Here is a 52108-nt window from a genome sequence, read left to right on the forward strand (position 1 = left end):
CACCAGCTTCATCGCCCATGCCGGGGGACCGCCGCTGAACTTCTACCTGCTCCAGTGTCGGCTCTCCAAGGAACAGTTCCTGGGAACCGCCGTGGCCTTCCTGGCCGCCACCAACCTCGTCAAGCTGGTGCCCTACGGTCTGCTCGGCCTGCTCAGCGTCGAAAACCTGACGGTGGCCCTGCTGATGATCCCGGTCGCCTGGCTCGGGGTGCGCCTGGGGCTCGTCATCCAGAAGCGTCTGAATGGGGAGCTCTTCTTCCGGATCATTCTCACGCTGCTGGTCCTGCTGGGTATTCGGCTGATCGTCGATGGGGCCGGGTGACGGTTGCCTGGCAGGAGGGGGAGAGGTACTTTCGACCCTGAGTCCATTGCGACCCTCGAGGTGAGAATGATCGACGATCTGGCCGCAGGGCATCCGGAGGGGCCTTACGATACGCTGCCACAGACACCCATGCCGAAGCTCTCCAGCACCGAGCTCGCTCGCTTTCTGGATTTCATCGAGAAATTCGAGGATGCAACCGAACAGTCCCTCTCCGTGACGCTGGGTTATCGGGAACTGCGCATGGTGATTCACGTCATGCGTAATCACCTGGCCGGCCGGCTCACCACGCCCACCTCGCTGGCGGATGCCTCCGGCCTCTCATATGGTACGGCCAAGCGGGGAATCGAGAGCATGCTCAAGCGGGGGCTTATCCTGTCGCGTCCCCGGACGAAGTCAGGAAAGACGGTCTCTCTGCATCCTTCTCACGCCATGATCGATGAGTGGGGAGATTATGCAAACCAGATCAAGGCCTTGCTGGGAGATACCTTCGGTCTGGACCCGAAATCCGACTCGACGAGCCAGATTATCCTGGACGAACCCTACCAGTCGTCTGACGTGATACCGCCGCCCGCTGTTCTGTCTCAACGTCTTGATCTCAAGGGAGGGCTACGGGTCCTGATGCACGCCGATCCCACCTTCATGGCGATGCATAACCTCAAGCGTCAGCTCGAGGCAATCTTCGGAGTGGACATCAAGAACAAGGCGAAGTCGATCGACAGCCTGCGCGAGGAGATTCTTGCCAACGCGCGTTTTGCTCATTCACATTATGACATCATCACCTGTAACCTTCCCTGGTTCGGGGAACTGGCGTCCGAGGGCATGCTGCTGCCGCTGGACCCCCTGCTGGCGCGGGACGGCTATGACATGTCCGACTTTCACGCTGTGGCCCTCCAGAGTTCTCGTTATGCTGGAAAGCAGTACGGTATACCGGTACAGACCACGCCGGAGCTCTTGTGCTATCGCAAGGACATCCTGGAAAACGCTGGTCTGACGCCCCCGGCGACCACGGAGCAGATGACCAGGGTGGCCAGGGCGCTTCACGATCCCGGCAAGAGGTTCTATGGCATCGCCTGGAATGCGGCCAGGGGAACGCCTTTGGGACATACCTTTGCCTTCCTGATGGCGAAATTCGGTCAGCCAATCATCAATCTTCCGCGTATCGATGGAGGCTATGCGTTCGAGGATGTGGCAGGGGATCAGCTTCGCCCCATGTTCCTGACGGATGCTGCCTTTCGTGCCTGCGAATATATGCTGGATATATTGAAGTATTCGCCTCCCAATATCCTGCAGATGTCCTGGTACGAGCGCGCTAGGTCCTACATGGCGGGTGAGGTCGGTATGGCCTATTGTTACACCTCGCTCGCGCCACTGTTCGAACTCAACAAGAAATCGCCGGCCTGGGGCAATACCGGGTACCTTCCCCATACTGTCGGCAACCATGGTCGACCCTTCGTTCCCATCGGCGGCTATGCCCTGGCAATCCCCGCGAACCTTTCGGAAGAGCGAGTGGAGTCAGCTTGGGCGGCCTTGCGCCACCTGACGTGCCGGAGCATGTCCAAGCTGTATATCCTGAACGGCAGTCTGGTAACGTCAAGGTTCAGTGTCAGCAGCGACCCCGAGGTGTCATCGTTGTCACCGCTCATCGGTGTGGTGGACCGAATGGCCAGGGAAGGCATCCTTCAGGCCTGGCCACGCCCCCCGGTCCCCCATCTCACGTCGATCATCGCCATCGCCGGCAACGAAATCTTCGAGGTGCTGGACGGCCGTCGCTCCATCAAGCAGGCCCTGACCATCGCCCAGGAGAAGGCCGACCGGATCATGCAAGCCAAGGGCTTCTATTGAGCGTTGCCCTCGCGGGCCCGTCTCAGACGGGGGCTACCGCAACCGACGCCATGCAGGGCACGGCGGGGCTGCGGCAGGTCTTCCGGGCTCCTTAAAGCCCGCCTGAAGCAAGCTTGGCGGGCTTTTGCAGCATCTTTGAGAAGGGTCCCGGCACACTGTTTTCGGAAACCCTTTTCGGTTCGGAGTCAGAAGTACAAGGCTCCTACGATATTGAACTGTGAATGCCAGTTATCATCGTTTCTGGCAGGTCCGCCGTTGGCAAAGTTGGCATTCTTTGAAGTCAGCATGCTGACCCAGGTATGGAAACCACCTTTTGAAAGGTGGACCCCGACGATATTGAACTGGGTGTCGTCGCTGGTGAACATGTCTTCGCTACCACTGTTGAGGTAGTCATAGTCGTGGTAGAAGGTGACGTTATCATAGATGCCCAAGGAAGCCGGCATGGAGTAGGAGAGGCGGGTTGAGTAGACCTGCCCATCAGCCGGTATCAACGCGCCAGTGGACAGGGCGATTGAGTCGTCGCTTTGATTCACGCCAGGGGCGTTGGTGACGTTGTGGTCATAGGACAGGCCTTGAACCGTGAGTGCAAAACCGCCGGATATGTAGTTGGCGAAAGCAGTGGCTGCCCAATGATCACCACCATCTCCGTTGGTTGCGGTGTTGTGGTAATTGCCAAATTGGCCGTTTGACCCTAGCTGCAGTGTTGCACTTCCGCCCAGATCGAACGTGTAGGCACCGCCTCCGTGGAACGTGTTTGTTGGCTCCACATCTGCGGCAAATGTCTGGTTGTCAAACCCGCGCGGGCTAATATTTCCCTGTGCCACGACGTCGGGACGAAAACGGGCATTCGGATTATCGCCGCTTGACTCGGTGTTTTTAGTAAAGGCAGCCACCCAGTGCCAATTGTTCTTTTCATATTGGGTTTTGATACCCAAGTCAGGGTTGTTCGCCAAACCAAGCCATAAAGGCACGTCACTGAGAAAGCTGTTGTCGTAGTAGGAACCATCCACGCCAGCACCCAGAGGCTGAATGATAACGCCAATTTCGGTTGACCATGCATCATTGTGATTCAGGCCAGCATAGGTCCAAGCGGGAAAAAATGCTTGTTGGGTGACCTGGTAATCCCATCTGGAGCTGTAGTACAGTCCGTTGTCCCATTCTCCGCTGACAATCAGTTCGAGCTTGTCGAGAAAATAGTCACCGTATTTATCGCGGCTGGGTTCGGAGTGGTCTGCCAGGATGTAGAGTGTCTCTACGCCAATCCCGAATCTGAGCGGGTCGGTTTTTTCGAGGCTTGCAACACGATCTTTGATGTCCTGGATTTGGTCGTCGTATGAGTCTTGAGCCATGGCTGCTGATGAGCAAAGCATTACAAGGCTGCTGGCGACAAAAGACAGCTTTTGCGATGTGTATCGGTTCTTTTGTGTCACGCTGGTCATCATGCTCTCCACTTTGTTCTTGTTTGCGCAAATGCAAGTGAATATCCATCATTTGATGGAGCCATCATGCTAATGCAGCAATTTGCAAGCCAGTAATTTTAAGCGCACCAATCCCGCCCCGAATAAGTGGGGTGTGCGATTGGCTAGAAGAGAGTGAAGGCGGCAGGCTGATTTCCTGCCGCCTTGCAGGCTGGTATTACTGCATGATCATGCCGCCATCGATCATCAGCAGCTGGCCGGTCATGTAGTCCGATTCCGAGCTGGCCAGGAAACTGGCCGTGCCGACGACATCCTCCGGATAGGAGTAGCGCTTCATCAGGATCATCTTCTCGGCGAGCTCGTCCATGGACTGGCCCTGCTTGTCGAACTTGCCGATGCTGACCAGGTCCTTGTCGAGCTGCTCCCACAGCTCGGTGCGCACCACGCCGGGCCCATAGCCATTGACGGTGATGTTGTGGTCGACCAGCGCCTTGGCGCCCCCGTTGATCATGGCCTGTACGGCGTGCTTGCTGCAGGAGTAGGGCACCACGTCATCGAAGGCCTGGCGGGAGAGGATGGAGCCGACATTGATGATCTTGTAGGGGCCGTTCTCCTTGCCCTGCGCAATCATCTGCTTGGCGGCTTCCTGCATGCCGATCAGGCAACCCAGCGCATTGACGTCCATGATCTGGTGCCAATTCTCCTCGGTGATATCGAGAAACATCAGCGGCTTGTTGATGCCGGCATTGTTGACCATCACGTTGAGGCTGCCGAAGGCATCGACGGTGGCCTTCACGGCGGCCTGCATCTGGTCACGCTCGGTCACGTTGAGCTTGACGGCGATGGCTTGGCCGCCCTTTTCCGTGATCCGTTTGACGACTTCCTCGCAGCCTTCCAGGTTCAGGTCGGCGACGCAGACGCTCGCCCCCTGTGCGGCATAGTGCTCCGCCACGGCAGCCCCCATGCCGCGCGCCGCACCGGTGATCAGGCAGGTTTTTCCTTGCAGTCGTGTCTTGTCCATCGTGTCACCTCGAAGTCTTGTTGTGGGTCTGACCGTGCCATCGAGGGGCGGTGAACGTCCGCTCCATCGACAGGGGGTATGGATACGACAAGGAGGCACGGTGGCGCTCGGTGTAGGAGCCCATTGGCCTGCCTTGCTGATCAGCATTGTCAGCGCAACGTACGTCAGGCAACAGCGAGTTGGCAGGGCATTATGACCAGATTGGATGTTTTTGATGGACAGGTCCGTCGAGGCGAGCGACAAGGGCCCAGGAGCGGCTCAGAGCCGCGCCAGGGCGGCCTCCAGGCCCATCAGGTCCAAGGTGGTGATCACGTCATCGGAAAAGAGGGGAACAGTGGGGTCGGCCGTCGGCGTCGTGGCGCCGATACGCGACTCAACGCAGGGATTCCACCAGCGCCAGGTTCTTGCGCAGCGACTCGCGGGTCACCCGGAGGTGATTGTCGAACTCGGTCAGTTCCTCTACCGCTTCGGGGCGCTGTCGCTCCAGGTAGTCGATGGCGGCCCGCAGCAGATTCTCCTGGTACGCCAGGTAAGCCGTCTCGAAGGCGTCGCCCTCCCGTTCCTGCAGCGCCACGTAGGCGTCGCGGTCGCCAAGGGGGGGATGGCTGTCGGCGGCAGGCGTGTCGACGTCGGTCTCCACCAGCCAGGCGTCGAGAACGGCATGGTCGCGTTCGAGGGTGTTCGCCAGTTCGACCACCGCGTCACGCTCGAGCCGCTCCTCGGCCAGTGCCGATAGCTCGGCCTGGTGCTGATGCAGGGCACGCAGCGTGGCCTGAACCGCCTCGCGGTCATAGCTGGCCAGTGCCGCACCGGCAACCAGGCTCATCAGGGCCACCGATGCTGCCATTACCGAGCGAATTGAAACGAAAGGTTTCACTGGTTTTCTCCTGGTCTTTTTCCGGCAACCGTCCCCCACCACTCCGATTTGCGTGATGTGTCGTTGCTTCCTACGGTAGTACAAGATGTCGCGTTTGGGGGCCATATTCATGCAAAGAACAGTTAATCAAAAAAGCCGCCCACACGAGCCCCATTCATCGCCCAATCGCCAGCAGAAGAAGCAGGAGTTGCTGGTCTTTCTATTTCTCGCTCTGGTGCTGTTTCCCATCCTCGCCGTGCTGCTGGTTTCTGGCTACGGCTTTGCCGTGTGGATATTCCAGCTCTTCGCCGGGCCGCCCGGACCGCCCGGCTAACACGCCTGCCGGCAGGACCCTGACGCTAAGACCGGATAGTCCGTGACGACAAGAATCGTGCATAGGGGAAAACGACATGACTGTGGACGTTTCGCGGCGGGCCCTGCTCAGAGGGCGCTTCGACCGGACGGCCTCGCTGCGCCCGCCTTGGGCTTGTGATGAGTCAGTCTTCACGGCGCATTGCACGCAGTGCGCCGACTGCCTGCAGGCCTGCGAAACGGGCATCATCGTGCGCGACGCAGGGGGATTTCCCCAGGTCGATTTCCATCGCGGCGAGTGCACCTTCTGCCAGGCCTGCGTGGCGGTGTGCGACGCGCCGGTCTTTCGCGACCCCGAGCGGTATCCTCCCTGGCCCCAGGTCGCCGAGATCGGTCAGACCTGCCTCGGGCCTCAGGGCATCTACTGCCGGAGCTGCGGGGAGAGCTGCGAGGCGGGCGCCATCCGTTTCGTCTTCAACGCCCACCGTGTACCGGAGCCCCGCGTGGATACCGAGGCCTGCACCGGCTGTGGCGCCTGTGTCGCCATCTGTCCCACCCAGGCCATCACGGTAGGTCCGCCCATGCCATCCCGCCGCGAGGAGGCGCCATGAACCGGGAAGTGCATATCTCCAGCCTGGTGGTGCAGCTCCAGCCCGAGCGAATCGAGCCGGTCAGTCAGCGCTGCCGGGCTCACCCGGGCGTCGAGGTCCACGCCACCGACCCGCAGGGCAAGATGGTGCTGGTCCTGGAGACGTCAGGCCAGCGCGAGGTCGTGGAGTTCATCGACGGGCTCCAGCTCGCGCCAGGCGTGCTGTCGGTGAGCCTCGTCTACCACCAGGTGGAGCGTGCCGACGAACTGGACAGGGAGATGATCCTAGAGGGGAGTAGCCATGAAGCTGACGCGACGTGATTTCATCAAGGCCTCGGCGGCCTCCACGGCCACTGCCGCCGCCGGCATCAGCGCGACGAGCCAGGCGCAGAACCTGATCACCGCCTCCGCCCAGGCCCAGCTGAAGTGGTCGAAGGCCCCATGCCGCTTCTGCGGCGTGGGCTGCGGCGTCAACGTCGCGACGCGCGACAATCAGGTGGTCGCCACCCATGCCGACATCAATGCTCCGGTCAACCGGGGCGTCAACTGCATCAAGGGCTACTTCCTTTCCAAGATCATGTACGGCGAGGATCGCCTGACCCAGCCGCTGCTGCGCAAGACCAACGGCGAATACGCCAAGAACGGCGAGTTCACCCCGGTGAGCTGGGACGAGGCCTTCGACGTCATGGCCACGCAGTACAAGCGGGTGCTCAAGGAGAAGGGGGCGGAGGCGATCGGCATGTTCGGCTCCGGTCAGTGGACGGTATGGGAAGGTTATGCGGCCAACAAGCTGATGAAGGCCGGTTTCCGCTCCAACCACATCGACCCCAACGCCCGCCACTGCATGGCCTCGGCGGTGGCCGGCTTCATCCGCACCTTCGGCATCGACGAGCCCATGGGCTGCTACGACGACATCGAGGCGGCCGATGCCTTCGTGCTGTGGGGCTCCAACATGGCGGAGATGCACCCCATCCTGTGGACGCGCGTCACCGACCGCCGGCTTTCGGCACCGCACGTGAAAGTGGCGGTGCTCTCCACCTTCGAGCACCGCTGCTTCGACCTGGCGGACATGCCGATCGTCTTCACGCCCCAGGCGGACCTCGCGGTGCTCAACTACATCGCCCGCTACATCATCGAAAACGACCGGGTCGACTGGGACTTCGTCAACCAGCACGTGCGCTTCAAGGAGGGCAACACCCTGATCGGCTACGGGCTGCGTCCCGAGCATCGGCTGGAGCTGGTGGCCGAAAACGCCGAGGACCCAGGCGGCGCCAAGGACATCGACTTCGAACGCTACCGCGAGTTTCTCCAGGACTACGACGCCGAGACCGTCACCGAGCTTTCCGGTGTGCCCAAGCGCCGGCTCGACGAGCTCGCCGAGCTCTACGCCGATCCGGACACCCGGGTAATGTCGTTCTGGACCATGGGGTTCAACCAGCACACCCGCGGGGTGTGGGCGAACAACATGATCTACAACATCCACCTGCTGACCGGCAAGATCTCGACCCCGGGCAACAGCCCCTTCTCGCTGACCGGCCAGCCCTCGGCCTGCGGCACCGCCCGCGAGGTGGGCACCTTCGGCCACCGGCTGCCGGCGGACATGGTGGTGATGAATCCCAAGCACCGGGAGTTCGCCGAGGACACCTGGCGCGTCCCGCGCGGCCTGATCCGTCCCGAGGCCGGGGCCCATGCGGTGCTGCAGAACCGCATGCTCAACGACGGCAAGCTCAACGCCTACTGGGTGCAGTGCAACAACAACGTTCAGGCGGCGGCCAACCTGGTCGAGGAGACCTATCCGGGCTACCGCAACCCGGAGAACTTCATCGTCGTCTCCGACGCCTACCCCACGGTGACCGCCGAACTCGCCGACCTGATCCTGCCGGCGGCCATGTGGGTGGAGAAGGAGGGCGCCTACGGCAATGCCGAGCGGCGCACCCAGTTCTGGCACCAGCTGGTGGAGGCGCCGGGCGAGGCGCGTTCGGACCTCTGGCAGCTGATGGAGTTCTCCAAGCGCTTCACCACCGATGAGGTATGGCCTCAGGAACTCCTCGACACCAACCCCGAGTTCCAGGGCCGGACCCTGTTCGACGTGCTGTTTCGCAACGGCCAGGTCGACGCCTTCGACCTCGATGAGCTCGATGCGGACTACGCCAACCAGGAGGCGCACCACTTCGGCTTCTACGTCCAGAAGGGGCTGTTCGAGGAATACGCCAAGTTCGGCCGCGGCAAGGCCCACGACCTGGCGCCCTTCGAAACCTATCACGAGACCCGAGGCCTGCGCTGGCCGGTGGTGGATGGCGAGGAGACCCTTTGGCGCTACAACGGTGAGTACGACCCCTATGTGGAGGCGGGGCGCGACTTCCATTTCTACGGCCACCCGGACGGCAAGGCGGTGATCTTCGCCGTGCCCTACGAGCCGCCGGCGGAGTCGCCGAGCGAGGAGTACCCCCTGTGGCTGGTCACCGGTCGGGTGCTCGAGCATTGGCACTCCGGATCGATGACGCGCCGGGTGCCCGAACTGCATCGCGCCTTCCCCCAGGCGGTGGTCTACCTGCACCCCGAGGATGCCCGCGAGCTGGGGGTGAGACGGGGCAGCGAGGTACGCATCATCAGCGCGAGGGGCGAGATGAACAGCCGGGTCGAGACACGGGGACGCAACCGAATGCCCCGTGGCCTGGTGTTCGTGCCCTGGTTCGATGCCAGCCAGCTGATCAACAAGGTCACGCTGGATGCCACCGATCCCATCTCCAAGCAGACGGACTTCAAGAAGTGCGCCTGTCGGATCGAACCGGTCTAGGGGGAAGCGTCATGCGACTGATCGCGATCGCCATTGCCGTGCTGGGGAGCAGCATGGCCGTCATTGCCGCGGAGGGCGAACTCGATGCCATGCGCGGCAACGTGCCGCTGCTGGAGGAGCGCACCCCCGAGCCGCTCTACGACGTCGAGAATGAGGACCTGCGACGCGTCCGTGCCTACCCGATGCAGCCGCCCACCATCCCGCACAAGATCGACAACTACCAGGTCGACCTCAATGCCAACCGCTGCATGAGCTGCCATAGCCGGGTGCAGGTGGGGGAAAGCCAGGCGCCGATGGTCAGTGTGACTCACTACATGGATCGTGACGGCAACTTTCTTGCCGACCTGTCGCCGCGCCGCTACTTCTGCAACCAGTGCCACGTGCCCCAGACGGATGCGCCTCCGGTGGTCGACAACACCTTCGTCGACATCGTCGAGCTCCTCCGCCAACCCCCTGACACGGAACCGTGAGGGCTGCTGAATGCTGAAACGAATCAAGAGCCTGCTGTCGACCTTCTGGCGCATCTTCCGCTCACCCAGCGGTTATCTCAGCCTCGGCTTCCTCACCGTGGGTGGCTTCATCGGCGGCGTGCTGTTCTGGGGTGGGTTCAATACCGCCATGGAGGCGACCAACACGGAGGCGTTCTGCATTAGCTGTCACGAGATGCGCAGCAACGTCTACGAGGAGATCCAGCCGACGATCCACTTCACCAACCGCTCGGGGGTGCGGGCCGTCTGTTCCGACTGCCACGTGCCCCACGACTGGACCGACAAGATCGCCCGCAAGATGCAGGCGTCGAAGGAGGTGTGGGGCAAGATCTTCGGCACGATCAATACCCGCGAGAAATTTCTCGAGCATCGCCTGGAGATGGCCTCGCGCGAGTGGCGACGCTTCGAGGCCAACGACTCGCTCGAGTGTCGCAACTGCCATGACGAGGATGCCATGGACTTCACCCGCCAAAGCCCCCGCGCGGCGGAGGCGCATCGGCGGGGCCTGATCGAGGGCGACGACACCTGCATCACCTGCCACAAGGGCATCGCCCACGAGCTGCCCGACATGGCCGGCGTCGAGGGCTGGGAGTGATGGCCCGCAGGCAGGGTGCGTCACAGTCGAGCGAGTGCCGCTTCCAGGCCAGTCAGGTCCACGATGGTGATCACGTCATCAGGAAAGGGCGAGGCGGTGGGGTCGGCGGTGACGCCGATGAAGGCGGTGCCGTTGGAACGGGCTGCCCGGTAGTCGTTGTAGGAGTCGCCGATCATCACGGTCTCGGCGGCGGCATGGTCGCGGCGCACCAGCAGGTTACGCAGGCCGGTGACCTTGTCCGGCGGGGCGCCGATCACCTCCACGAAGTAGCGATCGAGTCCGCGGCGCGTGACGATGGCGCGAAGCTCCGCCTCTGGGGTGGCCGAGAGCAGGTAAAGCGGTCGGGTGTCCTGCCAGCGTTCGAGGAAGGCCAGGGCCCCGGGGATGGGCGGGGCCTCCAGCAGGCGCTGCTCGACGCTGGCCTTGAAGCGCTGACACAAGTCGCGGATGCGCGCCTCCCCGGCATCACGGCCCAGGATCTGGCCTTCGATATGGCGGAACTTGACCTCCCGGGGCTGGCCGCCGCGGCGGCCGAGATAGGCGATCACGGCACGCCGGCGCTCTTCCGGTTCATCGGCGTAGAGGTCGGCGAAGGCCTGGCGCTTGAGGGTCGCCGAATCGAGGATCACGCCGTCGAAGTCGAAGACCAGCACGCGGCCGGGTCGGGAAGTTGCGTCGCTCACGGGCTTCTCCACCTCGTCACCATCTGCACGTTCACCATCCTGGCGCTCCACCAACAGGAACGCGGCCCGGTGGGCCGCGTTGTTGCCGCAGGGGAGTGATCAGTGTCGCCGGATTCGACGCATCAGCCAAGGCTTGACCGGCGTCTGGCCGAGCAGTACCAGCACGATCACCGCGGTCAGCACCAGCGAGAGCGGGTTGGTGACCAGGGCCAGCAGGAAGTCGCTGCCGCTGTCGCCCACCGAGGACATCGCCTGGCGATAGGTCTTGTCGAGCAGCGGGCCGAGGATCACGCCGAGGATGATCGGGCCGGTCTGGAAGCCGAAGACCTTGAGCCAGTAGCCGAGGATGCCGAAGCCGAGCATCCAGTAGACCTCCATCATGTTGCTGTTGATGGAGTAGGTGCCGACCACGCAGAGCACCAGGATCAGCGGGATCAGCACCGCCTTGGGCACCTCGACCACCTTGGTGAAGATCTTGATGCCAGTGAGGCCGAACAGCAGCAGGAAGAGGTTGGCCAGCGCCAGGTTGCCCACGGTGAACCAGAAGATGTGCGGCGTCTCGATCATCAGCATGGGGCCGGGGTTGAGGCCATGGATGACCAGGGCGCCGATGATCACGGCGGTGACCGCATCGCCGGGCATACCGAGAGTGAGCATGGGCACGTAGGCTCCGCCCACGGCCGCATTGTTGGCGGTCTCGGGGGCCACCAGGCCTTCGTAGGCCCCCTCGCCGAACGGCTTGGAGGGGTTCTTGACGGTGCGTTTGGCATGGTCGTAGGCAAACAGCGAGGCGATGTCACCGCCGGTACCGGGCAGGGCGCCGACGATCACGCCGATGATCGAGGTGCGTACCGATAGCGGCAGGTACTTCAGCACCATCTTGAGCGGCGGGATGATCTTGTCGACCTTCTGCTTGACCGGCACCACGTTGAGGTTGTGCAGCTGGTAGAAGGCCTCAGCGGCACCGAACAGGCCGATCATCACTACCACGTAGTGGATACCGCCGAGCAGCTCCATGCTGCCCAGGGTCATGCGTGGCTGGGCGGTGACCATGTCCATGCCGACCAGGCCGATGATAGCGCCCAGGGCCACGGAGAAGATGCCGCGAGCCAGGGACTTGCCGGAGAGAGTGCTGACCAACAGCAGGCCGAGGATGGCGATCAGGAAGTAGTCGCGGGGCGCGAACTCAAGCGCCATGTCGGCCAGGTAGGGGGCGCTGCCGGCCAGCACCAGGGTGCCGATCAGCCCGCCGATCACCGACATCACGGTGCTCAGGCCAATGGCCTGGCCCGCCTCGCCCCGTTGGGCCAGCGGGTAGCCGTCGAAGGCGGTGACCACCGCCGAGGGCGCGCCGGGGATATTGAGCAGGATGGCGGTGCGTGAGCCACCGTAGACGCCGCCTACGTAGATGCCCACCATCAGCGCCAGGGCGTTGTTGATGTCCCAGGAGAAGGTGAAGGAGATCAGGATCGACGCCGCCATGGTCACGGAGAGACCGGGGATGGCGCCGACATAGATGCCGGCCAGGGTGCCCAGCGCCGTCAGCAGCAGCAGCTGGGGGTCCAGCCAGGCCATCAGTAAATAGGAGAAGGTGTCACTCATCGAAGGCCTCGGGGGTCAGGGGAGGTAGACGCGGAACACCAGGGTGAACAGCACGTAGATCACGGCGAGGGACCCGCCGGCGATGACCAGCGAGCTGATGACCCTGCCCTGCCGGTAGTAGATGAACAGCAGCGCCAAAAACAGGAAGGTGCTGACATAGAAGCTGAACCAGACGATGGCGACGAGGTAGGCCACCGCCACCAGCGTGAAGACCACGATATGCGGCTGGAAGTGCTCCTTCCAGAACACCTGGAACTCGTGGCGGGCATCGCGGATCCGGGGGTCGCGGCGCTTGTGGCGGTGACTGAACAGGATCACCGCCGAGGAGGCGATCATCACCAACGCCAGCCCCACCGGGAAGGAGCCGGGCGAGTTGAGGGAGGGGATGCCGTCGATGCGGTAGGCCTCGACGAGCACGCCGATGCTGAACAGCATCAGCAGCCAGTCGAAGGCCTTTTCCCCCGCCTGTACGCGCTCGAATTTCTGACTCATGTCATGACTCCGGGGGAGGCCGGGCGTAAGCCCGGCCTCCCCGTCAGCTGGGTAGGGATGGGATCAAGGGCGCGGGATGCCCAGCTCCTCGGGGGTGGCCTCGAGGATCTCGGCATCGGCCTCGTACATGGCCCAGGCGGTCACCGACTGCCAGTTGTCCAGGTACTGCTCGGCCTCCTCGCCATGGAGGTTGAGCACCTCGGCGCCGAAGTTCTCCATGAAGTCGCCGAACTCCTCGCTGGCCACGGCCTGCTCGTAGGCATCTGCCAGCACTTTCTTGGCTTCCTCCGGGGCATCCTGGTGGACGAAGACCCCCCAGAACGGGCCCCAAGGCAGGAAGGACTCGATGTCCGGCAGGGCCTGGGTGATCGGCGGCACGCCCGGCAGCGCCTCGATTTCCTCGCTGGTCAGCACGGCCAGGCCCTTCATCTTGCCGCTGCGGATCTGCTCGCCGGCGGCGGCCAGGCTCAGCGGCATGAAGTCGATGTGGCCGCCCAGCATGGCGGTGATGCCGGGGCCGTCGCCACCGAAGGTGACGTTGCGCACGTCCAGCTCATCCACGGCGTTGACCATGGCCAGCACGGTACTGGGCAGGCCCCCTGCGCCGGTGCCCCCCATGCGCAGCTCACCCGGGTTCGCCTGCGCGTGTTCCAGCAGCTCGGCGAAGCTGTCGAACTGGCTGTCCGCGGGGGCAGCGATCACCACCAGCCCCTGGCCGATGATGTTGACGCTATGCATGTCGTCATAGGTGAAATCGGCCAGGCCCATCAGCGGGTAGAGCAGCGGGTTCTCGGCGCCGTAGAGCAGGTTATAGCCATCGGGACGCTGGCGCATCACGTGGTTCATGCCGATGACCCCGGTGCCGCCGGGGCGATTGGTCAGGATGATGGTGGTATCGAGGATGTCCTCGACGTGGGGGGTGAGGCTGCGGGCCACGTTGTCGGTGGCGCCGCCGGCGCCCCACTGGATGGTGCCCTGGATGTTGCGCTCGGGATACTCGGCAAGCGCCGTGCCGGCCATGGCGGCGGCGCCGATGGCAAGCGCAAGACGGGTGAAGGTGGGCTGGAACATGCGGGATCCTCCGAGGGTATTGTTTGTTGGTTTGTGATGCAGTGGCCCGCGTGCCACGGGACCGGGTGAACGGGCTTTCGTTCGGCTTACGAACTTCAAGTGCTGGTTGCGAACACTAGAACTCGTTTCCAATACTGTCAATGCAAGAGAATGCGATCTAAGACCATGGTCGTATAGAAACGCTGACTCCCTCCCTGTCGGTAGGGGAATATCGATAACGTCCTGTATATAAGGCGCTGCCTTCTATAGTAGTCACTATGGGCAACGGGAGGCGGATCAACGAAGCCTTCCGCAGCCTCTTGCCAACTGCCCCCCGGCATCGTGCATAATGCGAACTTTAGAACGCTATGCGAACAACAGAACCGGGTTCCGATTAGGCTTGCCTGCGGCGATCCCGGTGATCAAGAATGAACGAGGCCTTTCGGGAGCGACGGCGCGACGCCGCTCTCATGGTTGCGTCCCTGGAGGATACGATGCGTGCCATTGCCACCGTCTGCCTGAGCGGCGACCTGCAAAGCAAGCTCGAGGCCATCGCCCGAGCCGGCTTCGACGGCGTCGAGATCTTCGAGAATGACCTGCTCTCCTTCGACGGCTCGCCCGAGGAGGTCCGCCAGCTCTGCGAGCACCTGGGCCTGGCCATTGTCGCCTTCCAGCCCTTCCGCGATTTCGAGGCCATGCCTGAGCCCCAGCGCAGCCGTAACCTGCAGCGCGCCGAACGCAAGTTCGACCTGATGGAACAGCTCGGCACCGACTTCCTGCTGGTGTGCAGCAACGTGTCGCCCCAGGCCGTCAACGACCTGGACCGGGCCGCCGCCGACCTGCGCGAGCTGGCCGAGCGAGCGCAGCAGCGCGGCATCCGCATCGGCTTCGAGGCACTGGCTTGGGGGCGGCATATCTCCGACTACCGTGACGCCTGGGAGGTGGTGCGTCGCGCTGACCATCCCGCCCTGGGGGTGGTGCTCGACAGCTTCCATATCCTCTCCCGTGGCCATGATCTCTCCACCATCGGCCGGATCCCTCGGGAGAAGATCTTCTTCGTCCAGGTGGCCGACGCACCGTTGCTGGACATGGACATCCTGCAATGGAGCCGCCACTTCCGCTGCTTTCCCGGTCAGGGGCGTCTGCCGTTGAAGGCCTTCATGGAGGCGCTGGCAACATCCGGCTACGACGGGCCGCTGTCGCTGGAGATCTTCAGCGACGCCTTCCGTGCCGCGCCTACCGATGCCACGGCCCTGGACGGCTTGCGCTCGCTGATCTGGCTGGAAAACCTGCTGCCCGAAGGCCCTTGGGCCGACCGAATCCCGCCGGCCCCGCGCTACCACGGTATCCACTTCATCGAGTTCACCCTTGACGAAGAAAGCGCCGCGCCACTGGGCGAGTTCATCGGTGCCCTGGGCTTTCGCCACGTCGGGCGACATCGCTCCAAGAACGTCGAGCTCTGGAAGCAGGGAGACATCCATTTGGTGCTCAACTTCGAGACCGACAGCTTCGCCCACACCTTTCGCCTGCTGCATGGCACCTCGGTGTGTGCGGTGGGCTTCCGGGTTGACGATGTGGAGCGGGTCCTGGCGCGGGCCCGTGCCTTCAAGGCACCGACCTATCGCGGTCAGACCGGTGAGGGCGAGATGGAGATTCCCGCCCTGCGCGGTATCGAGGGTAGCCTGGTCTACTTGGTGGACGATGAAGCCGCCGGCGACCTGCAGTGGCGCACCGACTTTGAGCTCTTCGATCAGGCAAGCCGCGACGAGGCCGGCCTGACCCGCGTCGATCATCTTTCCTATGTGCTGCCGGCCACTCAGCTGCTGGGCTGGCAGCTCTTCTACCATACGGTATTCGGCTTCGAGGCGGAGCCTGAGCACGAGATCGTCGATCCCCATGGCATGATGGTCAGCCAGGCGGTGAACAGTCCCGATCGCAGCATTCGCCTGCCGCTGACCGTCTCCCAGGCCCAGGATACTCAGCCCGGGCGCTTCCTCAGCGAGTTCCGCGGCGGCGTGCAGCAGATCGCCTTCGCGAGCCGCGACATCTTCGCCACGGTGGATGAGCTCAAGGCCCGCGGCCTACCGCTGTTGAAGATCCCCCAGAACTACTACGACGACCTGGAGGCGCGCTTCGATCTTGACGAGGAACTGCTCAATGCCCTGCGCTCACGCAACATCCTCTTCGACCGTAACGATCAGGGCGACTTCTTCCACGCCTATACCGAGACCTTCTCGGGGCGCTTCTTCTTCGAGATCGTCGAGCGACGTGGCCGCTACAACCAGTTCGGCGAGGCGAACGCGGGCATTCGACTGGCCGCTCAAGCTGCCCAGCGCTGAGGCGACAGCACACAACCATCGGGAGCGGCCGGCGGCCGCTCCCACCCCTGGAGGATAGCGATGAAACTCGGTCTGATCGGCAAGGCCATCATGAATTCCAGCTCCCCGGACCTGCACGTGCGGCTCGGCAAGCTGACCGGCATTCCCACCACCTATGATCTGTTCGACGCCAACGAGCAGCCCATCGACTCGCTGGAGAGCCAGGTGCGCAAGGTCATCGCCGAGGGCTACCGTGGGGTCAACGTCACTTATCCCTGGAAGGAGGAGGCGGTGCGGCTGGCCGATCGGCCTTCCGAGGGGGCCCGCCTGGTGGGGGCCGCCAACACCCTGGTGTTCGAGAAGGGCGAGATCGTTGCCGAGAACACCGACTTCACCGGTTTCATCAGCGGCTTCCGGGCGACGCTGGGCGAGCGTGCGCCGGGCCGGGTGCTGTTGATCGGCACCGGCGGTGTGGGCAAGGCGGTGGCCTTCGGGCTCGGCAAGCTGGGGGCCAGCGAGGTGATCCTGATGGACCTGGACGAGAGCAAGTCGCGCCAGCTCGCCGGCGAACTCGAGGCCGAGGGCTTCAAGGCCTCGATCATCACCGCCGACCAGCTCGCCGAGACGGTGCCCAACTGCGATGGCCTGGTCAACTGTACCCCCATCGGACACGAGAAGAGCCCGGGCTGCCCGCTGCCCAAGGAACTGATCGCCGCCCACCACTGGATCTTCGATGCGGTCTATGTGCCGGCGGTCACCGAGTTCATCGCCGCCGCCAAAGCGGCCGGGGCCAGCGTGGTGAGCGGGGTGAGTCTGTTCGTCTTCCAGGGCGTCGACGCCTACAAGCTGTTCTGCGAGGATGCTGCCAAGCGCGCCGCCGCCGAGGAGCAGGCCGAGACGCTGTTCGCCCACTACAAGCGAGAACTGCTCAAGGAGAATGACGCATGAGTCAGGGCAAGGTCCGGGTGCTGCACGGCCCCAACCTCAATCTGCTGGGGACTCGCCAGCCGGAAATCTACGGCCGCGAGACGCTGGCCGACGTCGACAACGCCCTGCGCGAGAAGGCGCTGCTGGCCGGCTGGGAGGTCGAGTGCTTGCAGAGCAACCACGAGGGCGAGCTGATCGACGCCATCCATGCCGCGCGCCTGGACGGCAGCGTGGCGATCATCATCAACCCGGCGGCCTATACGCATACGTCTGTGGCGATCCTCGACGCCCTGAACGCCTTCGAGGGCCAGGTCTATGAAGTGCATATCTCCAACGTGCACAAACGCGAGAGCTTTCGCCACCACTCCTACGTCTCTCTACGTGCCGACGGGGTGATCGCCGGCCTGGGCACCCAGGGTTACCAGGCGGCGCTGGACGCGGTGATCAAGGCGGCCGTCAAGGGCTGAACCTGCGCGTCTTTTCCTCGCCAGCCCTTCTGATCATCCTCTCCCCGGGCCCGGCACGCCTCGGGCCGGCTCGGGTTTCTCACCTGCAAGGGACACGTCGTCGAGATGACCTGATCCGCGGCCGCACTGAGTCCAGCCTGCTGCGCTGCAGCAAACCTTCTACCGGCTCGCCGCTGTAGCAAGACCTTTTGAACCAGGTCATGGCGGCCTGTCCTCGAAGAACGACTAGAGTGTGATCAGAACCTACCCATGTAGGAGGGGAAAGATGACGACTCGACGACTCGCCGCCATCGTCCTGGCCGTCGGCATGCTGGCCGATGGAATGCCGGTCCTGGCGGACTATCCGGAACGTAGCCTTCACGCCACCATTCCCTGGGGAGCCGGCGGGGCCACCGATCGGGTGATGCGGGCCCTGACCCCTTATGTGGAAGAGGAGCTCGGTACCGAGATCGTGATCTCCAACCGCCCGGGGGGCACGGCCACCCTTGGCACGCTTCACGTCATGCAGCAGCGTCCGGCGGACGGCTATCACCTGCTCATGGCGGCGGAAAATGCCCAGCTTTATCCCCTGCTGGGCCTGGCCGAGTTCGACTATGATGCCCTGGAGACGATCAACCTCGTCGGCCAGAACTTGGCGGTGATCGCTACCTATCCGGACAGCCCCTGGGACTCCCTGGAGGCGCTGCTGGCCCATGCCGAGGAGCATCCGGGGGAGTTGCGCATGGGCGGGACCGGGGCCGGTGGCCTGCCGAGCACGGTACTTGCCATGATCAACGCCGTCACCGACCTGGAGGTGCGGGTGTTGACCTTCGGTGGTGATGGACCGGGCGCCGCCGCCCTGCGGGCCCGGCATATCGACTTCATGCCGCTGAGCCTGATCGCGGCGCGTGAGCAGATTGCATCCGGTGAGCTCAAGGGGCTGGCGGTGGTGGCCAGCGAGAAGGCCGAGGTGCTGCCCGGGGTGGCGCCGATCACCGAGACCCTGCCCGGGGTGGCGACCTATCTGCCTTGGGCTTCCTTCTGGGGTGTTTGGGTACATCGCAATACCCCGGAAGAGATCAAGACGAGGCTCACCGAGGCTTTTGACGCGGCCGTGGCGCGTGACGGCTTCCAGGCGTTTCTGACCGAAAACGGCGCTGAGCCGCTTAACCTGAGTGGCGCCGAGGCGCAGGACTTCCTCGACCACTGGCAGTCGGTCACCAGCTGGGCGCTCTACGATGCCGGGGCCGTGCCGGTGTCGCCGGAGCAATTGGGGATCCCCCGCCCCGAGTGAGGGGCGTGATCTGGAAACAGCAGCGACCGGACCTGGCGATTGCCGGGCCCGGGGTGCTGGCGACCCTGGTGGGGGGCGGCGAGTGAAAAGGCTCACCACCTCTCGGTGGTGGGCCTCCTTCTCAAAGGGTCGGGTGTCCACCGAACTGGGTCAACTTCACTTATCCGTCAATTCCGGCGGGTCGCCAAATAGAGCCCGGCTGCGATGATCAGGCTGGCCCCCAGGTAGGTGGCCGGCGAGGGCAGTTCGCGCAGGGCCAGGTAGGCGAAGGTGCTGGCGCCGAACAGCAGCAGCCCGCGCAGCCCCTGGCCGAGCAGCGATTCGGTACGCATCAGCTCGCGACAGCGTGGCAGCCCCAGCCAGAGGAAATAGCCCGCCAGCACCAGCATGTGGCCGGCGTAGCGGGCCCACACGACCTGGATCGGCGAGTAATCCTGGCCGAGCCACTTCACGCCGGTATCCAGCATCACGAACAACAGGCCGGCGGCGAGCATGAAGGCGATGCCGAGCAGGGGGCGGTCGAGGGGCACCGGACGCGCCGAGGAGATCGTCATGGGGCGGATAGCTCCAAAGTCAAGGCAAGAAGAGATGATAGCGTGCTAAGCGTTGGTTGGGCAGGGGGCCGGGTAGCCGGCCACCGTGCTACGGCCTGCCAGCAGAAAGGCCTGCCTCTCCGGGGTAGGCCTTGTCGATGGTGAGGGGCATGACTCAGCGCCCTTCGACCAGGGCGTGGGCCTTTTCCAGTGCCATGTGAGCCCGATCCAGGGCACTGACGCCGTGCTGACGCAAGGCATCGGTGGGGATCTCCAGGCTCAGCGGGACCTGCGGGGGGATCACTTCCAGCAGTCCCTGGAGGTCGGCCTGGCCGTCGCCCGGGAAGCGCCGCTCGCAGCGTGCCTCGCGCAGGATCTCGTCCATGCTCGCGGGGATCGGCCCCGGCACGTCGCACAGCTGGACATAGCGCATCCAGTCGGCGGGCACCTCGGCCAGGTCCTCGAGACGGCTGCGGGAGCGGTCCAGGTGGAAGGCGTCGACCAGCAGGCAGGCATTGGTGTGGCCGGCCTCGCGTACCGCACCGACGATCTGGCGCGCCTCATTGAGGCTCGTCACCCCGGTCCAGGGCATGAACTCCAGGTGAGGATGCAGTCCGTGGGGAGCGGCCAGCTCGCACAGGGCGGCGAAGTTGTCGATCAGGCGTGCGTGGTCGTCGTCGTTGCCGGCCACCAGGATCTCGCTGGCGCCCAGTGCCGCGCCGACCTCCATAAAGCGGGCGAAGTCCGCCTTTACCCGCGTCTCGGGCTTGAGGCGTAGGATCTCGATATCGGCGACCTTGATGCCGGTATCGCGGATACGCCGACAGGTCTCGCGCAGCAGCGCCGTATCGGTCATCAGCGGGAAGCTCGGCTCCTCGGGAGTGGCGGGCACCGGTCGCAGGCCGACTAGGTCGTAGCCGGCGCGGGCGGCGGTCTCGACCATCTCCGGCGGCGACAGCTCCAGTACGGTCAGGGCGGCCAGGGAGAAAGGATGCTGGTTCATGCGGAGTGTTCCTCGGCCGCGTGCAGGCCGGCGATATGGCCGAAGGTCATGGCCGGACCGAGGTTGATGCCGCCGGCCGGGTAGTAGCCGCCCATGATGCTGGCCATATCGGTGCCGGCGGCGTAGAGGCCAGTAATGGGGTGCCCCTCGCCGTCCAGTACCTGGGCGTGTTCGTTGGTCTTGAGCCCGGCGAAGGTGCCGAAGCAGCCGGGGACGATCTTCACCGCATAGAAGGGCCCTTCGTCCAGCGGTGCCACGCAGGGGTTGGGCCGATGGGCAGGATCGCCGTTCTTGCGATTGTAGGGGGTGGAGCCACGGCCGTATGCCGGATCTTCACCCTGGCGGGCGTGGGCGTTGTAGTCTTCCACCGTCCGTTTGAGGCCTTCGAGGTCGATACCACAGTGGCGGGCCAGCTCCTCGACGGTCTTGCCGGCCTTGAGGTAGCCCTTCTTGATCCAGTGCCGGAAGGGCACCGGGGCCGGCCGGGTGATACCGAGGCCGTAGCGGCGCTGGAAACGGTGGCTGCAGACGAGCCACGAGCAGAGCTCCTCGTCTTCTGGCACGGCCTTGACCATGGCATCCACGTAGTCGTAGTAGCCGCCGGCCTCGTTGACGAAGCGCTGGCCGCTCTTGAGCACGCCGATGATGCCGGGCTTGGCACGGTCGATGATGTGGGGGAAATGACCGACGTGGCCATCCTGGTAGGGCACCCGCGACACCGGGGCCCAGGCCACCGGCGAGTAGAGGCTGGTGTCCACCTCGCCGCCTACTGCCTCGCCGAGGCGCAGCCCGTCGCCGCTGGCGGACGACGGTGGCAGCGGCCAGTGCTCCTCGCCGGTCGGGGTATGCGGGAACAGCTCGCGACGACGCGCCACGTCCCAGGGGAAGCCGCCGGCGGCCAGTACCACGCCGCGGCGCGCGTTCAGGGTGATCTCGCCGTCGGGGGTCTCCACCACCACGCCGGTGACCCGCTCGCCTTCCTGGATCAGGCGTCGGGCCGGCGATGACACCCAGGTCTGTACCCCGAGCGCATCGGCGGACTTGGCCAGCCTGCCGGTCAGGGCCACGCCGTTGACCAGCTGCATCGCACGGCCATAGCGGGCGAGGTCCACGAGGTGGCGGGTGAGGCGCTTCGTCACATGCAGGAAGGATTTCAGCGAACGAGTAACGGTCAGGAAGGCCATCAAATCCGGCCCGGCCTGGATTGGCATGCCCAGGAAGGCGGTCTCGGGCATGGTCTTGCGCAGCTTCTTCAGGGTGCGGCGATCGAGCTGGTGGCCGTCGAAAGGGGCGGCGATCACCGAGCGCCCCCCGGTGCCGGCCCCCGGGGTGTCGCCGTGAATATCGGCGATGGCATTACCATCGGCGAACCGCAGGGCGGTGTTGTCGTGGAAGAACGCGACCATCCTGGGGGCGGTGTCGAGGAAGGCATCGATCCGAGCGGGATCGTAGCGCTCGCCCAACTCATGGCGCAGGTAGGTGCGCACCGTCTCTGGATCCTCGTCGATGCCGGCCGCCTTGGCCAGCGGGTTGAGCGGGATCCACATCCAGCCGCCGGACCAGGCGGTGGCCCCACCCAGGCCGTCGGCCTTCTCCACTACCACCACCTTGAGCCCATGCCAGGCTGCGGTGACGGCGGCGGACATCCCGGCGGCGCCGGAGCCTACTACCACTAGGTCATAGTCATGCTGTGTGTCGGCCATGGTCAGCCCTCGCGATGTCGATATGCGAGAATAATTTAGAACATGGTTCCAGTTTCTGCAATAGCCCGACAAATATCGTCTTCCCCTCCCGGGGGACAGGCAGATGCAAAAGGAAGGAAGAGCCAGGGTCAGGTGGGGGGTAACAGGCCGAAGCGGGTGACCAGCCAGATGGCCAGGCTCATGGTGAAGAAGGAGAGCAGGGTGCAGGCCATTAGGGCGGCGGCACTGACCCCGCCCAGGCCGTAGCGCTGTCCGAGCAGGGGAAAGACGCTGATCATGGGGGCACTGGCCATCAGCACGCCACCGGCCAGGACCAGTGGGTCGGTGGACCCGGGCAGCAGCAGGAAGACGCCGAGCACGGCCAGCGGGTGGAGCAGCAGCTTGCCCAGCACGAGCTGGGTCATGTCCCGGACCATGCCCGTGAGCTTGAGCCCATACAGGGTGCCACCGATCACGAACAGCGCGGTGGGGCCCGCGGCATCGGCCAGCATCTCCACGACTCGGGCCAGAGGGGACGGCAGGGCGACCCCGGTCACCGCCAGCAGAAGACCGATCACCAGGCCGATCAGGATGGGATTGCGCACCAGGCGCAGGGCCGTCTGGCGAAGCGTCTCGCCGAGCCCCTTGCCGGCCTGGTTACCCATCTCGGCCAGGATCAGGGCGGCAGGGATAATCAGCAGGTTCTCGATCATCATGTTCAGCGCCAAAAAGATCGCCGCCGGCGCGCCCAGCACCATGGCCATGATGGGGTAACCGATGAAGCCGCTGTTGGAGGCGGCCATGCCCAGCCCCTGGATGGCCGCGCTAGCGAGCGGTTGGCGCTGCCCTCGGTACGCAAGCCCGATGGCGAACAGGAAGACGAGCAGGGAGCCCAGGCCGTAGGCGAGCAGGTAGCGGGGGTTGATGACCTCGCCCAGGGGGTTCTCGGTCAGGGCGCGGATCACCAGCGACGGCAGGGCGAGGTAGAGCACGAAGGTCGCCACCCCCTGTACCTGGTCGTGGGTCACCAGCCGGCCGGCCATGGCCAGATAGCCGGTGCCGATCAGCAGGAAAATCGGGGTAGTGATGGCGAGAATCTCGAGCATGGCGGCCTCCTTGCCGGGTCGAGTCGGGCGTCTGGCGCTTGCTTCAGGCGAAGAGACGCGACGAGGTGCTGGCCTGTGAGATCTCCTCGGCGGCCGCCATGAGTCGGGGGCCCAGCTCGGCCACGCGATCGGCATCCAGACGCACGCTGGGGCCGGCAATGCTCAAGGCCCCCAGGGGGTGGCCGTCCAGGGGGTGGCGTACCAGAGCGGCGATTGCGGTGGTGCCGGGGCCCATGCTGTCGCTGACCCAGCTGAAGCCGCGTTCCCGGGTCCCATGCAGGTGCGCAAGAACCGCGTCCCGGGTACGGGGGGCGCCAGGGCCGACCGGATGGTCGGTTTCCAGGCCGTGGGTGTCGATCAGGGCCATGGCGGCCTCGTCGCTCAGCCCCGCCAGCCAGGCGTGACCGCTGGCGGTACAGAACAGCGGGGCCCGGCGGCCCATGTCCGGGTCATAGCGCAGCCCGGTGCGTGCGCCCTGGGCCTTGGCGATCCAGGTCAGCTCATCGCCCTCGATCACCGAGAGGCGTACCAGCTCGCCGCTTTCCTCGGCCAGGTGATCGAGGATCGGCTGGAGGACATCGCTGGCGCCGGTGCTGGCCAGGTAGCTCAGCCCCATGGCCATCAGGCGGGTGGTCAGCTGATAGCGCTGGGTACGCGGGTCCTGGCGTACATGGCCCAGGCGGATCAGTTCGTTGCAGATGCGGTGTGCCGCGCTTTTGGGGATCGCCAGACGTTCGGCGATGACCAGCAGCGGCAGTCCCTCGACATCTTCCGAGAGGGCTTCCAGCACCCCGAGGGTGCGTTCGATCAGGCTACCCGCCATGGTGCTCGTCCATCGGTGCGTAAAAACTAGATTCTAGAATGATGTTTCGAAACTTGTACAGGCCTCAGCTGGCATAGGCGCAGATCTGCCGCGCCTTCTCCTGGAGCAACGGCAGGTATTGGCGCATCAGGGTGTCGAAGTCGACCCGGGCGGCATTGGTGCTGATATTGATGGCCCCCAGCAGCTTGCCGTGAGCATCGACGGCGGGCACGGCGATGGAGCGCAGGCCGGAGTCCAGCTCCTGGTCGGCGATGGCATAGCCCTGCTGGCGCACCTTGAGGATGCAGCGGCGCAGCTCGTCCTTGTCGGTGATGGTCTTGTCGGTATGCTTCTCCAGCGTCACCCGAGCGAGGTAGGCCTCGAGTTCGGCGAGCGGCAGCTGGGCCAGTAGTACCCGGCCCATGGAGGTGTGGGCCGCCGGCAGGCGAGTGCCCACCGAGAGGGTGATGGCCATCAGCCGATGGCGGGACGCGGAGCGGGCCACGTAGATGACATCATCGCCGTCGAGAACGCCCAGCGACGACGACTCGCCGCATTCGGCGGTGATGTCCTCCAGCACCTGCTGAATCACGCCACGATAGTTGTTGGCGGAGAGAAACGCATAACCCAGGCTGAGCACCCGGGGAGCCAACTCGAAATGACGCTGCTGCTTGCGCACATAGCCCAGGGCATGCAGGGTCAGCAGGAAGCGCCGTGCCCGGGCCCGGTTCATGCCGGTTCGGGCGGCCACCTCGCTCAGCGTCATGCGCGGGTGGGCCTCGTCGAAGGCCAGGATCACCTCCAGCCCGCTGGCCAGAGCCGTGACGAAGTCCCGGTCGTCGGGACTGAGAGCTTCTTCCTGGTATGTCATTGTCGTTCCATGATGATAAGGGGAGTTGCTCACGGTTTGTCTCCAATCTAGCATAATGTTCGAATCGCGAACACTTGTTCGACTATAGGCTTAGGCCGTGTCCCAGCCGGTCATTTTTCCCAGCCCCCACGGAGCGATCACCATGCCTGCCGCCCTGATCCAGCATCCCTTCATGAGCCAGCCGGCGCTGGCCGAGTGCCATGCAAAGGCCATGATCGACGCCATGCTGGCCTTCGAGCTGGCCCTGGCCGAGGTCCAGGAGGCGCGCGGTGCCGTACCCGAAGGGGCGAGCGCCGAGATGCGCCGCGCCCTCGAGTCCCATCCCTTCGATGTCGAGACCATCGCCGCGGGTATCGCCAGCGGCGGCAACGCCGCCATTCCCTTCGTCAAGCAGGGCCGCGCCGCCCTGCCCAATGAGCTGAAGCGTTACTTCCATCAGGGCGCCACCAGCCAGGACGTGGTCGACAGCGCCCTAATGCTGCTGCTCCAGCCGCGTCTGGTGGCGCTGGACGCCCTGCTGGTGCGCTGCCGTGCCGCGGCCATCGAGCTGATGCAGGCCCATGAGAATACGCCGATGGTGGGTCGCACCTTGATGCAGCAGGCGCTGCCGATCACCTTCGGGGTCAAGGTGGCCCACTGGGCGCTGGGGCTGGAGCAGGCGCGCCGCCGCCTGGCCGGAATCGCGCTGCCGGTGCAGTTCGGCGGCGCCGTGGGCGTGCACTCCGGCTGGGACGACCTGGGCCTCGACTTCATGGACGCCCTGGCCGAGCGGCTTGGCTTGGCGGCCCCGGTCCTGCCCTGGCACACCGATCGTCAGCCGATCCATGCCTTGGGCACGGCCCTGGATGCCGTGGCCGGTGCCGCCGAGAAGCTTGCCCTGGATGTGGCGCTGCTCACCCAGACGGAACTGGGTGAGGTGGCCGAGCCCACCGCCCCGGGTATGGGCGAGTCCTCCTCCATGCCCCACAAGCGCAACCCGGTGCGCTGTGCGTTGATCCGCGGTGCGACTCGTCAGGTGCACGGCCATGCCTCGGTACTGCTCAATGCCACGGCTCAGCCGCTGGAGCGGGGGCTGGGTGAGTGGCATGCCGAGTGGGCACCGTTGATCGACAGTGCGTTGCTGCTGGAGGGCGCCCTGGAGCAGGCGGCGGTACTGCTCGAAGGCCTTGAGGTGTATCCCGAGGCGATGCAGCGCAACCTGGCCGCCACCGGCGGGGGCATCATGGCCGAGCCGGTCTCGCGCCTGCTGGCCCCGGTGCTCGGCCAGGACGTCGCCCAGGGTCTCAGCGCCGAGGCGGCCGAGGCGGCGCGTCTGGCGGGTCAGCCCTATGCTCAGGTATTGCATGAACGGCTGCTGGCCGAGCATGGCGAGGTGGCGGGACGCGTCGAGCGTGCCGAGCTCGAGCGGGCCAGTGATCCGGCCTTGTACCTTGGTAGTAGTCGTCAGCAAGTGCAGCGTGCGGTCCATTGGTTAGCACACGAATAAGACATTGATATGAATTGATAAATCCCAGTGTTATCAGAGGGTCGGCCACGCCGGCCCTTTTTCATGGTTTGACGAAGGGAACGTTCGGCGCTAATTTGTTCGCACTACAAACCTATGTTCACCTGACGAACGTTGGTGTATTGAACAGTTTGCCGAGCCACGCTGGCCTCGCGCCGGTAATGGACGGCGATACCAGGAGGCAACCCACATGGCCGAATTCCTCAGCCTGCATGACGCGGTGGCGCGCTACGTCGAAGACGGCGCCACCGTGGCCATGGAAGGCTTTACGCATCTGATCCCCTTCGCTGCGGGCCACGAGGTGATCCGCCAGGGCAAACGTGACCTGACCCTGATCCGCATGACCCCCGACCTGGTCTACGACCAGTTGATCGGTGCGGGCTGTGCGAAGACGGTGATCTTCTCCTGGGGCGGCAACCCCGGCGTGGGCTCTCTGCACCGGCTGCGCGACGCCGTGGAGAAAGGCTGGCCCCACAAGGTCGAGATCCTCGAGCACAGCCATGCGGCCATGGCCTGTGCCTTCGAGGCCGGGGCCGCCGGCCTGCCGCTGGCCGTGCTGCGCGGTTATGTGGGCAGCGAGTTGCCCAACGTCAACGACCAGATCAAGTTCATCGAGTGTCCCTTCACCGGTGAGCGTCTGGCGGCGGTGCCGGCGGTGCGCCCGGATGTCTCCATCGTCCATGCCCAGAAGGCCGACCGGGCCGGCAACGTGCTGGTGGAGGGCATCGTCGGCGTGCAGAAGGAAGCGGTGCTGGCGGCGAAGCAAAGCATCGTCACCGTCGAGGAGATCGTCGACGACCTGACCACGCTGCCCGACTACCACCCCAACGCCTGCATCATCCCGGGCTGGGCCATCGATGCCATCGCGGTAGCCGAGAAGGGCTCGCTGCCTTCCTATGCCCACGGCCACTATCCGCGTGACAACGCCTTCTACAAGGATTGGGATGGCATCGCCCGCGATCGCGAGGCCTTTACCCAGTGGCTCGACGACAACGTCATGAACGCAGGGGAGAACGCCTGATGAGCCTCGATTACACTTCTGCGGAAATGATGACCGTCACCGCGGCCCGCGCACTCGAAAACGGCATGACCTGCTTCGTCGGCATCGGCCTGCCCTCTGAGGCGGCCAACCTGGCGCGCCTGACCCATGCCCCGGAGGTGGTGCTGATCTACGAGTCCGGTACCCTGCAGACCAAGCCGGACGTGTTGCCGCTGTCCATCGGCGATGGTGAACTCGCCGAATCGGCGCTGACTACCGTTTCGGTGCCGGAGATGTTCCGCTACTGGCTGCAGGGCGGCAAGATCAGCGTGGGGTTCCTCGGCACGGCCCAGATCGACCGCTACGCCAACCTCAACACCACCCTGATCGGCGACTACCATGATCCCAAGGTGCGCCTGCCGGGCGGTGGCGGGGCGCCGGAAATCGCCACCAATGCCGGTGAGGTGTTCATCACCCTGAAGCACTCCAAACGGGCCTTCGTCAAGGACGTGGACTTCGTCACCACCTTGGGCTTCGGCCGTGATGGCAAGGGCCGCGACGGCGTGCCCCACATCGGCCGGGGCCCGACCCGGGTCATTACCGACCTGTGCGTGATGAAGCCTGACGCCGAGACTAAGGAACTCGTCGTGGTGTCGCTGCACCCGGGGGTGACCCGCGAGGACGTGTGTGATGCCACCGGCTGGGAGATCCGCTTCGCCGAGTCCCTCGAGAGCACCCCGGAGCCCTCGGCCCGCGAGCTCGAGATCCTGCGCGAGCTCAAGGATCGTACCGCCCGCGCCCATGCCGGCCAGTAAGCCGAACAGGAGGCAACCATGACCGACGTATTTCTCTGCCATCCGCGGCGCACCGCCGTGGGCCGCTTCGGGGGCACGCTGTCCAGCGTGCGTCCTGACGACTTCGCCGCCAGCATCTTCAAGGCGGTGCTGGCCGAGGCACCGGACCTCGATCCGGCGGCCATCGAAGAGGTCTTCATGGGCTGTGCCAACCAGGCCGGTGAGGACAACCGCAACGTGGCGCGCATGTCGGCGCTGCTGGCGGGCCTGCCGGTATCCATCCCCGGCACGACCATGAACCGCCTGTGCGGTTCGGGCATGGACGCGGTGGGCACCGCCTTCCGCGCCATCAAGGCCGGCGAGATGGACCTGGCACTCGCCGGCGGGGTGGAGTCCATGTCCCGTGCGCCCTATGTGCTGGGCAAGGCCGAGACCGCCTTCTCCCGCGGCCAGACGATCGAGGACACCACCATCGGCTGGCGTTTCGTCAATCCGCTGATGAAGAAGGTCTACGATACCCACTCGATGCCCGAGACCGCCGAGAACGTCGCCGAGCAGTTCAAGATCGCCCGAGAAGACCAGGACGCCTTCGCCCTGCGCTCCCAGCAGAAGGCCGCCGCCGCGCAGAAGGCCGGCCGCTTTGCCGAGGAGATCACGCCGATCGAGATCCCGCGGCGCAAGCAAGCGCCGCTGATCTTCGACCAGGACGAGCACCTGCGCGAGACGACGCTCGAGAAGCTGGCGAGCCTGCCCACGCCGTTCCGCGAGGACGGCAGCGTCACCGCCGGCAACGCCTCCGGGGTCAACGACGGCGCCGCCGCCATGCTGGTGGCAAGCGCGGCGGCGGTGGAGAAGCACGGTCTCAGGCCCATGGCGAAGATTCTCGGCATGGCCACCGCCGGGGTCGAGCCGCGCATCATGGGCGTTGGCCCGGTGCCCGCGGTCAACCGGCTGCTCGAGCGTACCGGCGTGTCGCTGGACGAGATCGAGGTGATCGAGCTCAACGAGGCCTTCGCCGCCCAGGCGCTCGCCTGCATGCGCGATCAGGGCCTCAAAGACGACGATCCGCGGGTCAACCCCAACGGCGGCGCCATCGCCCTGGGTCACCCGCTGGGCATGTCCGGCGCCCGCCTGCTGATGACCGCCGCCCATGAGCTGCAGAAGCGCAACAAGCGCTACGCCCTGTGCACCATGTGCGTGGGCGTGGGGCAGGGCATCGCGACCCTGATCGAGCGAGTATGATGTAAGAAGAAAGTAAGGAAGAAGTAAGGGAGAAGAAGGAAGAAAGAAGAGGGTTGAGGCCAGAGGGTTGCCCTCTTCCAGGTGCGAAGCACCGATCTTCCGTCTTAAAGGGGCGAAGCCCCGTTCTTCCGTCTATTTCGAATCGAACCGGGCGCCGAGCCTTTGTCTCGGCGCTTTGCTATGGGAGAGGCTTCAATGGCATTTCTGAATATCAACGGCCGCAGCGTGGCCTATCGCCTGCTGGGCGCCGAGAGTAATCCGCTGGTGCTGCTGGCCCATCCGCTGGGCATGAACCAGGCGGTGTGGGACGACCTGCTGCCGGCGCTGCTGCCGCGCTACCGGGTGCTGACCTGGGACCTGCCCGGTCATGGTGCCAGTCAGGCCTGGGGTGACCGACCGATTACCCCGGCCGACCTGGCAGCTGAGGCCCTGGCGCTGGCTGATCACGCCGGCGCCGAGCGCTTCCACTTCGCCGGGACCTCCATCGGCGGCGTGGTGGGGCAGGCGCTGATGGCCGAGCACGGCGAGCGCCTGCGCTCCGCGACCCTGACCAACACCGGGGCAGTGATCGGCAATACTGAGCTGTGGACCACCCGCGCCGCCCGGGTACGCGACGAGGGCCTGGCGGCGATGTCCGAGGAGATCGTGCCGCGCTGGTTCGCGCCGGCCTGCTTCGAGGCCGAGCCGGCGCTCAAGGCCGGCTGGTGCACCCAGATGGGCCGCGGCGACGACGAATCCTATGCGCTGCTCTGCGAGATGCTGGGACGCGACGTCTTCACCAGCAAGCTGTCCGGCAAGGGCGTCAAGGTGCAGCTGCTGGGCGGTACCGAGGACATGGCGACCCCGCCGGCGACGCTGGAGGCCCTGGCCACCGAACTCGATGGCGCGTCGCTTACGATCCTCGAGGGCGTCGCGCATGTGCCCTCCGTGGAGGTGCCGGCGCTGTTCGCCGAGAAGCTGCTGGCGGTGATGGCGGTGGACCTGGGTGACGTAGGCGCGAACGGCGTCGACTACGCCACCGGTCTGGAGACCCGCAAGCAGGTGCTGGGCGAGGATCATGTGGCCCGTTCCACCGAGAACGCCAACAGCCTGGATGCCCCCTTCCAGCAGATGATCACCCGTCTGGCCTGGGGCGAGCTGTGGAGCAACGACGACCTGACCCGTCGCGAGCGCAGCCTGATCACCACCGGGATCCTGGCGGCCCTGGGGCGCGAGGAGCTGACGTTGCATCTCAAGACCGCCAAGCGCATCGGGCTTTCCGAGGCGGAGCTGCGTCAGGTGCTGATGCATGTGGCGATCTACGGCGGCGTGCCGGCCGCCAACCATGCCTTTGCCTTGGCCAAGGAGCTGGGCTGGGGTACCGGCGAGGCCTGAACCTGCCGTTGCGACTTTGACTAGGGCGCTAACGCCCACGTCAATATGGCACGATACGAAGCCGGCCCGAGGGCCGGCTTCATCTTTTCGACACAGCTGATGCAGGCACGGGGAGACTCGAGGATGCGTGAGGGGGTGGCCGCCATGGAAGGCGTGAAGAGTGGGCGCGATGGGCTTCGGATCTATGCCCTGCTGTGGTGCCTGGGGCTCTACCTGCGCCTGACGGTACTGGTGGTACCGCCATTGATTCCCCAGCTCAAGGCGGTGCTGGCCTTCACCGGCGGCGAGGTGGCCATCGCCACCAGCCTGCCGCTGGTCACCCTGGCCTTGGGGGGCCTCGCCGCCGGCTGGCTGCTGGCCCGGGTCGGGGTGCTGCCCGGCATGCTGCTGGGGCTGGCGACGATGGCCGGTGGCAGTGCCCTGCGCAGTCTGCCCGAGGGCTTCCTGGCGATGATGGCGGCTACCGTGGTGATGGGGATGGGGATCGCCTTCATGCAGGCGGCCATGCCGGTGCTGGCCAAGCTCTGGGCGCCGGGGCGCATCGGGCGGGCCTCGGCGGTCTACACCAATGGCCTGCTGGTGGGCGAGCTGCTGGCCGCCGGGGCCACCGGACCGCTGGTAGCCGCCTGGCTGGGGGAGCAGTGGCAATGGGCCTTCGCCCTGTGGGTGGCGCCGGTGCCGCTGCTGATGCTGACCCTGGCCGTGGGCAGTCGCCGGCTGCCGGCCACCGGTCGCGGCTCCTCCTCTGCCGAGCTGGTCCTGCCGGCACTGAATGATAGCCGCATGTGGCGGCTGGTCACGTTGCTCGGTGCCGCCGCGGCGCTCTACTTCACCGGCAACGTCTTCCTGCCGCCGCTGCTCGAGGCGAGCGGACGCCTGGCACTGCTCTCGCCCAGCCTGATTGCTCTCAACGGCGCCCAGATGCTCTCTTCGGCGCTGTTGATCCTCTACGCCGACCGGCTGATGGGACGCCCTCGACCGTTGGTCGCCATTATCGCCCTGGCGCTGGCCGCCCTGCCGCTGATGTTGTGGCTTCCGGGGCTTCACGTGGTATGGGCCGCGGGCGTGTTCGGCTTTTTCACCAGTGCGTTGTTCATCTTCGTGCTGGCGCTGCCTGCCTGGCTGGTCCGGGTCGAGGCACTGCCACGACTGATGGGCGGGGTGCTCTTCTTCGGCTATCTGCTGGTCTTTGCCATCACCGTGCTGGGTGGCTGGCTCAGCGACCTCTCGGGCACCGTGGCGCTGGCTTTCCTGCCGACCCTATTGATCAGCCTGATGGCCATGGCGAGCATCCGCCACCTACTCGCCTCACGCCAACGGGGGGCATGAATGCTCAATGCCCGCATCAAGCTGCGTCAACTGCAGGCCTTTGCGAGATTGCCCATCGATCCGGTAATTCGTAGAGTGCGGTTTCCATCCTGCTGGTGGAGGGCATCATGAGCCTGACAACGTCTGAACGGGACCATTGTGTCACCTTGCTGACCGAGGCCTTGCCCGGCGTGCAGGCCATCTACCTGTTCGGCAGCCAGGCGACAGGAGGTGCGGGGCGCCACAGCGATGTGGACCTGGCCGTCCTGCTGCCGAGTCCCCTCTCGGCAGAGCGGCGTTGGGAGCTGATGGCGACGGTGGCCAACCGGCTGGATCGCGATGTCGATCTGGTCGACCTGCGTCGCGCCACGACCGTCATGCAGTATCAGGTGATCAGCGAAGGGGTGCGGTTATGGCACCAGGGATGCGACGCCGACGAGTTTGAGCTTGCCGTGCTGAGCGAATACTGGGACCTGCAGATTCAGCGGCGTGAGCTGATTGCCGACATCAAGCAGCGAGGCACCGTTCATGGCCGATGAAGTCCTGCTCAACAAGGCAGCCACCATAGAGCGCTGCGTGGCGCGTGCACGGGAAGAGTACGACAAGGACACGACGACCTTCGACGTCGACCAGACACGCCAAGATGCGGCCATCCTGAACCTGCAGCGGGCCTGTGAAGCCGCCATCGATGCCGGCAATCGCCTGATCCGGCTCCGGCAACTGGGGTTGCCGCAAAGCGCACGGAACGTCTTCGAGATGCTTGCCCAGGCGCGACTGATCGACCCTGAGCTGGCCAGGGTCATGCAACAGATGACCGGTTTTCGCAATATCGCCGTGCATGACTATCAGTCGGTACAGGTGCCCATCGTCATCGCCATCATCCAGAAACATACGGATGACCTTCTTGACTTCGCCAGCCAGGTGATCCGGCTGGCATGACCACTGGCTTGCTACGGGTGATGCTGGTGCTTGGCCGCTTGGCCGCTTGGCCGCTTGGCCGCTTGGCCGCTTGGCCGCTTGGCCGAGCGCCGTCATCGGTGGATGCGCTAACGCTTATCCACCCTACGTCGCTTGGCCGCTTGCTCTCCGCCACCGAGAGGCCTGAATGCTCAATGCCCGCATCAAGCTGCGTCATCTGCAGGCCTTTCTCGAGGTGGCCCGCCAGCGCAGCTTCGCGCGTGCCGCCGAGCGCCTGGCGATCACTCAGCCCGGTATCTCCAAGACCATCCGGGAGCTCGAGGAGGCCCTGGGCGCGACACTGTTCGACCGCACGCCGCGTGGCGTGGCCCTGACCCAGGCCGGATTGACCCTGCTGCGCCATGCCGGCCCGGCGATCCGCGCCCTAGAGGAAGGCATCGGCGCCGTGGGCGAGGGGCGCACCGGGGCGACCTGGCTGCGGGTAGGCGCGCTCTCCACGGTGGAGAGCCGGCTGCTGCCCGAGGCGATCCGCCGCTGGCAGCAGACCGCGGAAGGCGAGAGTGGCGTCAACGTGGTGACCGGCCCCAGTGCCTTTCTGCTCTCGCGGCTGCGCCGCGGCGAGCTGGATCTGGTGGTCGGGCGCATGACCGAGGCCCGGGAGATCCTCGACCTCGCCTTCGAGCACCTCTACTATGAGCGCCTGGTGCTGGTGGTGCGGGCAGGGCACCCGCTGGCCGGCATCGCCCCGCTCGAGGCCTCGCGCCTGGTGGCCTTCCCCTGGGTGCTGCCGCCCCCCCAGACCACCCTGCGTCAGCAGGTCGACAGCTTCTTCGTGCGTCACTCCCTGGCCCTGCCGGGTCAGCTGCTGGAAACCCTGTCGCTGGCCCTCAGCCACCGCTACACCCGGGACAGCGATGCCATCTGGGTCGCGCCCGAGGAAGCGACCCGGGAGGCGGTGGCCGACGGGTGGCTGTGTGAACTGGCTCTGCCGTTGGAGCTGCAGGGCGGCTCGGTGGGGCTGTGTACCAACAGCACGCTCAAGCCCTCGCTGGCCCTCGAAGCCTTCTGCGAAATGCTCCGGGCGCTGGCGGCGGAGACGGTGGCTGGCAATCCATAACCCGTGGGTTATGAGGGGGAGGCAAGAGATCAATTGGCAGAGCTGCGGTAAGGCACCACACTGGTCTCATTAATCGCCCACCCCCAGAGACGAATTGCTATGCAAGACGCCAACAAGCGCTTCGTGGAGCGCGACCGTAACTGGCATCCGCCGGCCTACGCCCCCGGCTACAAGACCTCCGTGGCCCGCTCGCCGCGCCAGGCGCTGGTCAGCATGCAGCACGCCACCGCCTCCGAGCTCACCGGCCCGAATTTCCGTGGCCTGCGCATGGGGCCCCACGACAACGACCTGCTGCTCAACTTCAGCCAGGGCCAGGGCCTGCCGGTGGGTGAGCGCATGATCATGTTCGGTCGCGTGGTCGACCAGTTCGGCAAGCCGGTGCCCCACACCCTGGTGGAGATGTGGCAGGCCAACGCCGGCGGCCGCTACCGCCACCGCAACGACAACTACCTGGCCCCGCTGGACCCCCACTTCGGCGGTGTAGGACGCACCCTGACCGATGATCAGGGCTGGTACCGCTTCCGCACCATCAAGCCGGGCCCCTACCCCTGGCCCAACGATGTGAACAGCTGGCGTCCCTCGCATATCCACGTCTCGGTGATGGGCCCGGCGATCTCCACCCGCCTGATCACCCAGATGTACTTCGAGGGCGACCCGCTGATTCCGCTGTGCCCCATCGTCAACACCCTCAAGGACCCCGACGCCGTGGAGACCATGGTCGGCCGTCTGGACATGGCCCGCAGCCGGCCCATGGACTGCCTGGCCTATCGTTTCGACCTGGTGGTACGTGGCGAACTGCAGACCTATTTCGAAAACCAGTGATCGGTTCGAGAACCAGTAACGGGGACAATGAGATGAAACAGCCGAATTCCCAGCCCGCCAGCGAACTGATGCTGCGCGAGACTGCCTCCCAGACCGCCGGGCCCTACGTGCATATCGGCCTGGCCCTGGCCGCAGCCGGCAACCCGACCCGCGACGAAGAGATCTGGAACGAGATGGCCAAGCCCGAGGCCGAGGGCGAGCATATCGAGGTGGTCGGCACCGTGATCGACGGCAACGGCGACCTGGTGCGCGACGCCTTCATCGAAGCCTGGCAGGCCGACAGCCAGGGCGTCTACCAGCCGGCGTTCGACCTCGAGAAGCCGTTCAACAGCTTCGGGCGCACCGCCACCACCTTCGAGCACGGCAGCGAGTGGACCCTCAAGACCGTCAAGCCGGGGCGCGTGCGGGTGGATGGCATCGACGAGGAGCACGGGGCCATCGACGACAAGGACTCCGACCTGGCGAGTGCCCGCAGCGCCCTGAAGATGGCCCCGCATATCAACCTGGCCATCTTCGCCCGCGGCGTCAATATCCACCTGCAGACCCGCCTCTACTTCGAGGACGAGGTCGAGGCCAACGCCGAGTGTCCGGTGCTCAGTCGCCTTGAGCCGTCCCGTCGCGATACGCTGATCGCTACCCGTGAGGAGGAAGAGGGCAAGGTGCGCTATCGCCTCGATATCCGCCTGCAGGGCGAGGGCGAGACGGTGTTCTTCGACTTCTGATTCGTCGTTCTGAACGACGCGGTCTGCCGATGAGACAACGGGCCCGGGAACTCGCTTCCCGTGCCCGCCATTGCCTAGGCTTCTCGGCCACTGCCGGATCGATGCAGGCCGGTGCCGTTGACGAAGGTCGGCAGCCTGCAGGCGCCTTGGGCACTTCCTTGTACAGATGCTGCTCGTCACTCCAGTTTACAGACATGCCCGATTTGGCGCAGTCTACATCAAGTTCATCGGCACTCACGCGGAGTACGACAAGGTGGATGCCGACACCGTAGAGATGGAGTAACCCATGGATATTCGCTCCATTCGCACCGAGGACGACTATCGTGCCGCATTGCAGGAAGTGACCGCCTACTTCGACAATGAGCCGGAATCCGGTACAGAGGGCGACCGCTTCGAGATCCTCATGATGCTCGTCGAGGCTTATGAAGCCAAGCACTTCCCCGTGGACCTGCCGGACCCGATCGAGGCCATCAAGTTTCGCATGGAGCAGCAGGGACTAACGCCCAAGGATCTCGAGCCCGCCATTGGCCGGCGCAATCGCGTCTATGAGATCCTGAACGGCAAGCGCAACCTGACCCTCGCCATGGTCTGGAAACTTCACGACATGTTCGGCATTCCTGCCGAGAGCCTGATCAAGCCCCCTCACCATGCCTGATATTCGCCTGCGTATCGAACTGCTCGACACCGATCCCCTGGTCTGGCGCCGCGTGCTGGTGCCGGAACAGATCAACCTGCACCGCCTGCACGAGGTCATCCAAGCCGTGATGGGCTGGGAAGACTGCCACCTCTTCGAGTTCGAGTGCAACGGCCGCTATTACGGCGAGCCGGATGACTGGAGCGGCCGGCCCATCGCGCTGGCGCGCAACGCCAAGCTCAAGACCCTCGCCTCCCGTGCGAAAGACCATACCTTCCACTACCTCTACGACTTCGGCGACGACTGGCGGCATCGTATCGTGGTGGAGGCGACGGGCCTCGCCGAGACCCACCCCTGTCCGCGGCTGATCGATGGCGCCATGGCCTGCCCGCCGGAGGATATCGGTGGCACCCCGGGTTTCGAAGCGCTCAAGGACGCCGCCGCCGGGCGCGGTGATGAGCACGGCGAGATGCTGCTGGAAGCCGTGGACGGCCACTTCGACCCAGAAAAGCTGGACGAGGAGGAGATCGACTTCATGCTCGAGCCGATCCAGGCCGGCTTTCGCCGGGGTGGGCGCCAGGTGGCCGATCGGCGTATGTCGCCGGGTATTGCCGCCAAGCGGGATACGGAAGCCTCGCTCCATGAAGAGAACCTTCGCTCCATCGAGTAACTGAGGCAGGCGCTGCAGGCCGAGAGGGACAGGAATCGGAAATGATGGTGGGCCGTCAACACTTGTGCGGGCACATGCCGGCTGAAGGCGTGTATGTCTACCTGGCCGCAAACTTTCTCGAAGAGGATCGGCACTGGCGCTGGTGCCTGTACTTCGAGCGCACGGCGACGGAAAAAGATCTGAATACCTACCATATGCTGGAGCAGGAGGGCGATACCCTCTGGAGCGCAGCCATCGGCATCAGCCACTGCCCTTTCTGCGGTGAAGGCCTGCCTGACGATACGCTCAAGGAAGATCGTGTCGCCGAGATGGTCATGACCGATTATCGCTTCGACTGGTTGGGTAGATAATCCCGAATTCGTTGCCAGGAGCCGCTACAGCAAGCCATGAGCGAATACCAATACTACGAATTCCTGGCCGTGGACCGGCCCTTGAGCGTGGATGACCAGCAGGCGCTGCGAGAGATTTCCAGCCGGGCGCGCATCACGGCGACCGGCTTTACCAATCACTATGAATGGGGCAACTTGAAGTCCGACCCCACCCAGCTGCTGCTGCGCTACTTCGACCTGCATGTCTATGTGGCGATATGGGGATCAAAACGCCTGCTGATTCGGCTGCCCAGGACAGCACTTTCCCTGATGGATCTGGACGCCTTCCAACTGGATGAGTGTGGTCTGCTGGAGGTCCGTCAGACTCCCGAAGGTTGGCTGATCGACATTGATGTCGAAGGTGACGAAGAGGCCGCTTGGGACGAGTTCGACGATGGAAGCGGCTGGATGGGGGCGCTGGCGGGGTTGCGCCAGGAGCTGCTCTCCGGCGACCTGCGGCTGTTCTACCTCTGTTGGCTGTGGGCCGTGCAGGTCGACTATATCCGCGAAGAGACCCTGGAGCCGCTGCCAGGCATCGGCCCCCTGACCCCCAGCCAGCAGGCGCTGGCCGAGTTCATGGCGCTCGATCCCATGCTGGTGGAGGCCGCTGCCGAGTCCGGCGAGAAGGCGCCTGCCGGCAGTGAGGTCGAGGGCTTTCTTGCATCCCTTTCCCTGCAGGAAAAGGATGCGCTGTTGCGGCGCCTGCTGGAGGGTGACGGCGGTGTGCCCGCCGAGCTGCAGCGTCGCCTTCGCCAGTATGGTCAGGCGGATCAGCCGCCGCGGCGCAACGTGGCTGAGCTGAAGCTACGGGCCGATGCCTCTCACGAGCGCCATCGCCAGGCCTATCTGGAGGAGAAGGCACGCCGGGAAGCGGAACAGGCGGCGGCAGAAGAAAAACAGCGTCAGGCGCGAGTGGCCCAGGTGGCCAGGCTGGGCGAGCGAGCCTGGCAGGAAGCGCTGAGCCAGATTGGCCGTCGGCAGCCCAAGGGCTACGAGATGGCCGCCGGGTTGCTGGCGGACCTGCGTGAGCTGGCCATCGAACGCGGCGATCAGGCCGCCTTCGAGGCGCGCCTAGACAGGATCGTGGCCGAGCATCGGCGCAAGGGGCGCTTCCTTGAGCAGCTGCAACGCCACGGGCTGTTGCCGTGAATCCTGAGAAGCCTCGCTCTCGTATGCCCGCAGCTGCGTGTCCGCGCAATCGACCAGCGTCTGCAGTCTGATGGTCGTACCGGCTGATGATGGGCGGGAGGTCGTGCCCCCGGCCTGGTTGCCAAGGTTTGCCTCGTTCGGTCCAATAGCGCCTTGAACCTCTCCGTCGAGGAGCTCCCGTGCCGCAACCCTACTTGCATGATCCCGCGCTGGCCCTCTTCCAGGTCCTTCGTCAGATGGGCTGGCAGACAAGCTTCGACCCCGGCTCGCTGTCGCGGGGCCTGGGCTATGCCCGACAGGGGCGGGTCCGCCATGGGATAAGCCTGGAGCAGGAGGGCGAGCTGCTGGTGCTGCGTGGCCGGGTGGCCGGTAGCGGGCGCAACACCTATGTGACCAATCTGGCCGTCGATCCCGACAACCCGGCGATGGGCGTGATCAGCGACTGCAGCTGCCCGGTGGGGCGCCAGTGCAAGCATGGGGTAGCGCTGGTTCGCACCTTCCTCGACGAGATAAGCGCCGACGACCCGCCGCTGGAGGCGGAGCCCAAGGATGTCACGTCGCAGCTCGAGCGGCAGTGGGAGGCGTGGCTGGCCAGCCTCGAGGCGCCGGACGGCGCTGGCTTGCCCCTGGAACGGGTCGAGCCGGAGTATCGCCTTGGGCTGTTTCTCGATATCAAGGCCGGCCCCAGAGTGCCGACCCTCAAGGTGCTGCCGGTGTGGCTGCGGCCCTCGAAGCAGCGCACGCGGGGTTCCGGCTGGGTATCGCCCAAGGTGATCCAGGCGTCTCGTGAAGGTGGGATCGTGCCGAGGCCCGAGGCCGGCTGGAGCCCCGACCAGGAGGAGGCGCTCGACCTGCTGTTGCATGGCGAGACCGATATCCATTGGGGCAGTTCGCACCATGCCTGGGCGGTGCTCTCGTATACCTTTCAGGCGCGCGCCTTGTGGGCGCTGCTGGAGAGCGATGAGCCGCCACTGCTGTTCCATCAGAAGCAGACGGGCGCCGTGCTCTCGCTGGGCCCGGAGTACTCGCTGGAAATGGCCTGGCAGGCCGATGCCCAGGGCGTGCAGCATCTTGCAGCGCAGATCGTCCCACAAGGCAGCTGTTCCGAGCGGGTGATGATGGCTAGGGTGGGGCGGACGCTCTGCTATCTCGATCCCGAACGGGGGCGGTTCGGCAGGCTGCGTGGTGACCCGCAGCAGTTGGTGCGGCTGCGCGATGCGCCCCCGCTGCCGCCTGAAATGAGCGAGTGGCTGGGCGAGCGGCTGCGCAAGAGGCCAACGCTGGCAAGCCAGCTGCCGGCACCGCAGAGGGTAGAGGCGCGCACCTTGGAAGACGTGGCGCCGCGACTCAAGGTCATCATGCGGGTGGCGGAAGGCCAGCTGGGGTACCGCGACAGGGTGCCGGCGCCGCGTTGGATCAGCGTGGGCGCCGGCGTGGTGGGCTTCGACTACGACGGGGTGGAGGTGACGCCCGAACCGGGCGAATCGGCCCAAGTCTTTCGGCACGGCCAGCGGCTCACGATCAAGCGCGATCCCGAGGCGGAATTGGGCCTTGTGCGTTCCCTGCCGCCAGGCATGGTGACGCTGGAGCGGCTGATCGAGCTTGAGGCAGTGCCGGCCTATCTGGATCTGCCACCCTGGTCGCTGCTGCTGCCCACCGGCGATGGCCCCCCGGCCAGCGCCGCCGAGTGGCCCACTCACCTGGCCGGCCCGGAGGGCTGGTGGCCGATGATTGCCAAGTTGCGTGAGGCGGGTTGTGTGGTGGTGTTCGCCGAGGAGTTTCCGGAGGAGCCGCGATACCTCGAGCCGGAGGCCTGGTATGGCGAGCTGGAGCCGGCCGGCAACGGCTGGTTCGACCTGGCGCTGGATATCGAGGTGGAGGGTGAACGCCTGAACCTGCTGCCGATTCTGCGTCAGCTGTTCAAGGATCCGGACTTCCCGCTGGACGCCGCCGACGACGAGCCGGCCGAGGCGAGCTGGGAGCTGGCGTTGGATGAGGAGCGTCGCCTGGTACTGCCGCTTTCGCGGCTGCGTTCGCTGATGGCGCCGATTCTCGACTGGCTGGGCGATGAACAGGACCCCGAGGCGGCGCTGCAGCTGCCGGTCACCGCCGCCGAGCGCGTGGCGCCGTTGGCCGAGCATGAGCGCTGGGCAGGGCGCGAGGATGTCGCGGCCCTGGCCCGACGCCTCAGGGGGCTGCCATCCAGCCTGCCGACGCCGGCAGGCTTTCATGGCGAGCTGCGCGACTATCAGGCCCGCGGCATCGCGTGGATGCGCTTTCTTTCGGAGCTTGAGACTGGCGGCATCCTGGCCGACGACATGGGGCTGGGCAAGACCGTGCAGGTGCTGGCGCATCTGCTCGATGAGCGCGCCCGCGGCACGTTGGCGGGCCCGGTCCTGGTGGTGGCGCCCACCAGCCTGGTGGGCAACTGGTGCGCCGAGACGGCTCGCTTCGCCCCGGACCTCGAGGTGCTGGCGCTGCAGGGTGGCAAGGCCCAGCGTCACCGCCAGATCGAGGGGGCGCTGCCCGGGGCCGATCTGGTGGTCACCACCTATCCGCTGCTGATTCGCGACCTGGAGCGGCTGCGCGAGGTCGCGTTCGGGCTGCTGGTGCTCGACGAGGCCCAGGCGATCAAGAACGCCGCCAGCCAGACCGCCCGGGCGGTGCGCGAGCTCGACGCTCGGCGCGCCCTGGCCATGACCGGCACGCCGCTGGAAAACCACTTGGGCGAGCTGTGGGCCCAGCTGGACGCCGTGGCGCCAGGAGCGCTGGGCAGCCAGCAGTGGTTCGGTCAGCACTTCCGCACGCCCATCGAGAAGGAAGGCGACGTGGTGCTGCGCCAGCGGCTCTCGAGGCGTATCGCGCCGCTGATGCTGCGGCGCACCAAGCAGCAGGTGCTCGCCGAGCTGCCCGAGAAGACCGAGAGCCGGCGTGAGATCACCCTTTCCGGTAGCCAGCGTGAACTCTACGAAAGCCTGCGCCTGGCCCAGCACCAGCGGGTGCAGCAGGCCATCGCCGAGCGCGGCCTGGCCGGCTCCGGTATCGTGATGCTCGATGCGCTGCTCAAGCTGCGCCAGGTGTGCTGCGACCCGCGCCTAGTCAAGCTGGACAGCGCGAAGAAGGTGCGCCGATCGGCCAAGCTGGACCAGCTGCGCGAGCTGCTGCCGCCGCTGATCGAGGAGGGGCGGCGCATCCTGGTGTTCTCGCAGTTCACCGAGATGCTATCGCGGATCGGCCAATCGCTTGAGCGCGACGGCATTCCCTACACCACGCTCACCGGCGACACCCCCGGCAAGACTCGGACGCAGCGGGTGGCGCTGTTCCAGCAGGGCGAGATCCCCGTATTCCTGATCAGCCTCAAGGCCGGCGGCACGGGCCTCAACCTCACCGCCGCGGACACGGTGATCCACTACGATCCCTGGTGGAATCCCGCGGTGGAAGCCCAGGCCACCGGCCGCGCCCATCGCCTGGGCCAGCAGAACCCGGTGTTCGTCTACAAGCTGGTCTGTGCCGGTACAGTGGAGGAGCGCATCCTCGACCTGCAGGCCCGCAAGGCGGATCTCGCCGCCTCGATCCTGGAAGGGGGCACCGAGTCCAAGGGCGACGGCCCGCTGTTCGATGAGGAGGACCTGGCGCTGCTGTTCGCGCCGGTGGCGTAGGTGCCAGTCCCGCTCTGGCAGGCCGCATGGCGGTTAGAGGATCGGGACTGCTCTTGGGCTCGTGCTCAGGTCGTCGTGGTCGGTAGAGAAAGGGTGTAGCGCCGACTCGACGCGTCAGCCCTCCTTCTCCACGCTGGCGGTTTCCTGTGGGGTGATCTCTTCCAGGTCCTTCTGCAGCTTGTTCAGGTAATGCAGCAGGCTTACGGTCTCGTCGAAGCCGAGGCCCTTGAGCCCCTGGGCGTAGAAGTCCTGGATCCTGGGTTGCAGACTCTCCCAGAACTCCCGCCCCTGGGGGGTCAACTGGATCAGCCGAGCGCGGCCATCATCGGGATGGGGGATCCGCCGCACATGGCCTTCCCGCTCGAGGCGCTTGAGGACGCCGTCCAGGCTCTGCCGGCTGACGATCAGGTACTCCGTCAGGTCATTGAAGGCGATGCCTTCCTCGTAGCCCTTGCGGGACAGGGCGCCGAGCACCGCCCACTGCACCGTGGTCAATCCCACGGCGCTGGCCGTCTGCTTCTGCAGGATGTTGCTGGCCTGGAAGAGCCGGAAGAAAAGGCGGTTGGCCACGGTCCTGTCGTTCTGGACAGCCATCTGAAGCACTCCTGTGTCTTGCCAGGTCAACCCTGGGCTCGGCGACGTCAGTCGGGAAGCGCCGCCTGGCCCCGCCTGGCAAGGGCGGCTCACCGCGGCACCGACTGACGTGCAATGATGTTCTTCATGATCTGTGCCGTGCCATCGCCGATCTGCAGGCCCATCACGTCACGCAGGCGCTGGGCGAAGGGCAGGTCCTCGCCGTAGCCGGTGTGGCCGTGGGCCAGCAGGCACTGCTTGACGACATCGAAGGCCAGTTTGGGGCCCCACCACTTGCACATGGCCGCTTCCGTGGTGTGAGGCCGGTCGTGGTCCTTCAGCCACAGGGCGTAGTAGCACTGCAGGCGAGCGGCCTGGACGAACGTCTGGTATTCGGCCAGGGGGTGGGTCAATCCCTGGAAGGCCGCCAGCGGCTGGCCGAAGGCCTCGCGCTCGGTGAGCCACTGCCAGGTCTCGTCCAGCGACTGCTGGGCCACCGCCAGGCACTGCAGGCCGATCAGCGCGCGGCTGTAGTCGAAGCCTTGCATGACCTGCTTGAAGCCCTGTCCTTCGTCGCCCAGCATGTGATCCGCCGGCACCGCCACATTGTCGAAGAAAATCGAGCCGCGGCCAATGGCCTGTTGCCCTGAATCCTCGAAACGGCTGGTGGTGATGCCGTCCAGGTCCATGGGCACCAGGAAGGCGCTGATGCCGCCGGCGCGCTGTTCCTGGCTGCCGGTACGCGCGAACACCACCGCCACGTCGGACTGGTCGGCCATGGAGATGGAGGTCTTCTCGCCGTTGAGCACGAAGTGCTCGCCCTGACGGCTGGCCTTGAGCTTGAGGTTGGCGGCGTCACTGCCGCCGTGGGGCTCGGTCAGGGCGATGCAGCAGATCTTCTGCCCGGCAGTGATGCCGGAAAGCCACTCCTGGGCCAGCTCGGGGCGTGCATGGTGGGCGATGATCTGGCCATTGAGCGAGGCCAGCAGCGGCAGGTAGCCGACGTTGAAGTCGCCGCGGGCGATTTCCTCGATGATCACGCCGCTGGTCACGCAGTCCAGGCCGCTGCCGCCGAATTCCTCCGGCAGTTCGCCGCCCAGGCAGCCCATCTCGCCGAGCATCTCGACGATCTCGCGCTCGATGCGGCCGTCCGTCTCGCGCTGCCGGTAGCGGGGGGCCAGCAGGTCGGCGGACAGCTTGGCCACGCTCTCGCGGATGGCATCCTGTTGTTCGGTAAAGGCAAAGTTCATGGCTGTCTTCATCCTCTCGGGGGGCCGCCGGTTCGCCGAACCGGCGGCTTGCGTCAACGCCGAACCGGCATCACTTGTTGTAATACTTGCGAAACTCCGGCTTGCGCTTCTCCTTGAAGGCCGCCACGCCCTCCTTCGATTCCTCGGTGTCGTAGTAGAGGCTCAGGGCCTGCATGCCCAGTGCCCCGATGCCGGCGATGTTCTCGCTGTCGGCATTGAAGGAGCGCTTGGCGATGGAGAGCGCGGTGGGGCTCTTCTCGAGGATCTCGTCGCACCACTTGCGCACTTCCTCGTCGAGTTGCTCCGGCGGCACCACGGCGTTGACCAGCCCCCAGTCCATGGCCTGCTGGGCGGTGTACTTACGGCACAGGTACCAGATCTCCCGGGCGCGCTTCTCGCCGACGACTCGGGCGAGGTAGGCGGTGCCGAAGCCGGGGTCCACCGACCCCACCTTGGGACCCACCTGGCCGAAGATGGCGGTCTCGGCGGCGATGGACAGATCGCACACCACGTGCAGCACATGGCCGCCACCGATGGCGAAGCCGTTGACCCGGGCGATGACCGGCTTGGGCACCTGGCGGATCAGGGTCTGCAGCTCCTCGACCGGCAGGCCGATAATGCCGCGACCGTCGTACTGCCCCTCGTGGGCGCCCTGGTCACCGCCGGTGCAGAAGGCCTTGTCGCCGGCCCCGGTGAGCACGATCACGCCGATCGACTTGTCCCAGCCGGCGCGGTTGAAGGCATCGAGCAGCTCCATGCAGGTCTGGCCGCGGAAGGCGTTGTAGCGGTCCGGACGGTTGATGGTGATGGTGGCAACACCGTCGGTGACGTCATAGAGGATATCTTCGTAGTTCATCTTGGAGCTCCTGGGTTTCAAGACTGAGAGTGAGGTAGCAAGTGGCTTAGCCGGCCATGGTCAGGCCGCCGGACACACTGACCACCTGGCCGGTGATGAAGCTGGCCTCGTCGCTGGCGAGCAGGGTGATGATGCCGGGGTAGTCCTCAGGCTGGCCGATGCGGCGCATGGGCACGGCGTTGCGGAAGGCTTCCAGCAGCTTCTCCGGGTCGCGGGCGGTATCCGCCACACCCTTGAGCAGCGCGGTATCGGTGGGGCCGGGGCAGACCACGTTGAGGGTGACGTTCTTGCTGGCGAGCTCGCGGGCCAGGGTCTTGCTCAGGCCGATCAGGCCGGCCTTGCACGCAGCGTAGACGGCCTCGCCGGAGGAGCCGACCCGGGCGGCGTCGGAGGCGATGTTGATCACCCGGCCGCCGCCGGCCTCGACCATCTTCGGCAGCACCACGTGGTGCATGTTGAGCGCACCCGTCAGGTTGACGGCGATCAGCGACTCCCACATGGCCGGCTCGGTCTTGAGGAACGGCATGAAGCGGTCATAGCCGGCGTTGTTGACCAGCACCGTAGGCGTGCCCAGATCCTGCTCGATGCTCGCCACGGTGGAAACGATGGCGTCGTAGTCGGTGATATCGGCGGCATAGGCTTTTGCCTGGCCGTCGGTGGCGCTAATGGCGTCCACGGTGGCCTGAGCCGCCTGCTCGTCGCGGTCGAGCACTGCCACCTTGGCGCCATGTTCGGCGAAGCGCTGGCACACCGCACGGCCGATACCGCCGCCGCCGCCGGTCACGATAACGGTCCTTCCATTCAATCCTTTCATTGTTGTCTCCACTCTGCTGGGGATGTCTTGAGGTCGTGTCGTCTGCTGAAGCGGTGCCTCAGCGGTTCGGGGTGTTCTGCTTGGCCTGCTCACGCAGCTTGAACTTCTGGATCTTGCCGGAGGGGGTGCGCGGCAGTTCGTCGAGCACCTCCAGGAACTCCGGGTGGTACTGGCGGGTCACCTTGCGCTCGGTCAGGAAGGCGCAGACTTCCTCGAGGGTCAGCGATTCCTCGCCCTCCTTGAGGGTCACGTAGGCGCATAGCCGCTCGCCGAGGCGTTCGTCGGGCTTGCCCACCAGGGCCAGGGTCTGGATCTTGGGGTGCTGATAGAGGGTGTTCTCGATGTCGACAATGGGGATGTTCTCCCCGCCGCGGATCACCACGTCCTTGGAGCGCCCGGTGATACGCACATAGCCTTGCTCATCCAGGCGTGCCAGGTCGCCGGTGGGGAACCAGCCCTCGTCATCCACGCCGTAGAGTTCGGGCTGCTTGAAGTAGCCGACGAACAGGCTGGCGCCGCGCATGTAGAGCGGTCCTTCCTGGCCGGCCGGCAGTGGGCTGCCCTCCATGTCGGTGACCTTGAGCTCCACATAGGGCAGCGGCACGCCGTCGGTATGCACGGCCCGCTCGGGGTCGTCGTCGGGCAGGGTGGTGGTCACCGCGCCGTTCTCGGTCATGCCCCAGGCGGAGAGAATCCGGGTCGGCAGGTGCTTCGCGGCCTTCTCCACCAGGGGGCTGGGAATCGGGGCGCCGGCACACAGGAAGCGCGTCAGCGACTGCAGATCCGGACCGTGGTCGAGGGCCTGTTCGGCAATATCGGCCAGGAAGGGGGTCGAGCCGAGCATCAGGCTGGGCTGCTCGGTGCGAATGATGCGCGTCGCTTCTTCGGGCTTCCAGGTGTCCTGCAGCACCGCCGTAGCCTTGAGGTAGACAGGCAGCATCAGGCCGTAGAGGAACCCCAACTGGTGCGCCAGCGGGGAGGGCATGAAGGTCGTGTCGCTCTCCTTCAGCCCTAGTCGCTCGGCGAAGGGGCGGATATTGCTGAACAGGGTGTTGGAGGTGTGCATCACGCCCTTGGGCTTGCCGGTGGTGCCGGAGGTATAGAGGATCTGCACCACGTCGTCGCCCGACAGGCGGCGCGACTCGAACAGGGCGGCGGTATCGGTCTCCTCTTCCCAGGCACGTGCCAGCAGCACCTTCTCGAAGCTGTCCTCGCCCTCGCTGTCGATGACCAGCACATGCTGAAGGGTGGGAAGCTCGTCTTTCAGGCCGTGGGCCATGGCGGCGTGGTCGAAGCCGCGGAAGGTCCGGGGAACCACCAGCACCTTGCTTTCGGCCAGGCCGAGCATGAACGCTAGTTCGTGCTCGCGGAAGATCGGCATCAGCGGGTTGAGCACCGCGCCGATGCGCACGCAGGCCAGGTGCAGGGCGGTCATCTGCCACCAGTTGGGTAGCTGGCAGGAGACCACGTCGCCTTTCTCTACGCCGAGTCCGGCGAGGCCTGCCGCCATGCGGGTGACCCTGTCACTCAGCTCCTGATAGCTGAGTTCGGCGCGGCTACCCTCGGCCATCTGGTAGGTGATGATGGCGGCGCGATCGCCGCCGGAGGCCACCGCCTCGTCCAGGTAGTCGGTAATGGTTTGGTCATTCCAGGCCCCCGCCTCGACCATGGCGTTTCTGCGCTCTGGCGTCAGGTTTGTCTCGATAGCCATACAAGCTCCTGAATGTGCGTTGTTGTTGGGGTGCGTGGCGTGGTAGCTGGCATCGCCGTTGTCGTGCACCTGTTGAGAAAGCTAGGCCAGGCCAAAAATTATGTCAACTACTTGTCTTTTTTTATTTGTGAGTCTAGGCTCAAATGCAAGAAGATAGGCAAGACTTGGCCATGTTGATGACAAGTAGTTGTCATGAAAGGGCGATCGGCCTGCTGGTTACCGCTGAACACGACTCGGCTGAACACAACAATTCCGGAGAGAACATGCCATGAACCACGCCGTGACCCTGACTCGCAACGGCAACTGCGGCCTGATCGATCGCACCGCTCCGGCGACTACACCGGAAGACGACAGGCAGACGCTGGGCGAGGCGCTGGCCGCCGGAGGGGCGCGCCGCACCCGAGAGCTGCCGATCCAGGCCGAAGCCGCCGATCCCCGTGCCTGGCTGGCCCAGCGGCGCCACGCCCTTCCGGCCAGCGAAGTGGAGGAGCCGGCCCCCGTCAGGGTCATCGAGGCGCTCGAGGCAGCACTCCTCGAGCCCTTCGACGCGGCGCTTGCCCGCGAGCGCGCGCTGTTCGTGGCCTGTCGCGACTCGCCCCAGCGTCAGGCCAAGGTGGAGGCCTTTCTGGCCCGCAAGCATGACAGGGCCCGCCCGAACGGGGCGCGCCACGACGACTCTCGAGGGAGCACAGCATGAAGATCCGATTCAGCGACGAGGAACTGGCCTTTCGCGATGAGGTGAGGGCCTTCCTCAAGGCCGAACTGCCCGATGACATCGCCGCCAAGGTGCGCCTTGGCAAGAAGCTTTCCAAGGAGGACCACCAGCGCTGGCAGGCGATCCTCAACCGCCGCGGCTGGTATGCCGCCAACTGGCCGGTCGAATATGGCGGCACCGGCTGGAGCGTGGTGGAGAAGCATATCTTCGAGGAGGAGTGTGCGGCTCACGGGGCGCCGCGGCTGATCTCCTTCGGCGTCAACATGGTCGCACCGGTGATCATCAAGTTCGGCACCCCGCAGCAGAAGGCGTATTACTTGCCGCGCATCCTTGACGGCACCGACTGGTGGTGCCAGGGCTATTCCGAGCCGGGGGCCGGCTCCGACCTGGCCGCCGTGAAGACCCGGGCGGTGCGCGAGCGCGATCACTACATCGTCAACGGCCAGAAGACCTGGACCACCCTGGGCCAGCACGCCAACCGCATCTTCTGTCTGGTGCGCACCGACCCCGAGGCCAAGCCCCAGGCCGGCATCTCCTTCCTGCTGATCGACATGGACACCCCGGGGATCTCGGTGCAGCCGATCATCACTCTGGATGGGGCCCACGAGGTCAACGAGGTGTTCTTCGACAACGTCCGCGTCCCGGTGGAGAACCTGGTGGGCAAGGAGAACGATGGCTGGACCTGCGCCAAGTACTTGCTGACCCATGAGCGTACCGGCCAGGCGGGGGTCGGCATCTCTAAGGCCGCGCTGGCCCACCTCAAGGCCATCGCCTCCCGCGAGGTGATCGACGGCCGCCCGGCCCTGGAAGACCCGCTGCTGCGTCAGCGCATCGCCGAGGTGGAGATGCGCCTGATGGCGGTGGAGATGAGTACCCTGCGCATCCTGGCCCGGGCCCAGGCCGGTGGGGTACCCGGCGCCGAGAGCTCGATTCTCAAGATCACCGGCTCCGAGATTCGCCAGGCGATCAGCGACCTGGCCCGTCGGGTGCTGGGGCCCCACGCCCTGCCATTCCTGGCCGACGAGATGGCGCTCGAGCATGACGGCGAGCCGCTGCATGCCGATTACAGCGTCACCCCGGCCGCCCACTACTTCAACCTGCGCAAGCTGTCGATCTACGGCGGCTCCAACGAGATCCAGAAGAACATCCTGGCGAAGGCCCAGCTGGGCTTATAGGAGGCCACCATGGACTTTTCACTCAGTGACGAGCAGCAGATGCTGCAGGACATGCTGGCCAGGCTGGTCAGGGAACACTACACCTTCGAGCACCGCGATCAGGTGCAGCGCAGCGAGCCGGGCTTCAGCGAGGCCTTCCAGGGCCAGCTGGCCGAGCTCGGGGTGCTGGCGGTGCCCATCGACGAGGCTCACGGCGGCATGGGCGGCAGTGGCGTCGATCACCTGGTGGTGATGCAGGAGCTGGGCCGCGGGCTCTGCCTGGAGCCCTTCCTGGAGTCCCAGCTGCTGGGCGGCGGGCTGGTGCAGGCGCTGGGCAGCGATGCCCAGCGCGAGGCGCTGCTGCCGGCGCTGGCTGCCGGAGAGCTGCGCCTGGCGGTGGCCACCGAGGAGCCGCGTACCCACTACTGCTCCGCGTGGACCGAGACCCGCGCCGAGCGAGTGACCGACGGCTGGCGTCTGTCGGGCCGCAAGTCGGTGGTGATCGGTGGCCAGGCCGCCCATCGCATCTTGGTGGTGGCGCGCACCGCGGGGGAGCCCGGCGAATGTGACGGCCTCTCGCTGTTTGTGGTCGACCCCGCCGCGGACGGCGTGCAGCGCCGCGCCTACCCCACCATGGCGGGGCCCTGGGCCTGCGACCTGACCCTCGATGGCGTGACGCTGGCCGACGATGCCCTGCTGGGCGACGCCGGTGAGGCCTTCGAGGCGCTGGACCATCAGCGGGGACGCGCCATGGCGGCCCAGTGTGCCGAGGCGGTGGGCAGCATGCAGCAGGCCTGTGAGCTGACCCTGGAGTACCTCAAGACCCGCGAGCAGTTCGGCAAGCCGATCGGCCGCTTCCAGGTGCTCCAGCACCGCATGGTGGACATGACCACCGAGCTGGAGCTGGCCACCTCCATGGCGATCCTCGCCGCTTGCGTGGCCGACGAGCCGGCAAGCGTCGAGCGCAGCCGCCAGCTGATCGCCGCCCAGCACGTGGTCAAGCGCGCCGCCCAGTTCATCGCCGAGCAGGCGATCCAGCTCCACGGTGGTATCGGCATGACCTGGGAGTACAGCCTCGCCCACCATGCCCGCCACCTGGTGATGCTCGGCCATCGCTTCGGCGATGACGACCATCACCTCAAGGCCTATGCCGACCTCCTCGAGGCCAGCTGAAAAACGACAGCCCCATAACGACAAGCACAGGAACCTTCGACATGTCCCAGATGCCCGCTTTCCATTGGCAAGACCCGCTGCTGCTCGATCAGCAGCTCAGCGACGAAGAGCGCATGGTGCAGCAGAGCGCCGCCCAGTTCGCCGCCGACAAGCTCGCGCCCCGCGTGCTGGAGGCCTTCCGTCATGAGCAGACCGACCCGGCGATCTTCCGCGAGATGGGCGAGACCGGCCTGCTGGGCGCCACCATTCCCGAGGAATACGGCGGTAGCGGCCTCAACTACGTCTGCTACGGGCTGATTGCCCGCGAAGTCGAGCGCGTCGATTCCGGCTACCGCTCGATGATGAGCGTGCAGTCCTCGCTGGTAATGGTGCCGATCAATGAATTCGGCACCGAGGCGACCAAACAGAAGTACCTGCCCAAACTGGCCAGCGGCGAGTGGATCGGCTGCTTCGGCCTCACCGAGCCCAATCACGGCTCCGACCCCGGCTCGATGGTGACCCGCGCCCGCCGGGTCGAGGGCGGCTGGCGCCTGACCGGCAGCAAGACCTGGATCACCAACAGCCCCATCGCCGATGTCTTCGTGGTGTGGGCCAAGGATGACGAGGGCGATATCCGCGGCTTCGTGCTGGAGAAGGGCTGGGAGGGCCTCTCCGCGCCCGTCATCCATGGCAAGGTCGGGCTGCGCGCCTCGATCACCGGCGAGATCGTCCTGGACGACGTCTTCGTGCCCGAGGAGAACCGCTTCCCCGAGGTACGCGGCCTCAAGGGCCCCTTCACCTGCCTCAATTCGGCCCGCTACGGCATCAGTTGGGGCGCGCTGGGGGCCGCCGAGGACTGCTGGCACACCGCCCGCCAGTACACCCTGGACCGCCACCAGTTCGGCCGACCGCTGGCCGCCAACCAGCTGATCCAGAAGAAGCTGGCCGACATGCAGACCGATATCTGCCTGGCCCTGCAGGGCTGCCTGCGCCTGGGGCGCATGAAGGACGAGGGCATCGCCGCCTCGGAGATCACCTCGATCATGAAGCGCAACAGCTGCGGCAAGGCGCTGGATATCGCGCGGCTGGCCCGCGACATGCTGGGCGGCAACGGCATCAGCGACGAGTTCGGGGTGGCCCGCCATCTGGTCAACCTCGAGGTGGTGAACACCTACGAGGGCACCCATGACGTCCACGCCCTGATCCTCGGTCGGGCGCAGACCGGCATCCAGGCCTTCTGTTAGGCGCTTTTCATCCAGCAGCTGAGCCGATCGTCCTTAAGCTCATTGCCAAGCGCTCACTCGGTGGGCGCCGGGGGCAAGGTGAAGCGAGGGTCCTTTGCCATGGATGGCAAAGGTAGCGCCCAGGGAGGGGTTCACAGCGCCCTCGCGAAGGCTTGCCGACGGAAAAGCCCACCGATTGTGGAAGGCGCTGTTAGTGGCAACAACACAAGGTAAGGGGAGAGCACCCATGAAGATCCTCGTCGCGGTCAAACGCGTCATCGATTACAACGTCAAGATCCGGGTCAAGCCGGACCACTCCGACGTCGACCTCACCAACGTCAAGATGGCCCT

At 65.4% G+C, this 52108-nt stretch carries 50 protein-coding genes and 1 pseudogene; 33 read left to right on the plus strand and 18 right to left on the minus strand.

What is annotated here, in order from left to right:
- Positions 1-322: TSUP family transporter (locus FHR94_RS17390; RefSeq protein ID WP_183327658.1), on the plus strand; the 322-nt coding region annotated here is incomplete at its 5' end.
- A gap of 66 nt (positions 323-388) precedes the next feature.
- Positions 389-2164 carry an extracellular solute-binding protein gene (locus FHR94_RS17395; RefSeq protein ID WP_183327667.1) on the plus strand — a complete coding sequence of 592 codons (1776 nt, stop codon included), beginning with the start codon at positions 389-391 and terminating at the stop codon, positions 2162-2164.
- A 185-nt stretch (positions 2165-2349) separates the two neighbouring features.
- Here the strand turns inward: FHR94_RS17395 and FHR94_RS17400 are convergent, their stop codons facing one another.
- The 3 genes from FHR94_RS17400 to FHR94_RS17410 form a co-directional block, all read right to left on the minus strand.
- Positions 2350-3603 carry a hypothetical protein gene (locus FHR94_RS17400; protein WP_183327669.1) on the minus strand — a complete coding sequence of 418 codons (1254 nt, stop codon included), beginning with the start codon at positions 3601-3603 and terminating at the stop codon, positions 2350-2352.
- Between the two features lie 196 nt (positions 3604-3799).
- Positions 3800-4603 carry an SDR family NAD(P)-dependent oxidoreductase gene (locus FHR94_RS17405; protein WP_183327671.1) on the minus strand — a complete coding sequence of 268 codons (804 nt, stop codon included), beginning with the start codon at positions 4601-4603 and terminating at the stop codon, positions 3800-3802.
- Between the two features lie 373 nt (positions 4604-4976).
- On the minus strand, positions 4977-5429 hold the full coding sequence (locus FHR94_RS17410) for a DUF4142 domain-containing protein (RefSeq protein WP_183327673.1): 453 nt from the start codon (positions 5427-5429) through the stop codon (positions 4977-4979).
- 160 nt (positions 5430-5589) lie between these two features.
- Between FHR94_RS17410 and napE the strand changes: the two genes are divergently transcribed.
- The 6 genes from napE (at position 5590) to FHR94_RS17440 (ending at position 10240) form a co-directional block, all read left to right on the plus strand.
- The gene (gene napE, locus FHR94_RS19910) at positions 5590-5793 is read left to right on the plus strand and encodes a periplasmic nitrate reductase, NapE protein (RefSeq protein ID WP_183327675.1); all 204 of its coding nucleotides are present in this window, start codon (positions 5590-5592) and stop codon (positions 5791-5793) included.
- Positions 5794-5869: 76 nt separating this feature from the next.
- Positions 5870-6382, plus strand: a complete 513-nt coding sequence (gene napF / locus FHR94_RS17420; protein WP_183327677.1) for a ferredoxin-type protein NapF — start codon at positions 5870-5872, stop codon at positions 6380-6382.
- On the plus strand, positions 6379-6681 hold the full coding sequence (locus FHR94_RS17425) for a chaperone NapD (protein WP_183327679.1): 303 nt from the start codon (positions 6379-6381) through the stop codon (positions 6679-6681). The genes napF and FHR94_RS17425 overlap by 4 nt, the downstream gene beginning before the upstream one ends.
- Entirely contained in the window at positions 6662-9157 is a 2496-nt protein-coding gene (gene napA / locus FHR94_RS17430) for a nitrate reductase catalytic subunit NapA (RefSeq protein WP_183327681.1), read from the plus strand. Before FHR94_RS17425 ends, napA begins: the two co-directional genes overlap by 20 nt.
- 11 nt (positions 9158-9168) lie before the next feature.
- On the plus strand, positions 9169-9627 hold the full coding sequence (locus FHR94_RS17435) for a nitrate reductase cytochrome c-type subunit (protein WP_183327683.1): 459 nt from the start codon (positions 9169-9171) through the stop codon (positions 9625-9627).
- Positions 9628-9637: 10 nt separating this feature from the next.
- Positions 9638-10240, plus strand: a complete 603-nt coding sequence (locus FHR94_RS17440; protein WP_183327685.1) for a NapC/NirT family cytochrome c — start codon at positions 9638-9640, stop codon at positions 10238-10240.
- A gap of 20 nt (positions 10241-10260) precedes the next feature.
- On the opposite strand, the gene FHR94_RS17445 is transcribed toward FHR94_RS17440, so the two are convergent.
- The 4 genes from FHR94_RS17445 to FHR94_RS17460 all read right to left on the minus strand — a co-directional run bounded on the left by FHR94_RS17445 (position 10261) and on the right by FHR94_RS17460 (position 14088).
- Positions 10261-10923, minus strand: coding sequence for an HAD family hydrolase (locus FHR94_RS17445; protein ID WP_343064685.1), 663 nt, complete (start codon positions 10921-10923; stop codon positions 10261-10263).
- Positions 10924-11022: 99 nt separating this feature from the next.
- Positions 11023-12525 (minus strand): tripartite tricarboxylate transporter permease, encoded by a 1503-nt coding sequence (locus FHR94_RS17450; RefSeq protein ID WP_183327687.1) that lies wholly within the window; start codon positions 12523-12525, stop codon positions 11023-11025.
- Positions 12526-12540: 15 nt separating this feature from the next.
- On the minus strand, positions 12541-13017 hold the full coding sequence (locus tag FHR94_RS17455) for a tripartite tricarboxylate transporter TctB family protein (protein ID WP_183327689.1): 477 nt from the start codon (positions 13015-13017) through the stop codon (positions 12541-12543).
- Positions 13018-13080: 63 nt separating this feature from the next.
- The gene (locus tag FHR94_RS17460) at positions 13081-14088 is read right to left on the minus strand and encodes a tripartite tricarboxylate transporter substrate binding protein (protein ID WP_183327691.1); all 1008 of its coding nucleotides are present in this window, start codon (positions 14086-14088) and stop codon (positions 13081-13083) included.
- Positions 14089-14561: 473 nt separating this feature from the next.
- On the opposite strand from FHR94_RS17460, the gene FHR94_RS17465 reads away from it, so the two are divergent.
- The 4 genes from FHR94_RS17465 to FHR94_RS17480 all read left to right on the plus strand — a co-directional run bounded on the left by FHR94_RS17465 (position 14562) and on the right by FHR94_RS17480 (position 19052).
- Positions 14562-16406, plus strand: a complete 1845-nt coding sequence (locus FHR94_RS17465; RefSeq protein WP_183327693.1) for a bifunctional sugar phosphate isomerase/epimerase/4-hydroxyphenylpyruvate dioxygenase family protein — start codon at positions 14562-14564, stop codon at positions 16404-16406.
- Between the two features lie 60 nt (positions 16407-16466).
- Positions 16467-17333: a shikimate dehydrogenase family protein gene (locus FHR94_RS17470; RefSeq protein WP_183327695.1), complete on the plus strand. Its 867-nt coding sequence runs from the start codon at positions 16467-16469 to the stop codon at positions 17331-17333.
- Entirely contained in the window at positions 17330-17779 is a 450-nt protein-coding gene (gene aroQ, locus FHR94_RS17475) for a type II 3-dehydroquinate dehydratase (RefSeq protein WP_183327697.1), read from the plus strand. Before FHR94_RS17470 ends, aroQ begins: the two co-directional genes overlap by 4 nt.
- A gap of 265 nt (positions 17780-18044) precedes the next feature.
- Positions 18045-19052, plus strand: a complete 1008-nt coding sequence (locus tag FHR94_RS17480; protein WP_183327699.1) for a tripartite tricarboxylate transporter substrate binding protein — start codon at positions 18045-18047, stop codon at positions 19050-19052.
- A 167-nt stretch (positions 19053-19219) separates the two neighbouring features.
- Here the strand turns inward: FHR94_RS17480 and FHR94_RS17485 are convergent, their stop codons facing one another.
- From FHR94_RS17485 to FHR94_RS17510, 6 genes are all read right to left on the minus strand, one after another.
- Entirely contained in the window at positions 19220-19606 is a 387-nt protein-coding gene (locus tag FHR94_RS17485; RefSeq protein WP_183327701.1) for a hypothetical protein, read from the minus strand.
- Positions 19607-19760: 154 nt separating this feature from the next.
- Positions 19761-20588 (minus strand): sugar phosphate isomerase/epimerase family protein, encoded by an 828-nt coding sequence (locus FHR94_RS17490; RefSeq protein WP_183327703.1) that lies wholly within the window; start codon positions 20586-20588, stop codon positions 19761-19763.
- The gene (locus tag FHR94_RS17495) at positions 20585-22363 is read right to left on the minus strand and encodes an FAD-dependent oxidoreductase (RefSeq protein WP_281376076.1); all 1779 of its coding nucleotides are present in this window, start codon (positions 22361-22363) and stop codon (positions 20585-20587) included. Before FHR94_RS17495 ends, FHR94_RS17490 begins: the two co-directional genes overlap by 4 nt.
- A 56-nt stretch (positions 22364-22419) precedes the next feature.
- Positions 22420-23376: an AEC family transporter gene (locus tag FHR94_RS17500; protein ID WP_183327705.1), complete on the minus strand. Its 957-nt coding sequence runs from the start codon at positions 23374-23376 to the stop codon at positions 22420-22422.
- 43 nt (positions 23377-23419) lie between these two features.
- Entirely contained in the window at positions 23420-24199 is a 780-nt protein-coding gene (locus tag FHR94_RS17505) for an IclR family transcriptional regulator (protein WP_183327707.1), read from the minus strand.
- A gap of 64 nt (positions 24200-24263) precedes the next feature.
- On the minus strand, positions 24264-25049 hold the full coding sequence (locus FHR94_RS17510; RefSeq protein WP_183327709.1) for an IclR family transcriptional regulator domain-containing protein: 786 nt from the start codon (positions 25047-25049) through the stop codon (positions 24264-24266).
- Between the two features lie 142 nt (positions 25050-25191).
- On the opposite strand from FHR94_RS17510, the gene FHR94_RS17515 reads away from it, so the two are divergent.
- From FHR94_RS17515 to FHR94_RS20000, 16 genes are all read left to right on the plus strand, one after another.
- Positions 25192-26535 carry a class-II fumarase/aspartase family protein gene (locus FHR94_RS17515; protein ID WP_183327710.1) on the plus strand — a complete coding sequence of 448 codons (1344 nt, stop codon included), beginning with the start codon at positions 25192-25194 and terminating at the stop codon, positions 26533-26535.
- A gap of 208 nt (positions 26536-26743) precedes the next feature.
- On the plus strand, positions 26744-27574 hold the full coding sequence (locus FHR94_RS17520; protein ID WP_183327712.1) for a CoA transferase subunit A: 831 nt from the start codon (positions 26744-26746) through the stop codon (positions 27572-27574).
- A complete protein-coding gene (locus FHR94_RS17525; RefSeq protein ID WP_183327714.1) occupies positions 27574-28347 on the plus strand; it encodes a CoA-transferase subunit beta in 774 nt (257 codons plus the stop codon). Before FHR94_RS17520 ends, FHR94_RS17525 begins: the two co-directional genes overlap by 1 nt.
- Positions 28348-28365: 18 nt before the next feature.
- Complete coding sequence (gene pcaF, locus FHR94_RS17530; protein WP_183327716.1) at positions 28366-29568, plus strand: 3-oxoadipyl-CoA thiolase; 1203 nt, start codon at positions 28366-28368, stop codon at positions 29566-29568.
- Between the two features lie 195 nt (positions 29569-29763).
- Positions 29764-30942 (plus strand): alpha/beta fold hydrolase, encoded by a 1179-nt coding sequence (locus tag FHR94_RS17535; RefSeq protein WP_183327718.1) that lies wholly within the window; start codon positions 29764-29766, stop codon positions 30940-30942.
- A 123-nt stretch (positions 30943-31065) separates the two neighbouring features.
- On the plus strand, positions 31066-32271 hold the full coding sequence (locus FHR94_RS17540; protein WP_183327720.1) for an MFS transporter: 1206 nt from the start codon (positions 31066-31068) through the stop codon (positions 32269-32271).
- Between the two features lie 107 nt (positions 32272-32378).
- The gene (gene mntA, locus FHR94_RS17545; RefSeq protein WP_183327722.1) at positions 32379-32789 is read left to right on the plus strand and encodes a type VII toxin-antitoxin system MntA family adenylyltransferase antitoxin; all 411 of its coding nucleotides are present in this window, start codon (positions 32379-32381) and stop codon (positions 32787-32789) included.
- The gene (hepT, locus tag FHR94_RS17550; protein WP_183327724.1) at positions 32779-33189 is read left to right on the plus strand and encodes a type VII toxin-antitoxin system HepT family RNase toxin; all 411 of its coding nucleotides are present in this window, start codon (positions 32779-32781) and stop codon (positions 33187-33189) included. Before mntA ends, hepT begins: the two co-directional genes overlap by 11 nt.
- Positions 33190-33355: 166 nt before the next feature.
- Entirely contained in the window at positions 33356-34285 is a 930-nt protein-coding gene (gene pcaQ, locus FHR94_RS17555) for a pca operon transcription factor PcaQ (RefSeq protein ID WP_183327726.1), read from the plus strand.
- Between the two features lie 99 nt (positions 34286-34384).
- Entirely contained in the window at positions 34385-35107 is a 723-nt protein-coding gene (gene pcaH / locus FHR94_RS17560) for a protocatechuate 3,4-dioxygenase subunit beta (protein WP_183327728.1), read from the plus strand.
- Positions 35108-35139: 32 nt separating this feature from the next.
- Positions 35140-35829: a protocatechuate 3,4-dioxygenase subunit alpha gene (locus FHR94_RS17565; protein WP_183327730.1), complete on the plus strand. Its 690-nt coding sequence runs from the start codon at positions 35140-35142 to the stop codon at positions 35827-35829.
- Between the two features lie 286 nt (positions 35830-36115).
- Entirely contained in the window at positions 36116-36484 is a 369-nt protein-coding gene (locus FHR94_RS17575; protein WP_183327733.1) for a helix-turn-helix domain-containing protein, read from the plus strand.
- On the plus strand, positions 36477-37133 hold the full coding sequence (locus FHR94_RS17580; RefSeq protein ID WP_183327735.1) for a plasmid pRiA4b ORF-3 family protein: 657 nt from the start codon (positions 36477-36479) through the stop codon (positions 37131-37133). The genes FHR94_RS17575 and FHR94_RS17580 overlap by 8 nt, the downstream gene beginning before the upstream one ends.
- A 41-nt stretch (positions 37134-37174) precedes the next feature.
- Positions 37175-37483 carry a hypothetical protein gene (locus FHR94_RS17585; protein ID WP_183327736.1) on the plus strand — a complete coding sequence of 103 codons (309 nt, stop codon included), beginning with the start codon at positions 37175-37177 and terminating at the stop codon, positions 37481-37483.
- Between the two features lie 36 nt (positions 37484-37519).
- Positions 37520-38650 carry a hypothetical protein gene (locus FHR94_RS17590; RefSeq protein ID WP_183327738.1) on the plus strand — a complete coding sequence of 377 codons (1131 nt, stop codon included), beginning with the start codon at positions 37520-37522 and terminating at the stop codon, positions 38648-38650.
- A 179-nt stretch (positions 38651-38829) separates the two neighbouring features.
- Positions 38830-42309: an SNF2-related protein gene (locus FHR94_RS20000; RefSeq protein WP_183327740.1), complete on the plus strand. Its 3480-nt coding sequence runs from the start codon at positions 38830-38832 to the stop codon at positions 42307-42309.
- A gap of 114 nt (positions 42310-42423) precedes the next feature.
- On the opposite strand, the gene FHR94_RS17600 is transcribed toward FHR94_RS20000, so the two are convergent.
- From FHR94_RS17600 to FHR94_RS17620, 5 genes are all read right to left on the minus strand, one after another.
- Positions 42424-42903, minus strand: coding sequence for a MarR family winged helix-turn-helix transcriptional regulator (locus FHR94_RS17600; RefSeq protein ID WP_183327742.1), 480 nt, complete (start codon positions 42901-42903; stop codon positions 42424-42426).
- A gap of 89 nt (positions 42904-42992) precedes the next feature.
- Entirely contained in the window at positions 42993-44132 is a 1140-nt protein-coding gene (gene aliB / locus FHR94_RS17605) for a cyclohexanecarboxyl-CoA dehydrogenase (protein WP_183327744.1), read from the minus strand.
- A gap of 70 nt (positions 44133-44202) precedes the next feature.
- A complete protein-coding gene (badI, locus tag FHR94_RS17610; RefSeq protein ID WP_183327746.1) occupies positions 44203-44988 on the minus strand; it encodes a 2-ketocyclohexanecarboxyl-CoA hydrolase in 786 nt (261 codons plus the stop codon).
- Between the two features lie 46 nt (positions 44989-45034).
- Entirely contained in the window at positions 45035-45802 is a 768-nt protein-coding gene (locus FHR94_RS17615; RefSeq protein ID WP_183327748.1) for an SDR family NAD(P)-dependent oxidoreductase, read from the minus strand.
- A gap of 58 nt (positions 45803-45860) precedes the next feature.
- Positions 45861-47513: a cyclohexanecarboxylate-CoA ligase gene (locus tag FHR94_RS17620; RefSeq protein WP_183327750.1), complete on the minus strand. Its 1653-nt coding sequence runs from the start codon at positions 47511-47513 to the stop codon at positions 45861-45863.
- A 268-nt stretch (positions 47514-47781) separates the two neighbouring features.
- Here FHR94_RS17620 and FHR94_RS17625 point away from each other — a divergent pair, with 268 nt between their 5' ends.
- The 5 genes and pseudogenes from FHR94_RS17625 to FHR94_RS17645 all read left to right on the plus strand — a co-directional run.
- A complete protein-coding gene (locus FHR94_RS17625) occupies positions 47782-48210 on the plus strand; it encodes a hypothetical protein (RefSeq protein WP_183327759.1) in 429 nt (142 codons plus the stop codon).
- A complete protein-coding gene (locus tag FHR94_RS17630; RefSeq protein ID WP_183327760.1) occupies positions 48207-49403 on the plus strand; it encodes an acyl-CoA dehydrogenase family protein in 1197 nt (398 codons plus the stop codon). The genes FHR94_RS17625 and FHR94_RS17630 overlap by 4 nt, the downstream gene beginning before the upstream one ends.
- 9 nt (positions 49404-49412) lie before the next feature.
- The gene (locus tag FHR94_RS17635) at positions 49413-50555 is read left to right on the plus strand and encodes an acyl-CoA dehydrogenase family protein (RefSeq protein WP_183327762.1); all 1143 of its coding nucleotides are present in this window, start codon (positions 49413-49415) and stop codon (positions 50553-50555) included.
- A gap of 41 nt (positions 50556-50596) precedes the next feature.
- Positions 50597-51778 (plus strand): acyl-CoA dehydrogenase, encoded by a 1182-nt coding sequence (locus tag FHR94_RS17640; RefSeq protein ID WP_183327764.1) that lies wholly within the window; start codon positions 50597-50599, stop codon positions 51776-51778.
- A gap of 226 nt (positions 51779-52004) precedes the next feature.
- Positions 52005-52108, plus strand: a pseudogene (locus tag FHR94_RS17645) (electron transfer flavoprotein subunit beta/FixA family protein); the annotation flags it as partial.

Source organism: Halomonas cerina, from assembly GCF_014192215.1.
In the GTDB taxonomy this organism is placed as follows: Bacteria; Pseudomonadota; Gammaproteobacteria; order Pseudomonadales; family Halomonadaceae; genus Halomonas; species Halomonas cerina.

Excerpts from the sequence above, each read along its gene's own strand:
- FHR94_RS17395 (WP_183327667.1), top strand. The coding sequence starts at position 389 with ATGATCGACGATCTGGCCGCAGGGCATCCGGAGGGGCCTTACGATACG.
- FHR94_RS17400 (WP_183327669.1), bottom strand. The coding sequence starts at position 3,603 with ATGACCAGCGTGACACAAAAGAACCGATACACATCGCAAAAGCTGTCT.
- FHR94_RS17405 (WP_183327671.1), bottom strand. The coding sequence starts at position 4,603 with ATGGACAAGACACGACTGCAAGGAAAAACCTGCCTGATCACCGGTGCG.
- FHR94_RS17410 (WP_183327673.1), bottom strand. The coding sequence starts at position 5,429 with ATGAGCCTGGTTGCCGGTGCGGCACTGGCCAGCTATGACCGCGAGGCG.
- napE (WP_183327675.1), top strand. The coding sequence starts at position 5,590 with ATGCAAAGAACAGTTAATCAAAAAAGCCGCCCACACGAGCCCCATTCA.
- napF (WP_183327677.1), top strand. The coding sequence starts at position 5,870 with ATGACTGTGGACGTTTCGCGGCGGGCCCTGCTCAGAGGGCGCTTCGAC.
- FHR94_RS17425 (WP_183327679.1), top strand. The coding sequence starts at position 6,379 with ATGAACCGGGAAGTGCATATCTCCAGCCTGGTGGTGCAGCTCCAGCCC.
- napA (WP_183327681.1), top strand. The coding sequence starts at position 6,662 with ATGAAGCTGACGCGACGTGATTTCATCAAGGCCTCGGCGGCCTCCACG.
- FHR94_RS17435 (WP_183327683.1), top strand. The coding sequence starts at position 9,169 with ATGCGACTGATCGCGATCGCCATTGCCGTGCTGGGGAGCAGCATGGCC.
- FHR94_RS17440 (WP_183327685.1), top strand. The coding sequence starts at position 9,638 with ATGCTGAAACGAATCAAGAGCCTGCTGTCGACCTTCTGGCGCATCTTC.
- FHR94_RS17450 (WP_183327687.1), bottom strand. The coding sequence starts at position 12,525 with ATGAGTGACACCTTCTCCTATTTACTGATGGCCTGGCTGGACCCCCAG.
- FHR94_RS17455 (WP_183327689.1), bottom strand. The coding sequence starts at position 13,017 with ATGAGTCAGAAATTCGAGCGCGTACAGGCGGGGGAAAAGGCCTTCGAC.
- FHR94_RS17460 (WP_183327691.1), bottom strand. The coding sequence starts at position 14,088 with ATGTTCCAGCCCACCTTCACCCGTCTTGCGCTTGCCATCGGCGCCGCC.
- FHR94_RS17465 (WP_183327693.1), top strand. The coding sequence starts at position 14,562 with ATGCGTGCCATTGCCACCGTCTGCCTGAGCGGCGACCTGCAAAGCAAG.
- FHR94_RS17470 (WP_183327695.1), top strand. The coding sequence starts at position 16,467 with ATGAAACTCGGTCTGATCGGCAAGGCCATCATGAATTCCAGCTCCCCG.
- aroQ (WP_183327697.1), top strand. The coding sequence starts at position 17,330 with ATGAGTCAGGGCAAGGTCCGGGTGCTGCACGGCCCCAACCTCAATCTG.
- FHR94_RS17480 (WP_183327699.1), top strand. The coding sequence starts at position 18,045 with ATGACGACTCGACGACTCGCCGCCATCGTCCTGGCCGTCGGCATGCTG.
- FHR94_RS17485 (WP_183327701.1), bottom strand. The coding sequence starts at position 19,606 with ATGACGATCTCCTCGGCGCGTCCGGTGCCCCTCGACCGCCCCCTGCTC.
- FHR94_RS17490 (WP_183327703.1), bottom strand. The coding sequence starts at position 20,588 with ATGAACCAGCATCCTTTCTCCCTGGCCGCCCTGACCGTACTGGAGCTG.
- FHR94_RS17500 (WP_183327705.1), bottom strand. The coding sequence starts at position 23,376 with ATGCTCGAGATTCTCGCCATCACTACCCCGATTTTCCTGCTGATCGGC.
- FHR94_RS17505 (WP_183327707.1), bottom strand. The coding sequence starts at position 24,199 with ATGGCGGGTAGCCTGATCGAACGCACCCTCGGGGTGCTGGAAGCCCTC.
- FHR94_RS17510 (WP_183327709.1), bottom strand. The coding sequence starts at position 25,049 with ATGACATACCAGGAAGAAGCTCTCAGTCCCGACGACCGGGACTTCGTC.
- FHR94_RS17515 (WP_183327710.1), top strand. The coding sequence starts at position 25,192 with ATGCCTGCCGCCCTGATCCAGCATCCCTTCATGAGCCAGCCGGCGCTG.
- FHR94_RS17520 (WP_183327712.1), top strand. The coding sequence starts at position 26,744 with ATGGCCGAATTCCTCAGCCTGCATGACGCGGTGGCGCGCTACGTCGAA.
- FHR94_RS17525 (WP_183327714.1), top strand. The coding sequence starts at position 27,574 with ATGAGCCTCGATTACACTTCTGCGGAAATGATGACCGTCACCGCGGCC.
- pcaF (WP_183327716.1), top strand. The coding sequence starts at position 28,366 with ATGACCGACGTATTTCTCTGCCATCCGCGGCGCACCGCCGTGGGCCGC.
- FHR94_RS17535 (WP_183327718.1), top strand. The coding sequence starts at position 29,764 with ATGGCATTTCTGAATATCAACGGCCGCAGCGTGGCCTATCGCCTGCTG.
- FHR94_RS17540 (WP_183327720.1), top strand. The coding sequence starts at position 31,066 with ATGCGTGAGGGGGTGGCCGCCATGGAAGGCGTGAAGAGTGGGCGCGAT.
- mntA (WP_183327722.1), top strand. The coding sequence starts at position 32,379 with ATGAGCCTGACAACGTCTGAACGGGACCATTGTGTCACCTTGCTGACC.
- hepT (WP_183327724.1), top strand. The coding sequence starts at position 32,779 with ATGGCCGATGAAGTCCTGCTCAACAAGGCAGCCACCATAGAGCGCTGC.
- pcaQ (WP_183327726.1), top strand. The coding sequence starts at position 33,356 with ATGCTCAATGCCCGCATCAAGCTGCGTCATCTGCAGGCCTTTCTCGAG.
- pcaH (WP_183327728.1), top strand. The coding sequence starts at position 34,385 with ATGCAAGACGCCAACAAGCGCTTCGTGGAGCGCGACCGTAACTGGCAT.
- FHR94_RS17565 (WP_183327730.1), top strand. The coding sequence starts at position 35,140 with ATGAAACAGCCGAATTCCCAGCCCGCCAGCGAACTGATGCTGCGCGAG.
- FHR94_RS17575 (WP_183327733.1), top strand. The coding sequence starts at position 36,116 with ATGGATATTCGCTCCATTCGCACCGAGGACGACTATCGTGCCGCATTG.
- FHR94_RS17580 (WP_183327735.1), top strand. The coding sequence starts at position 36,477 with ATGCCTGATATTCGCCTGCGTATCGAACTGCTCGACACCGATCCCCTG.
- FHR94_RS17585 (WP_183327736.1), top strand. The coding sequence starts at position 37,175 with ATGATGGTGGGCCGTCAACACTTGTGCGGGCACATGCCGGCTGAAGGC.
- FHR94_RS17590 (WP_183327738.1), top strand. The coding sequence starts at position 37,520 with ATGAGCGAATACCAATACTACGAATTCCTGGCCGTGGACCGGCCCTTG.
- FHR94_RS17600 (WP_183327742.1), bottom strand. The coding sequence starts at position 42,903 with ATGGCTGTCCAGAACGACAGGACCGTGGCCAACCGCCTTTTCTTCCGG.
- aliB (WP_183327744.1), bottom strand. The coding sequence starts at position 44,132 with ATGAACTTTGCCTTTACCGAACAACAGGATGCCATCCGCGAGAGCGTG.
- badI (WP_183327746.1), bottom strand. The coding sequence starts at position 44,988 with ATGAACTACGAAGATATCCTCTATGACGTCACCGACGGTGTTGCCACC.
- FHR94_RS17615 (WP_183327748.1), bottom strand. The coding sequence starts at position 45,802 with ATGAAAGGATTGAATGGAAGGACCGTTATCGTGACCGGCGGCGGCGGC.
- FHR94_RS17620 (WP_183327750.1), bottom strand. The coding sequence starts at position 47,513 with ATGGCTATCGAGACAAACCTGACGCCAGAGCGCAGAAACGCCATGGTC.
- FHR94_RS17625 (WP_183327759.1), top strand. The coding sequence starts at position 47,782 with ATGAACCACGCCGTGACCCTGACTCGCAACGGCAACTGCGGCCTGATC.
- FHR94_RS17630 (WP_183327760.1), top strand. The coding sequence starts at position 48,207 with ATGAAGATCCGATTCAGCGACGAGGAACTGGCCTTTCGCGATGAGGTG.
- FHR94_RS17635 (WP_183327762.1), top strand. The coding sequence starts at position 49,413 with ATGGACTTTTCACTCAGTGACGAGCAGCAGATGCTGCAGGACATGCTG.
- FHR94_RS17640 (WP_183327764.1), top strand. The coding sequence starts at position 50,597 with ATGTCCCAGATGCCCGCTTTCCATTGGCAAGACCCGCTGCTGCTCGAT.